Origin of the sequence: Treponema sp. (genome assembly GCF_045641405.1) — a bacterium.
Lineage (GTDB): Bacteria > Spirochaetota > Spirochaetia > Treponematales > Treponemataceae > Treponema_D.
In genome coordinates, this window is the sequence record NZ_JAZUGX010000017.1 from 57,672 (window position 1) to 115,342 (window position 57,671).

Genomic DNA, 57,671 nt, shown 5'->3' on the forward strand with positions numbered 1-57,671 from the left:
GTTTGCATCTCCTACACTGAATTTTAAGCTGCCTGACTCTGCTATCGGATAGCCTTCTGTATCTCTGATGTCTTCTGAATACTCAAGAGTAATTCTTTGATTTGCTCTAAAATTAGTCAACTCGGAATCTGTCTTAAATTTACAGGTGATTGTTTTTCCAGAAACCGTTATGTCAAAATTTTCAGTAATATCCACAGGTGATGCAGTTCCCTGAAGGATTGTTATATATTCTCCAATATTATTTGCAGAAATATCACGGGAAAAAGTCAAACGAACAGTAGAATTGACGGCAACACCAGAGGCACCATTAGATGGCGTACATGACTGTAATGTTGCAAGCCTTACAAACACAGGAACAATAGCTATGTCATTCCTTGTTGTCTTAACAGTTACTGTTGTACTTGCCTCTTTAGAATTAGCAAAGGAAACATCGTTAAGGCTAAGTTCCTTTACTGAAAGATTGTCTTCATATTCTTTTACAGATGTATAGATAAAACTGTTGTTCTGTCTTCCAGGATTGAAATCAGATGTGGAGAAAGCTGCCCATTTCCAAAATCCATATCCAGAACCTGGTGTTGCAGAGATTGAAGATGAAACATTCTGCTTGACTACAGAATATCCAGAAGGAACTGTTAGTCCCCAACCACTGTTTGCACATCTTACAAAAACATCAACTTCTTCTGCGTTGGCAACGAATACTTCTTGTTCTACGGCATCAAAAAAGCCGTCATCTTCCATCCAGCCTGCACAGCTATTGATGAAAAAAATGGCGAAGATTGTTCCTGAAACAGTCAAGATTCTATTTACGATTTTCTTATTCATGATACAGCCCCCTTCCCAGCTGGTTTACTTTTTGTTCTGTCCGCAGTTTTTTTTGCAAGGAGCACTGCGCCTCCCATGGTAAGGATTCCAACAAGAATCCAAAGAATCCTGGACATGAAATTCTTATCCACAGGATCCGATTCACCATTAAGATTGTACTGCTCAACATCCATGCTTTCCTCGACCGTCAATTCTTCTTTTACATCAAGGTCAGCAGCCGCATCGTCAACAGTCACCGTATGTTCAACAACAGGATCTATAGGTTCCTCAAATACATAGTCCGTGATCTTTTCCACGACTTCTGCATCTTCTTTAGAAAGGAAGCTGGAAAAAGGATTTACCTTAGGACCGACTTCAGTCTTTTTGCTTTCTTTTACCGTAACTCCATAATCCTTGTCTGGATCTATGTTGAGTGCATCCTCTTCGTAAAGATAGGCCCTTGAATTTTCAACCAGGTCCATTTCTTCTTCGAAGGAAAGCATTCCAGGTATGGCTTCAGCTGTATATACATCCCCAGAAGCCCATTCTTCTGAAGGCTGCTTTGTAAAGCGAGGTACTGGAATGTTCTCTACAGGCGGAAGCTCGACAGCAACCTGATTGATGTTCGGCACGCTGGCATCCTCAATATTTTCATCAAGTGGCGCAATCTCAACGGAGGTATCGTTTTTCTCAGCTAAAGCTGTTTCAATCTCATCGGAAGTATCATCTTCATCAGCAGATACAGCATCAGGCTCATCAAAGCTATCGTCTTCAACAGAAGATACAGTCTCAACGGAAATATGGTTTTCACCGTCTGGTACAACTTCAGCGATAACATCCTTTTCATCAGCCAAAACTGCTTCAGGATCATCAAAACTATCGTCTTCAACAGAAGATACAGTCTCAACTGAAATATGGTTTTCATCGTCTGGTACAACTCCAACGAAAGCATCCTTTTCATCGGATGTCTCAACTTCAACTGCGGCAGCATTTTCTACGGCTTCCAATTCTTCTGTCGGGAGGAATTCTTCAATATCAAATTCCTCCTCTATGTCATCAATATCAAAGACAGCCAACTGATTATCATCACCATCGTCTTCGTCATCTTGATTGATGGCATTCTCTTCATCAGCAGCTTCCACTGGCACGGAAGTTTCAACAGTCACCGTCATGCTGGCAAGAGTTACGAAAGTTTCCTCATGGACAGGAACTTCAGCAACAGCAGGCTTTTCTTCCCTTTGCACTTCAGCTGCTACATCTGCCACCTGAAGGGTTTCATTCCTAGTTTCAATTGAAACTTCATGGACAGGAACACTCTGCTTTACTGCCGCATCAGCAAGGAGGGCTTCAGGACCTTCAATCTCTATCTGTCTTGGAAGACCGACATATTCTTCCTTCTCAAGCTCGAGAACATCATCGTCGTCATCGTCATTGCCGCCTTCAATATTTTCAGAATTTTCGGCAACTTCTTTTACACCAGTTTCTGGAACAAGGGCAAATTCCGCAGGATTGAACTTCATGAAGTCAGGCACGTCAACATCACGCTCAGGAAGAATCTGCTGGACGATATCCTCTCCATAAAGGGTTTCCATTTCAGCACGATTGTCAGCGACAAGTTTTTTGTATTCCGCCTTCCATGCATTCTGGGCATCATCTTCCCAAACCGTATGGGAAAGACGGTCCGCCAGATTGAACGCACGGCCAGTTTTGTTTTCAAAGGCACCGAGATATGAATACTGATACGCAAGTCCAGCATCCATTGAACGCACCTTAAGATATGCCATGTCACATTCATCGTATTTTTCAAGCTCGTAGCAGCAGCGGGCAACACCAAGATATGCAAGTACATTCTTCTTGTCTTTTTTGAGAACTTCCTTATACCACTTTTCTGCCCTTTCAAAATCTTTTTTTGCATAGTAGATGTTAGCAGTATTGAGGATGGCAGGCTGATATCCCCTTCTGCGCAAAGGCTTGTACTGTTCCTCTGCCTGAGCAAAAAGTCCGTAGCGTGCATAAAGGGTTCCAAGACTGTTCTGAATTCTATCGTTCCGTTTTTTTGCAAGAATTGCCTTATAGCCTTCAACTCTAGGTTCAATTTCACGAAGAATCCACTGGTCAACACTATGGCTGAAAATTTTTGCAACGATATCAGGATCTGGCAAAGTAAAGCTAGTTGCCGCATTTGGAACATTTACAGGCTTATAGATCTGCCAGTTATCACGCATCTTGTACATGGCGGCAGTTCCATTTCTTTCTGCAACCTTCCATTCACGCAAACCGACACGCCAGGCCTTGTTGAAGCCTTCATCGGTAAGGGTTATTTCAAGAGGAACCCAGACCTCACTGCCATGGACAATGAAGTCATCAAGTGTTCCAAACTGTTCTTCTGCCTCACGTTTATAAAGTCCACTGTCAAAAGCCATGTAGATATGACCTGGGATTGTGATGAATGCCGTATTGATGCCAACCGCTTCAAAAAGAGAGCAAACAAGAATTGAAATATCGTCACAGTCACCACCACGGTACATGAGGGTCTGATAAGGAAACTGAAGAAAATCTATTGATTCAGTGCCTACATTGTCTTCAAAGGCAGAGCTCGGATCGATTACATAGTTGAGTCCAAACTGATCAAGGGTGTCGAAGATTGCCATCGCATACTGCATGTTTTCTGGAACACCGTTGCGCATGTTGTCATGTGTAATGGAAGCAACATACTTTGCAAACCACATGGCTGCAGGATCCTTGGAAGAAACAAAGACAGAAGCACGACGGTCATCAGCCCAGGACATGTTGTTACGTCCATAAACAGGAACGACCATTGGATATTCACAGGTACGCTTCTGACCAAGGAAAGTATATTCCACGCTTATGACGGCCTGAGTATCTGTCTTTTCAGTAAGCTCAAGCATATGTTCATTGAAAAACGCAGTAAGGTTTACTTCCAGACTCTCCCCTTTCTCAAGCTCATCACGGACACCGCAGACATTTGGATGACCCATGTACTGAGGCTGAAAGAATGAAACCCTTACATCCTGAATTTTTGAATCCTCTTTGTTTTCAATCGTGATTGTTCCAAAGGGATTGTTTTCGTACCATGAATAGAGTACAGGAAAAACGGGCTTAAGTTCCTTCTGTTCCACATTGATGTTTGTATAGCGGCCAAAGGCTTCCGTAAGGTTAAGTGTAACTCCAGGCTGAGCCGAGACTCCGTTGAGAAGCGCCGTAGAGCCTGCAGCATAGTGATGGGCTCTTGCCGACATATCGATGGAAACGATCGGATTCAGTCTGTATGAAATTCCAAAATTCATTCCAGCGTTCATGCCAGACATGGTTGTGTTGTATGTTGCACGATAAGAGCCTATGCTGATTCCTGCATTGAGATTGATTCGATCTGAAATCGGAATATGGTATGAAGCACCTGCACCACCATCAAGCAAGGTAATGGAATGAACCTTTGGAAGCGCAAGAGACATATAGTCGCCATAGAGATTCATGCTGAAATATTTTATAGGCTTGAATGCAATGCTTGAGCCAACTCCCATTCCATACTGGATGTCATGGTTTGAGCCAAGAGGGATTGTCGCATGAGGATAAACACTGAAAAGCACGTCGCCTGCTGAAACGACAGGTATGGCAGCAATTATTCCACCAAGAACAGTGGCAGCAATCTTTTTATGCGAAGAATTATTTTGCCTTCTAAGACTTTTTGTTCTCTTTCCTGACATAGACTACTCCAGATCGCTTTCGATGCGGGCAAGATTCTTGAGGGCAGTCTTGTTATCAGGTTCCAGCTCAATCGCCATCTGATACCATTTTCTGGCTTCCTTGAAATTCTTCTGCAGTGAATAGATGTTTCCAAGGTTTGTCATGGCGCTTACAGATCCCATTTTTGCCGACATTTCATATACTGGCTTTGCACTTGAATACATGCCAGCACGGACATATAGCATACCAAGCTTGTTGTAAAGCTGAACCGAGGCACCTTCCGCCTTGATCCTATTCTGAACGGCCGCAATCTGAGGACCGAATTCCGCAGTTACATAACGGGAGATTTCAGTCTCCGCACTTGATATGAGATTCTTTTCATTTATGGAAAGGCGAGCAATGGTTCCTGTAGAGAAACCTGCAGGAGGATATGACTTCCATGCTTCCGAAATACTTGTGAATTCAAATTCTACGCCATCTTCCTCACACTGCTGAAGGCTTATGATTCCACGGTACCAGCTGTTGATAAAGCCTTCCCTAAGGGAACTCATTGAAAGCGGAATCCAGATTTCATCGTCTATGACAAGGATACGGTCAAAACCATCAAAGAAATTTCCTGCCTTGGATGCATTGACACCAAGATTGAAGCAGACGATAAAATCATCCTCAAGAGGAATGAAAGCCGCAGGAATATTTGACGCCTGAAGAAGAGCCATATAAAGGATTCCAAGTTCATCAACATCACCTGATTTATACATGATCGTCTGGAACGGATACTGGATGTAATCAAGGAGAGAAGGATCCACATGATAATCCTTGTATGGTGTCGTAGTATCGTTTGCCAATGTGATTCCCCCCAGCCCCATGCCGTTGAAAATGTACATCGCAAACTGCATGTTGCGGTTAAGTCCTGAACGAAGATGGCTTCTGGCAATTCCACTAAGAACCTTTGAAAGTTCAAGGACTTCATCCGAAGTTGCAGAAATATAGCTTGCAAGAACACTCTGGTCCGTCCACCTTACCTGATTGCGGTTGTAGACAGGAATTATCACCTGAGAAATTGCAGTTCGCTGCTGTCCGAGAAGCTCATACTCAACAACGATTTCTCCTGGAATTTTTCCAGCTTCGGAAAACTGAAGTATGGATTCAGCGAAATCGGCAACGATGGAAACTTCCGCAGTCTTATGTTTACGGATAAGGTTTATGGTTCCACATTCAATGTCAGAGTTCGTGTATCTTTTGGCACGGAAAAGCACACGGACATTTCTGATTTCCGCAGTTTCCTCGTTGGTGATTGAAATCGTTCCAAATGGATTGTTCTTATAGACAGTATAGAACAATGGGAACACACTTTCCTGCTGATTGACTGAAGCAATTACATCGTGGAAAATATTTTCAGTGTCAAATTTATATTTGATGGAAACCCCTGCAGTTACACCAGAAGCACCTGGATTTCCCCAGTAGGAATCATATTGAAAAGAAAACCATGAAAGGCTTCCTCCAACAGAAATATTAGGATTGATTCTGTAGCTGAGTTCACCAAACGCCCTGTACCAAGGTGCATAATGATTCATTCCGTTTGTCATTGTAAGGGCAACACCACCTGCAACACCAACATCGGATTCTATGCGTGAAAATGGGAAAAATGTAGTTGAAACCTGAAATCCCAGAGGAACAAAGGAAACTATCTTATCTTTACCTGAGGATAAGTTTGAACTGTTGTTCTTAGGAAGCGCATAATAGCCAAACTCGAGACCGGCATTCACGGCACCAAGATCAACGCCAGCATCGGCGATTCCAAAAAAACCTACCGACGAATACCTGGTGTTTCCCCCTGTCAAAAAAGGAAAAACCATACCTGGAGTCACCCTGAAAGTCAATTCCGTAGCGAAAACGCTAAGAACAGGGCATAATAAGGCCAATGCCCAAGCCAAAAACTTTTTAATTTTGTTCATAAATCCAAAAAAACTCTCACATTTTTTTTTACAAAACCTGTTGATTATTGCAAATTGTAACATTTATGACAATAAAGAATACGTAAAAAAGTTGTTATTTAAGGGAAAAATGTTAAAAAATCGTTAACATGCAACCGATTGCCGTCAATTTCAAGGGCAGAAACCCATGCTTGAAGATCTGACGGCAGTAAATCCAGTCGCTTTGGATGAATGGCATCTATGGACTATGATCAGGAAGAAAGAGAAATTTCGTTGAACAGAGCCTCGTAAAGAACAGCCTTGTCCTTGTTTACGCTTCTGATTGTATTTGACATTCGGCCAGCAAGAACCTTGAGAACCTTATAGCCAAAGACTGGCTCGTTTTCACATATGGTATCGAAGCTTTCCCTGGTAAGTACAAGAACACGACAATCCGACAGGGCGGCAACAGTTGCAGTTCGCTGGTCATTGCTTATGAGGGCAGTCTCACCAAAGAATATGTTCATGGAATCATCAAGATCTGCAAGAGCCAGTGCATCTCCTGAAAGAGTGCTCTTTGAGATATGTACCCTTCCTGAACTTAGGATATAGAACTCATCACCAAAGTCACCTTCATTGATGATGACTTCTCCTGCCTTATAATACTTAATGGAAACATTGTCATAGACGATCTTAAGGATGCGCCTGTCATTTTCCTTTGAAGGATCAAACCCTTGGAAAAGAGCAATGTTTACAAGCTTTGGAAGCACCTCTTCAAAATCTGCTTTTTCCATTTATTTCCCCCTTACAAAAATTGCCTTTGAATGATTTGGAATGACAAAGTCTGCGGAAGGTGCAAGAACAGGTTCATTGCTTTTAAGGTTCTTTACCTTCTGAAGATTGCTGATGATCGTATTCATGTCAGGATTTTTTTGAGCTTCACGCAACGCTTCCTGCCGTCTTTTATGGAAGTTGCCAGAATTAAGAAGGACACCAACAAGAACTCCCTTCTCACTATGCTTTTCACTTTCATACTTCTTAAGGTCACCAAAAGTCTTTCCTGTAAAATCCTTTTCAATGTTATAGATAAGAATTCCACTGTCCGCATCATCGCTGATAAAGCTTGAGATGACTTCAGAATAACCAACACCATTGGAGGCCGTAGCAAGAAGACTTCGTTCATAGTCCTGGGTAAGGATGATTTCATCGCAGTGGGCCATACGAAGATGCTTTTCGAATTTTCCGCTAAGAAGTTCAGCAACAACATATATTCCACGGCTCATGTTTTCAATCGTAAGGACAGCAAGAACCGTACGGCTGTCAATCTCAAGGTTTGAATATTTCTTGGAACGATCGCAGATGACAAGGGCACGGGCAGCAGTTTCAATATGGGCACGACGTAAAGTGGATTCATCCGTAAAGTCGCCAGCAACATAGTTTATTTCCTTAAACCTGTCATCGGTCTTTAATGCTTCAATATGATCGGCAGCCTCGTTTACAAGAACGATCATGTCTGCTGTAATGTCAGGATTGCTTGCCATTACCGTTTCTAGAATTTTTTCAAAGCCGTTTCTCCAGCCACAGATAATAAAATGTCCTTCAAGGTTTTTCAATTTACTAAGTCCTTTATTCTTTTTTTCAGCCATATCAACAAACATAGAGGCAACCTGACCTCTTATGTAACCGAACACCATGGTACCAACGATAAGCAATGAGATTGCTGCGATTCTACCAGGTATGGATTCACAGACAAATTCAAAATAGCCAGCACAGACAGCAACACACATGAACCAGAAGGTATCCATCTTGGTTGCAATTCCACTGCCAGTCTGGGTCTCAAAAGTATAAACAACGGCGAGTGCACAGTAGACAAAGACTATCAAGGCAACATACCCAAGAACTACAGGATTGCGTACAAGAACCTTGACTGCCCGTGAAATCTTTGAAGCACCCTTCTTCTTTTTTCTATTCATTTATTTCTTCTATGTCCTTTGCTCGAATGACAACAGCCTTTGATCCATCAGGAATTACATAAGCATCTAACGGTGTAAGGACAGGTTCTTTTTCTGGAGGAAGAATCCCTACAAGAATATCCCGTCCCATTGAATTCCTTTCGTAGAAGTCCACAAGCTTTTTATATTCAACACCTGCATATTTCTGCGCAATATCTTCAATGATGATTCCAGAATCAGAATCATCGCTTATGAGGGCCTTGATTACATTGCTGTACCCTTGTCCGCTTGAGGCGGTTGCAAGAAGGCTGTGTTCATATTCCGTCGTAAGGATTATTTCATCGCAATGAGCCATCTTAAGCTGTTCCTGAAATTTTTCACTTAAAAGCTCAGCAGCAATATATACCTTAGGATTAAGGTTTTTCATCGTAAGGACTGATAGAACTGTACGGCTGTCGATTTCCATTTCAGAAGCTCCACCCGAATGATCAGATATAATAAGGACACGGCCAGCACTTTCAATGAAAGCTCGCTTCAATGTATCAGCATCAGAAAAATCTCCAGCAACAAATTTCATTCCACGGAAACGGCTGTCGGAACGCACTCTTTCTATTTCTCCCAAAGGACCGTTGTTGACAAGAACGATCATGTCGTTGGAAATATCGCTGTTTGAATTGGTTACTGCTTCCAGGATGTCTTCGTAATCTTCTCTCCATCCGCACAAAATAAAATGACCTTTCATACGCTTAAGTTTTTTCAACCCCTTATTGTTTTTGTCCTGAACGGACATGATGCTTTCCGTGATTTTACCCATGACGATGGTCCAGAATGCCATACCCAGAAGCAGAAGTCCGAGGGAAGCAAGACGGCCTGGAACAGTCTTCATGTAATAATCATAGTAGGCTGCAACAACGGCAACAATGGAATGCCATATTGCATCACGCCAGTTTGTAACCTCACCTTCTGGATGATATGGTTCCGTACTGTGAACTATGATTGTCGCAACTACGAGCAAGACAGAAATTAAAATAAAAAGATAAGTAAATGGATTCTTCAGTGCAAAGAAAATTCTTTTTTTAATTTTTTTTATAAACCCTGCAGACTTTTTTTTCATGTCTTCATTTTAGTTTAGAGGATACTTTTTTGCAACAAATGTCACCTTCGGGATTGACCCGAAGGTCTTTTAATGTTCATGATTGTCGGATCAAGTCCGACAATGACAACAATACAATTCCGGACATAGCCTTAGACAATCCATATAATAAGTTTTTATAGGCGGAAAACGTCGCGGCTTGCGCCGCTACCATAAACCCTCACGAGTTGGTGCGGGCTCTTTTGCTATTCCATATAATAAGTTTTTATAGGCGGAAAGCCGTTGAATTCAACACTGGCATAAGTTGAGGTGTAGGCGCCGGTGGAAAGCCAGTAGAGTCTGTCACCTATCTTAAGGTCAACGGGCAACCTGTATTTTATGTTCTCGTACATGATGTCCATGCTGTCGCAGGTTGGGCCTGCAAGGATTACTTCCGTTTCCTTTCCGCCGTCCTTTTCCGTGATTACCGGGTATTTGATTGCCTCATCAAGAGTTTCAACAAGGCCGTTGAATTTTCCAGCATCCTGATACACCCATCTTGCAAGAGCCGTATTGTTCTTGCGGCTTATGAGGACAACTTCAGATGTAAGGATTCCGCTGTCACCGACAAGTGAACGACCAGGTTCAAGAATTATTTCTGGCATGTCCTCTCCAAAGTCTTCCTCAAGATAACGGGTGATTTCACGGGCATACTCGGAAAGATTGTTTGTAGGCTCCACATAATTTGCAGGGAATCCTCCGCCCATGTTGATCATGCTAAGGCGAATGCCCTCCTCTTCTTCAAGGGAATTGAAAAGGTATTTTGTCTTTGCAATGGCGTCATTCCATACACCGATATCACGCTGCTGGCTGCCTACATGGAAACTTATTCCATACGGAGTAAGCCCAAGTTCCTTTGCCATGACGATGAGGTCATAGGCCATGTCTGGATGACATCCGAATTTACGGCTTAAAGGCCAGTCTGCAGTTGCGGAAGTATCAATGAGAATGCGGACATAAATGCGGCTGCCAGGTGCATTCTTTGCAATGTTCTTAAGGTCTTCCTTGCTGTCCGTGGCAAACATGCGGACGCCCTTCTCGTAGAAATATGCAATATCCTTTGCCTTCTTGATCGTGTTGCCGTAAGAAAGGCGGTCAGGACTAACATCAAACTTAAGGATTTTATCAAGCTCATAGCGGCTGGCAATGTCAAAGCAGCTTCCCATCTCTGAAAGCATTTTTAATACGGGATCCCCTGGATTTGCCTTTATCGCATAGTAGATCCTGGCATAAGGAAAAGAATCCTTAAGGCGGATAAAGTTCTGCTTGATTGTGTGAAGATTTACAACGATGTTTGGAGTTTCAAGATCTTTTGAAAATGAAAGGAATTTTTCCCATTCCTTGTCTGACACGAAGTCTGCGCGATTGAACATATACGCCACCATCGGAATTAGTCTGCAGCGTTCCATACGGAATCTGCCCACGCAGCGACGTCGTCCCACCTAAGGGCTGGTTCATACACGGTGATGTCTTTATAAAATAAATTGCCGATTGTGTAAATATGTTTTAATGTTTTTTTTTAATTTTTCAGGAACAAGCGTCAGTAGTCTACCCGTCTTCCAGGGTTCGCTAACGCTCATCCTCCTCGCTGCGCTGCGGTGGACTTACGCCCTTACACCCGGGGTTAAGCTGCTTAATTACTGACGGCAATCCGTTTAATTTCATTCAAAGACAAGCCGGTCAATTCACAGATATCCTCAGAAGACATGTTTTTCTCCATCATCTTTCTTGCGGTCTCCACAGCCTTGTCGTGCGCACCCTGAGAAATTCCCTGATCCACACCATCGGAAAATCCATCATCATAAGCGTAGCTTGCCTGAATCTTTATTTCCTGTTCTACGGGCATGTGTTCCTTCCTCCATTCCCTCAGGTTCCGGGTGATGTGCACCTGCTCTTCTATCGCCTTGGTTAGATCATCCTCGGCCTTGCTGTCATAGAAATATTTGAGAAGCGCGCGGCGGGCCATGTTGGATTCTTTGTTCCACGCATTCACATTATAGAACACTTTGCTGCTTTTGTCATTTAAGGAAATAGAGGGGTCCTCCTCACAAATGTTTTTGAATGAATACACAGGCAGATCCTTTCCGAACAGATCAAAGAGGCATACAAAAAGAATGTAGGATTCAGGAAGTGTCCTGTACAGGTTTCCTTTATCAAGAAAAGAAATATCCTGAAGCCCCTGATAGTAGCGCGTCCTCTCAAAATCCAAATATGACATTTACTTCTTAAACACCAGACTCTTATTCTTCAACAATTCTGCGACCAGAGATCTATAGACACTTGTATCTTCCGTCAATGTGATTGTCGTTACTTTTCGACCGCCGTCTTTTGAGCTTGAACCACAATGATAGATTTTTTCATCAGGAGTATTGTAATCCAGAATGATGTATCGATCGTGGAAGATTCCGCCGGCCTGTCTTACATCAATTTTCAGCCCAGGATACTCCTTGCAGAAGTCATCAAACTCAACTTTATGCAGACCATTGTTCACATTATCAGAAAAAACAGTCACCGCAACATTCTGCTTTGCATTCTTGAACAAAACAAGTGTCTTAAGAGAAATGTAATTGTCCACTATGTAAATTGTTCTATTCGCCAAACCGTAAATCTGCTGATAGGCCAGATCACTTTCCACAGGCTGACCGTTCAGAATAAGCCAGCCAGGTGGAATCTCAGGTTTTCCAAGATTCAACATGATTGGAGACAGCTCTGATTTTCTGACCATTTCACCAAGACTGCTTACAACATCTTCAACCATATCGTCAATTTCATTCAGCTTCTGCCTGAGCGCAACAAGATTCTGTGCGTTGTCGGCAGTCTGCAAAGACAACCGCAAGAAATCGCGCTGGCTTACAACCTGCTGATTTTCTACAACATAGTCTTTCATCTGCTTGAAAAGCCGGACAAGTGTTTTGCTTTGTCTTGTCGCAAGCTCCCCCTTTAAGACAGTCATAAGCATGTAGACACCCTGCTCAGTGAAGACGTAGGGAAGATACTTTGAATACTTTCCCTGTTCTAAGGTCAAAAAACTTGACCTTAGAATCGAATCATATTCCTCCTTCGTCAGCTGAAACATAAAGTCTTCATCAAACTTTTCTATGTTGTTTTTTACCTGCTGGTTGAAGGCTTTTGTTGAATACCCGTAGATTTCCGCCAGATCGCTGTCCAGCATGACCTGTACCCCACGGATCAAATAGATTTTATCCTTGAGCTGCTCTGAGTTTTGAATCAAGATCTCGTTTTCCAATTTTTTTCCTGACAAATAATATGCGGAGAAGAAACTCTCCATATATTATATAACCGAGAAAAAACAAAAAATGACGGTTTATAAGGATATTTTCCGCAGATCTCGCGGATTTACGCTGATTGGGTTTGAATATTCTTGCTCCGACACGGGAATCTCTGTTTCAGAATGCACTGTCGGTGAGTTTTACTGTTTTTTGCGGAGCAAAAATGGGAGCATTGCGAGCAGTACTCTCCTACCTTAAAGATAGAAAAGAGTAAACAAAAAGCCGCCCTATCAGTTTGACCACTCTAGGACGGCATAGTTCAAAAAAGTGGAGACAACCGACGGAGTCGGGCATTTCCTTTATTTAAATATAACACTTATTGGTTGTAAGGTCAAACTTTATGACAGCAATAATTTTCTCCCGCAGATTTTCGCAGAGTGGGATTGAATATTCTTGCTCCGACACGGGAATCTGTTTCGTGTCATGCTGAGCTGAAAATCCGCAGTTTTCCAGTCGAAGCATCTGCTTAAAATTTTCAGTTGATTCTTCGACTCCACTGCGTTCCGCTCAGAATGACCGGAAAGTTCCTGTCGGTGAGAAGGGGATCCCCGGCTCAAGGCCGAGGATGACATGGGGATAACCTTAATTACAATTACGTGCTACACGGAAACCATACATATCATAATGCTTATAATATGGGGAACCATTGCTTCTTATTCCAGCATAAGGTTTAGAAGTGTCTTCATAGCTAGCTCCATGGTACATAGGATAGTAAGAGTTTTTATTGCTAACATCTCTAGATGTAGTCCAACAAAGTTCTTTTACATTTCCAAGAAGGTCATACAATCCATATTCATTGGCTTCTTTAGTTGCCACTGGATGTGTTTTACTATCACTATTTGCGTTAGACCATACGTGAGCTTCACTCCATGCTTCTTTTACACCTTTTACCAAACTATCACCAGAATAACCTGTGATTTTATTAAATTCATCATAGGTAGGTACACGATAGCCATTGGCATTTTCATCTGCTGTAATTATGTTATGATTTCTAAGATAATCACCCTTATGAGGTGTGTAACCCCATTTTGTGACATCTGTTTCACCGTCTACTGCATAAACTGGTTCAAGACCATTCATACAGCTAAGTTTATTACAGAAATAAATAATGTCGATTGAAGATACATTATTTACAGGCAAATTTGCCGCATATGTAAATGTACTTGGATTTTCACCCATTACTGCTGTGTATATTTCCTGTGTCATTTCTGTTCTCTGAACAAACAATGTAATGCTTGGTCCAAAATCTGCTGAAGATGTTGTAGTTACCCTCAACAAATCGATACCATCAATATATCCACATTCGCATTTTCCATTTACAAAGTTATGTTCTGCTTTGTCCTTTACCAAATCACTGTGTTCGCAAGTTGCTTTATGCCAGTGATGTGTTTCATTCTTTGACCATTCTGAAGAGAATACGTGTCCTGCTGGAATTTCTTCTGTTCTAAGAATCTTTCCGCATACAGTACATTTATAAGTAATTTCTCCAGATGATTCACAATTTTTGTGAGATGTTATTTCACCGTTATCTTCTGTGTGAGCACCTTCAGCTCTTTTAAGTTCCGTGTGCTCACATGTCGCTTCCTGCCAGTGCTGGTTCTCATCGTATGTCCATGAATCGCTGTATGCATGCACATGTGGTGGTGGAAGAGGAAGAACAGGGTCATCCCCACCATCACTGGAACATCCCATAAATGCAAAGGCAAGCATCGCTGTGAGCGCAGCGGCTGTCAGAATTTTAATAGTTTTCATTGTTTTTCTCCGTTGGTTTTTAGTTGATTATGATTTGATCAATTTTTTTATAATGTACAATAACGAACAGAATTTTGTTCACCTCGTTTTCTAGAGACATCCACATCCTTCTTTATTCGATCAACAATTATTGAACTCTTTACTTCGACTAAATTCAAAAAGGAAAAACGTTCATTTTTGTCTTTTTCAGATGTTCTAGAAAATGTATAAACATTTATAATTTTTCCATGGTTTTCTTCTGCAAGATAATCACATTTTGCAGCATGTTTATTATCACCATACCACCAGCCGGCCGGGTCTCCACTATCTGTTGTATTAACTATTACGACTTCCATTAGTGCTTTCTCCTTTCAATATCTTTAAAGTATAATTTTTAAAATAATATAACATTAAAAGTAGGCAAGTCAACAAAAACCATGCATTAAAGGAGTAATTATCATCATTAACATTGCTTAAATGCATTTTTTATTTTTTTCATTGATAGTTATGCTTTACAGCATGAATTCAAGGGAAATTTTTGGACACAATCTGCGACATTTTAGAAAACTCAACAAACTTACACAGGAAGAACTTTCCGAAAAACTTGGAGTTACGGCGCTTCACCTTGGCCGCATAGAAAACGGCAAGTCATTTGTCACAGCAGAGCTTTTGGATTCTCTCTGCATCATCTTCAACGTTTCGCCGGCCACTTTCTTCTACACAGCCCAGGAATTTTCCGGAGACGACAGCCTTTTTGCAAAGATCGATTCAATAATAGACGAGGAACTTGATAAACTCGGAAAAGAAATCAAAGAAAAAATCAGAGGGTGAACAATTCACAATTGATGCTTCGACTTCGCTTGGCATGACCTGTGCTCCACGGATTTGCGCTGATTGGTTTTGAAAATTCTGTCATCCGACAATCCCTTTTGATTAATGCATTATCGCTGAAAAAGGGACCTCCGTCACAAGGCCAAAGGTGACATGAGCCACAACGGCGAAGCCATAAAACAAAAAAGCCGGCACCAGAACGATGCCAGCCTCTATGATTTGTACCGCAGCAGATACTATCCCTTACACCTCAAACATCTTTAAATCAGCGACAGCTTTTGCCATGTTATAGAAATCAGAATCGTTGGCAAGGAGCATCACTTCATTGTCTATGGCGGTCTGGGCTATCAACAGATCGATTGTACTTCTTACGGTTATGCCTTTGTTTTTGCACAGAACTTTAAGCAAAGCAGCCTTTTCGTAGGATGTATCGTCCTTCAACGCATAAAAATGGAACTGCGACAAGTATTTTTTCAATATCTCATATTCCTTTGGAGACTTTGCCCCCTGAAGGATTTCCATGTAGATAAAATTGTTGATTCCGATGGGATAATGATTTTCAATCAAGATATTAAGCACATTGGAATACTCATCCTCAACATTTTTCAGATAATTGATGAGCACAGACGTATCTACGAGAACCATTAGTTTCCTTCCCTCATGGTCTTGTAATCATAGGATTCATCAAATAGATCCATGCCGCGGATATCCTGTATCTCCTTTGTTTTTCTTACTTCAACAAATTCCCTTAGGGCCGCTTCTATTAAATCCTTTTTGGTTTTTATGAAAGGAACATAATGAAAAGCCTGGTTCACAAGTTCATCATTAAGGACAATATTTGTACGCATATACACCTCTTTATACACATTGTAATACACACAAAAGCATGTTTTCAAGCAACCAATATACAGAAATCTATCCGCTTAAAAAGTCAGACAAGTGTTTTACTCTGCCCTACTGCCAACTTTCCTTTTAAGACAGTCATGAATATAGGGGTCTGTCCCCTTGGAATATAGGGGTCTGTCCCCTTGGGCACAAAAAAATGACGGTTTGCGGGGGAAGTTTTTTGAAAATTTCTGTGGCACGATGGGAAAAAAATTATTATCTTTATTTTACTGGAAATGCCTGATTCCAAGGCGGCCGTCTCCCTAACTCTAATCAGCAAGTTGCATTGTAGCTGCTGAAAACTGAAAAAGGGAGGCTTTGCATGACATGTGAAAGCATTATTGCACTGGTAACTTGTGTTGCCACAATAATTACTACTGTTATAGCAATACTCTCCTACCTTAAAGATAGAAAAGAGTAAACAAAAAAGCCGCTCAATGGTCCTCGAAAAACTTTTGAACGGCTCTTAGCAAATAAAAAGTGGAGACGACCGACGGAGTCGGGCATTTCCTTTATTTAAATATAACACTTATCGATTGTAAGGTCAAACTTTATATAAAAATGGCTAGAGACCTCCGGTCAAGACCGGGGATGACGTTGCTTTTTAATGAGCTGCAAATTTCAAATTATGCTCAAAAAATTAATTACAAACTATAAAGCCACTGTCAGCTTGAACAATTAGTTTTATGGCAACATTGTCCCGTTGAATTGATCCCCGGATCAAGTCTGAGTATGGCATGGAGTCAAAGCCGAGGGGAGCACAGACAGATTCCTTATTCCGCGAGTATTTCAGAAATAAAACAATCATCCAAACAAGTCTGAATGCGTACCAGTCGCTGTTGCAGACAGAATCAGTTCATTTTCAAATATCTGATACATCAATAGCCAATCTGATTCAATATGACATTCACGAAAATCCTTCAATGAACCAGTTAATTGATGATCGTGGTATTTTTCAGCCAAGGACTCTCCTGCAGACAAAATATTCAGAACATGAATCAGTTTTGACATATCCTTACCGCGTTTTTGCATCAATTTGGCATCACGCTTCATACGATTTGTATATACGATATTATACAATCATTCCTCCAGCATTGAAGCTACGGCATCTTCGGCTGAAGAAAAGGGGCCATGTAAATTTGTCCGAGTCCTTGAATCATGAACTGCCTTCTCAAGTGAATATGGATCCCGCGTAATTTCAAACGGTATACGGTTTTCACGAACCGCCTGACGCATAAAAATATTAAAGGCTGTTGTCATGTTCATTCCCAGGTCAGAAAACAATGATTCCGCCTGTTTTTTTAGTTCACTGTCGGTCTTTATATTAATATTTGCAAGCATATCTACACCTCACAACCCAAATATAATATATCATGCGCACATTAGCAACATAATATCTTTATAAGGCTTTGTTTTCCAAATTGTTCTCCAGTCAAATATAATGCGGTGAAGAAACTTTCCATAATATTATATATCCGGGAAAATTCAAAAAATGACGGTTTGCAGGGGAAGTTTTTTAAGAATTTTAATGCCAAAAAGTAGAATAAAAAAGCCGCTCAATGGTCCTCGAAAAACTTTTAAACGGCTTTTAACCCAAAGTGGAGACGACTGACGGAGTCGGGCATTTCCTTTATTTAAATATAACACTTATCGATTGTAAGGTCAAACTTTATATGACAAACCTTCGGACTTATACCGTGCCATTGTCAGACTTGATCCGACAATTCCTATTGCTTAATGCATTATCGGTAAAAGAGGAATCTCCAGGTAAAGCCCGAAGGTGACATGAGCCACGACGGCGAAGCCGGAAAACAAAAAAAACCGCCACCAGAAAACTGATGACGGTCCTTTTGCAAAATCACATTGCCAAATTATTTAGTAGCAAGAATAGCAATTCCTGGGAGTGTTTTACCTTCGAGGAATTCATATGTAATTCTTGAACAATCATTATTGAGAGAAATATATCCCTGTTCCACACCATTTTGCATGATATCCATATTTGTGCTCCTAATTACTATTATTATATGTTATATTCGATTTTTTTTCGATGAATAACTTTATCTCCCTTTCAATACCCTAAATATTCAAACTTCCCTGATCCAACAAGAATGTCAAAAGTCCGACTGTAAGTATTCCGCTTTCATCGCGACTTGACTTGATGTTGTCTTTTACAATCACGATTTTTTTGAAGGAATCCTTTACGTTCAGCAAAGAATTCTTTTCCTGCTGCTCTTTTTCTTTGTCTGGAATGCTGAAGGCTGACTGAATATAAAACCGTTCGCTGCCTTTGTTTGCTATAAAATCAATTTCCAGCTGAGTTTTTATTTCTTTTCCCTGCTCAGTTCGTCCCCGTTTTTCAACAATGCCAACATCAACGGAATATCCTCGGAATCGAAGTTCGTTGTAAATAATGCTTTCCATTATGTGAGTTTCTTCATTCTGGCGAAAATTAAGCCTTGCATTTCTTAGCCCGCAGTCTTCAAAATAATATTTTTTTTGGGCACCGATGTATTTTCTCCCTTTCACATCGTAGCGGTTCACTTCGTTTATCAAGAATGAATCTTTGAGAAACTCCACATAATCATTGATTGTATCAACTGTGATTTTTGATTTTAGTTCACTTATAAAAGTATTCTGGATTCGTGAAGTATTTGTGAGCGAGCCAATGGATGACGCAAGAATATTTATAAGGTTTTCAAGCTCGGCGGATTTTTTTATTTTGTTTCGTTCGACTATATCCGTAATGTAAGTTTCTTCAAAAAGATTTTGCAAATAACGGATTTTCTGCTCGTCAGTTTTTAGCCCTGCAACAAACGGAAGTCCACCGTAAGTAAAATATTCGTTCCAGGCATCATATTTGTCACCATCAAAAACGGAAAAAAATTCAGAAAAAGTTAGCGGCAATACATGGACTAAATCGCCACGGTCACGAAATTCAGTGATAATATCATTTGAAAGAAATTTTGAATTACTTCCTGTCACATAAATATCAACACTTGATTTTTTCAAATAGCCATTCAAAACGCTTTCAAAATTTTCAAGAAGCTGAACCTCATCCAAAAGAAGATAATAATCCTGATTTCCCGAAAGTTTTTCCCTCATGTACTGAATAAATTTTTTAGGATCGACTTTTCTCTTTTGCCGTTTGATTTCAATGAGGTCTTCGCCAATAAGTTCCAAATCATCAGCAGAATCAAAGGCGAATTTTATTATGTGATTTTTATTTATGCCAGACTCGAGAAGAAAATTATAAAACAGTTCATTCAAAAGATAAGATTTTCCACACCTGCGGATTCCTGTAATCACTTTTACAAGACCATTGTTCATTCTGATTTTCAAGTCATTCAGGTATTTTTCTCGTTTTATCAGCATATGCACCTCAATCGAAAAATTATACATTTGCGTAAAAATATTCGATTAAGAAAATTATATACGAAAAAAAAATAGAAATCCATAATTTTAAGGATAATACTGATTTTCATTCAATAGAAAATTGCTTATAAAAAAAGCCGGCATCCCCAAAGACACCGGCCTCTACGATTTGTACCGCAAGCGAAAAGCTTGTCGGGTACGAAATTGGTTTATCATGCGGCGAAAGCCGTCGTGATATAACGTGTTAAACCAGCAATAACGATGTTCTTGTCGGTTTAACAATTATTTTGTAGCAAGAATTGGTCGGTCAGCAAGCTGACCTCCTCGAGTTTGCAAAGCAAACTCGACACGCCATTTTGTCTACTTTGTAGCCAAAATAGCAATTCCTGGGAGTGTCTTTCCTTCGAGGAATTCGAGGGATGCACCACCACCTGTTGAAACGTGGCTCATCTTGTCAGAAAGCTTGAACTTGTTAACAGCAGCAACTGAGTCACCACCACCAACAACTGTCATAGCTCCCTTTCCTGTTGCTTCAGCAACAAGACGTGCAACAGCTTCTGTTCCCTTTGCGAAGTTTTCGAATTCGAATACTCCAACAGGTCCGTTCCATACGATAGACTTAGAAGCAAGGATAGCATCCTTGTAGAGTTCAACTGTCTTAGGACCAACATCAAGACCCATAAGATCTGCTGGGAGATCAACTGCGTCTACTGCAACTGGATCCTTGTCTGCAAATTCAGCAGCACCAACATGGTCAACTGGAAGAAGGATCTTAACACCCTTTTCAGCAGCCTTAGCAAGAAGGTCCTTTGCTGTTCCGAGGAAGTCGTCTTCAACAAGTGACTTACCTACTTCGTGTCCCTGTGCCTTGAGGAATGTGTATGCCATACCGCCACCGACGATGAGTGTAGAAGCATTCTTCATGAGGCTTTCGAGAACTGCGATCTTTGAAGAAACCTTTGCACCGCCGATGATTGCTGTCATTGGCTTTTCTGGGTTTGTTACCATTGGCTGGATGTACTTAACTTCCTTTTCCATCAAGAATCCGCCAACTGATTCAACTGGCATGAACTTTGCGATAGAAGCTGTAGAAGCCTGGTCGCGGTGTGCTGTTCCGAATGCATCGTTAACGAAGATGTCGCCGTAAGAAGCAAGTTCCTTTGCCATTACGTCGCGTTCTGCAGCATCCTTAGATGTTTCTTCCTTGTGGAAGCGTGTATTTTCGAGCATTGCAACTCCACCCTCTGGAAGAGCGTCGATTGCTGCCTTCTGTCCGAGAGCATCAGCGAGGAATGTTACATCCTTTCCGAGCTTTTCAGAGAAATATTTTACAACTGGAGCCATGCGGTTCTTGCCGTTGATGAACTTTTCTGCATCTGCATCTGTCCATTCCTTTCCAGCCTTAGCTGCCTTTTCTGCTGCCTTCTTAACATCCTTTTTTGGATCGCCAAGGTGGCTCATGAGAACGAGAGAACGTGGGCTCTGTTCAAGAATGTACTTGATTGTTGGGAGAGCTGCCATGATACGTGTATCATCCTGAACTACTCCGTCCTTCATAGGAACATTGAAGTCTACGCGCATGATGATGCGCTTGCCCTTAAGATCAACATCTTTTACTGTCTTGATCATATAAAAAAATCCTCCAAATGGAATTTAATACAAAAAGTATGCAATAAATATAATAGTTTTCTTAAGAGAATTCAATCATAAAAAAGAAACCGGCATGAACCATAAGATTCAGCCGGTACATTTTACCTTATATTTCAAAATCAAGGCAGGCGCGGTTTGCCGTATAAGGACGAACCTTTTCGTTGGCAACGGCAACATGGGCAGGATGCTTTGAATAGCCTGCAAGATCTTCGGCTGATTCAAAGGTAGAATCAAGCATCAAGTCTCCAGTTGAAGTCGGAAGGTTATCAATGACTACCTTTATATCCTTGATCTGAGGAACAACACCTTTCAGTCCCTCAAGACCACTTTTGATGCCTTCCTTTACCTTCGTCTTTTCTTCTGCACTCATTTCTTTTAAAGTCCAGATGATCATGTGCTTTACCATATTTTTCTCCTGAATAAAATTCTGAATTAAAGTATTTCGCGGATTAGGTGGATGAGGTCGTTTTCACGGCTTACAGGCTTCAACGATTCCTTGATGGCAGCCTTTTCAGCGGCAGCGGCGGCTTCTGTAGCTGCCTTACCTTCTGCATCTGCTGCAGGGCGAGAATCTGTTGCAGCATTGCCATCCTTGTCCTTACCATCTTCCTTATTCTTTACGAGGATGATTTCATCACCTACATTTAAAGTATCATAGAATCCGTTCTTCTTGTATTTACCTTCTGAAATTTCTTCATCACAGGCAGTAACCTTTACGGTGCCAAGAAGATCCTTCTTATTGTATTTGATTCCAGGACCTTCATCGTTGGTCTCAATTCTACCCTTGCGGACAATGTTGAATTCTGCATCAACAGCAATACCATCGTTCTTTCCAAGATCAAGCAAAAGTGTTCCCTGAACATTCTGAAGAACCTTTCCGCGGATTGGAAGAATATCAAGAACACCTGCACGGAAGCGCTGCAAAGATTTTGCCATGCAGTCATTTCCTGTGCGGTAAACGTGGATTTCCGAAGTCTTTGTTCCAGTTCTAGCAGAATAGATTGTCGCATCGATTGAATAGGTACGTTCAGTTTCTTCCGCTGTCATGATCACAAAGTAATCGCGTCCCTGTGTGCGTGCAAGGCGGAAAGCTTCACCATAATTTGAGACAGGTTTTGCCTCAACATCGACTGCAGTTGAAGGAACGCCGCTAAAGGCAACCCTTGCAGACAAAGCGGAAATTTCTTCCAGGTCTGCATGGAAAAGCTGAACGGGTTTCTTTGTATAGTAGATACCGATGTTCCACCTTGTCTTGTCGAGATAGAAAGGATCTATGTTCCACCTTGAAGAAATGTTGTTTCTCATAAGGCTTTCGTAATTTTCAATGGCGTCGTCGTTTCTAATCTGTGCACGGGAACGTTTCTTTGAAGGAGAATTTTCGTCAAGCTGAACGACAGGAGCATTTACAAGTACTTCTGCATTTTCCTTGATGAACTTGAGTTGCTGAAGATAAAGTTCATAGAGCCCGTCACGCTCAAGCATTTCTGCAAAGGACTGCCTTACAGCAGCGTTGAGCGGAGCAACTGAAAGTGCCTTCTGATATTCGTAGCGCTCGGATATACCATCAAAATTACGGCCAAACTCCGCAGCTTTCTTTGAGTGGAATTCCGCCCACATATTTCGTCTTGGATCTTCCACATCAAGAATCTGAGCGACAAGAAGCTCAAGGGCATTTCTCATCACCTCGTCCTGAGGATTGATTGTAAGACCAGTCTGGTAGGTATCTATTGCATCGTAGTAGCGTTCAAGCTTCTGCTGTGAAAGACCTTTGAGATACCATGCAGTAGAACAGTCTCTATTGCGCCCGATTCTGAAATCACAGATATCGATTACTTCTTCATAACGGTTCTGGGCATAAAGGATCTGTCCAAGAAGGGAATAGGCCTTATCCAAATCTCCGTTGATCTGAACTGCTGCCCTAGCCCTCTGTTCTGCAACCTTGTAGTCACCATTCTTTGCGGCAAGGTATGATGCCATGTAGTGAACTTCTGCTTCTCCGCTATAATATGAAAGGGCCTGCTTGATGTACTGTTCAGCAGCCTCGTTCTTTCCCATTTCGGAACTTACAAGGGCAAGGGAAAGCAAAGCCTTTCTGTTGGAAGAATCCCTCTTGAGTGCATCAAGATATCTTCCTTCTGCAACGCTTATCCTTCCGTCAAGAAGATCAAGTTCTGCAAGACCAAACCTTGCATCGATATTGTTTGGATACTTCTTCAATATGGTAGAAAAAACTGCCTTTGCTTCATCAATACGGCCAAGGGAAATCAAAGCCATTCCCTTAAGGTTCTGAATGTCCGAAAGATTACGGGCATATTTTGCGGCATTGTCTGCATACTGAACGCAAAGGTCATAGCTACCAAGGGCATAGGAACACAAGGCCATGTTATACCATACTTCACCGTACTGAGGATTTATGCCAAGAGCTTCCTGATAAAGATCCATGGCGTCAAACCACTGCTTGCGGGCCTGAAGCTCCTGTCCATCAGCAAACAATTCAAGCGCACTGCGCTCGCTACGAGATACCTGGGCAAACAAAGAAACTGCGATGGTTCCTGCCAGAAAAAGAGATGTAATTTTTTTCATATACCCCACCCATTTTTTTCAAAATTACATCCTGTAATTTTGAAAAACGAGTTTTGCTTAACAAAACTCGCTATCATTTAAAGTTACCTTCCACCGCGACGTCCTGTCGCTATAGATATCATTTAGACATTACCTTTGAAAATTACTTTTATCGTATTTACTTTATGACCTTCCATTTCCTGGACTATGAAGTCATAATTGTTCCAGGAAATCTTTTCAAACTTAACTGGAATCTTTCCAAAGAGATCGAATACGAATCCGCCAAGAGTATCGAATTCTTCCGTTGGAAAACTTGCCTCGATCTCTTCATTCAGGCTGTCAAGGTCAACGCGAGCATCACAGATCCACACATTCTCTGCAAGGGAAATAATGTCTTCCCTTTCGTGGTCGAATTCATCCTGGATGTCACCGACGATTTCTTCGATGATGTCTTCCATGCAGACGATTCCGCTTATTCCACCGTACTCATCGATGCCGACAGCGATATGAACATGACGCCTTTTGAATTCACGAAGAAGGCTGTCGATATGTTTGCTTTCAGGAACAAAATAAGGCTTACGGATGATCTTCTCAAGGTCTACAGCCTGTTTCGATGCAAGGACCGTAATAAGATCCTTTACATAGAGGATACCGACAACATTGTCGATGCTTCCATTGTATACTGGGATTCTTGAATGACCGCTTTCTGAAACTTTTTTAAGAAGCTCATCTTCCGGTGTATCAAGTGAAATGAAGTCTACATCGATGCGTGGAACCATTACTTCCTTTACAGTAGTTGCGGAAAGCTCTTCCACCCCCTGAATCATGTCATTTTTTTCTTCAGCAAGTATTTCCTGCTGCGCTTCTTCCTGAGTCTGATTTTCTTTTTTTACTTTCTTGTTTTTACCGAATCTAAATAAGCCCATAATCTTCAAGTTTTTCCATTAGTTCTTTCTGAAGAACAAGCATCTCACACTTTGGTTCAACACCTTTTTCCACGTGTTCTTCTCCGTGGTCGTAACCGTTCAAATGAAGAATGCCATGTACAATAAGGCGCTTAAGTTCTTCATTCTGACTTACTTCAAAGTATTCTGCATTTTTTGGCAATGTGTCAACGCTTATGGCAATGTCACCTGCCTGGAACCATATCTTGCCATCCTCATCTGTGTATTCCTCACCGTTTTCAAAGCTAAGGACATCAGTAGGAGCATCAATGTTTCTATAGTTTGCATTCAACTCTTTTATCATCGGATCAGAACAGAAAAGAATTGATATTTCCTCTCCGTCATATCCAGCTTCCTCAAGTACTTTTTCTGCGAATGGTTCTATTTTATCTATCCATGAAGGCTCTTCTATACCTTCCTCACAGCTGACAAATATCTGGTTCATCAGTTACTTTCCTTTTTGTCATCTTTTTTCTCTTTTTCTTTTGAAGACTTTGCAACCTTCTCTGCTTTTTCCTTCAAGGACTTCTTTTCTTCCGACTTTTTTTCCTCGGACTTCCTGCCCTCTGTTTTTTCAACATTCTTTTCTTCTGACTTTACGGCATCCTCCGCAGCCTTTGCCTGAACATCGCCATTAGACGGCTGTGGCTGTGGTCCATCAGGATCCTTCTGGTCTGGATATTTTGTACGGCTATGATAGTAACCTGCAAGGATCTGAACAAAGGCATCGTGAATCTTTGTTATGTCATTGAAGGTAAGGTTGCAGTCCTCAAGCTGCTTCTGGTCGATCTTTGCAGTGATAAGGGTAGTAATGAACTTCTCGAGACGAGGAACACTAGGCTTATCAAGAGAGCGGCATGCTGCTTCTACAGTATCAGCAAGCATCACCACGGCACTTTCTTTTGTTGAAGGAGGATTTCCTGTATATGAATAGTCCTCTGGTGAAACATCAGGATTGATTTTGAGGGCTTCATTGTAGAAGTAAGCAATGACCTGATTTCCGTGATGTTCAGAGATTATGTCTATGACTGGCTTTGGAAGCCTTAATGAATGAGCCTTTTCAATTCCACGCTTGACATGAGTTCTGATTACGCTTGCAGAAAGCGAAGGATTTATTTCCTTGTGGATGTTTTCACCGCCACCCTGGTTTTCAACAAAGTATTCAGGATTATCCATTTTACCGATATCGTGGTAGTAGGCACCGACACGGGCAAGAAGAGGATTTGCACCAACCTCGTTACAGGCAGCTTCTGCAAGAGAGGCTACCATGAGGGAATGATTGTATGTACCGCTTGCTGTTACAAGCATCTTTTTCATGAAAGGATTGTTCAGGTCGCTTAGATCCATAAGACGGAACACAGATGCGGTGTTAAGGAGAAGCTCAAGAGGAGTAAGGAGACCAAGGCAGAGAATTCCAGAGAAGAAACCGTTGAGAATAACACCGACAATTGCCCCGAAACCGTTTGAAAAGGATCCGTTGAAGATGATCTTGAAAATCACAAGGAAGACCGCGTTGAGAACAGCCTGCAGCACAGAAACAAAGACCATGTCCGTCCTTCGGTCAATTTTGCGCACCAGTCTTGAAGACGCGAAGGAAGTCGCAAGAACAAAAAGGAAAGGAACAACCTGATAGGATGTGGCGTTAAGCACAGCTAGAGAAATCATGATGGAAAAGAAAACCGCATTCAGCTGTCCAAAAAGAATTGAAATCAGAAAGATGAACAGAGGAGCAGGAATTATCGCGCACAAAGCAAAAGGAGACGAAAAATAAGTCAGTTTTGAACCGAAAATAACGGATGCAAATACTATCAGATAGAACACACATTCCGTCACCAGTTCCTTGAATTCTATCATGTTCGTCTTGAAGTAGATCCTAGAGAAGAAGAAAAAGAAAAGCACCACCATAAGGATATGGTAGATTATGGAATCAGCGAATGCCCTGTAGTCCACATAGACAGGAGACTCCGACATTTTCCTTAATTTTGCATAACCTTCTTCCGTAATCGGGAATCCCTTTCTGATTACCTTTTCGCCTTTCTCAATGGGAATCGGATTGTCGTAATCTGCAGGAAGAGTCTTGATGGCCTTTATGGTAACGTCTGCAATCTGACCAACTTCATAGTCATTTATATTGAAGGAAGCGATCGTATTGGTAGTAGAGATTTTGACAAAGCAAAGTGAAATTGTCACTGCCAATGTAAGGAATAGGAGTACCAGAACTGGATAATCCCTCTTGAGATAAGATCCCAGTGATTCTGAAATTACAGTAGATACGGATTTTCTTTCGTCATTTCTCTTCATTTTCATACGCCTGAATAATTTTCTTTACCAGTTCATTTCTGACAACATCACCAGAATCAAGCTCAGCAATGGAAACACCTTCCACGCCCCGCAAGATTCCAAGGGCATGAACCAATCCCGATGTGATTTTCTTTGGCAAATCAACCTGGGTCGGATCACCAGTGATGAAAACCTTTGAGTTCTCACCCATGCGTGTCAAAAACATCTTCATCTGTTCCGTTGTAGTATTCTGGGCTTCATCAAGGATGACAGCGCAGTCATTCAACGTACGGCCTCTCATGTAAGCAAGAGGAGCCACTTCGATTATACCATTATCTGTAAGTCTTTTAACAGTCTCTTTGGGCAAAACCGCACCCATAGCATCGTATAGTGGTCTGATGTATGGGTTTATCTTTTCATTCAGGTCTCCAGGAAGGAAACCAAGACTTTCTCCCGCTTCGACAACAGGACGGGTAAGAACTATGGAATTTACCTTATGGGTAAGCAAAAGCCTCAATGCCTCCGCAACGGCAAGAAAAGTTTTACCGCTACCAGCAGGACCACAGGCAAAGACCATGTCCGTAGAACGCATTTTCTGAACAAGCACTGCTTGCCCTTTTGTTCTTGGATAGACTTTTTTTGTTCCACCTGGAATTGAAATTGAATACCTTGAAAAGAATTGATGATCCCCTGAGTCCCCATTGTTAAGGACAGACTGAATAAGTTCCGCATCCGTAACTGTCATTCCGCCTTCAGAAAATTCATCCAGTATCCTGTTGATAATGAAGTTGAACTGCTGCTGCAAGGCAAGGTCGTCAGTTTCCACGCTCAGCTCATTGCCCTGAGCAAACACTGGAAGATCAAGGAATTCTTCTATAAGCTTAAGATTGCTGTCATTTGTGCCACAGACACGGGCAAGGATATCACTGTCTGGAACGATTATAGTATATGCAGACATCCGCTAATCCTCAAAGCTTCCAGACTTGAGTTCTTCAACCACCCTCTGCCAGCTTTCATAGCGTTCCCTGGCAATGGCACCTTCCTCAACAGCCTGGCAAACGGCACAGTTCTTTTCACCGTTGTGGCTGCAGCTCATGCCGAATCCACATTTACCGATGTATGGAGCAAAATCCTTGTAATATAAGGCAAGGTTGTCAGCCGAAATGTCATGGAGAAGAAAGCGTCGTACACCTGGAGTATCAATGATGTTGGCTGTGGCATCCATCAATCCACCCATCAAGGCTTCATTCAGCTGAAGGTGAATGAGTGTACCCTTTGTAGTTGTATGGCATCCCTTTCCGTATTTTTTTGAAAGGCTTCCAGTCTTGAGCACTACGGTATTGTCAAGGACATTGATGATGGAGCTTTTACCTACACCGCTTTGACCTACAAATGCCGAAAGCTTGTTTTCTATAAGATGTGCAAGTTCTTCGATGCCTTCTCCCGTACGGGCACTGGAACGGATAACCTTGTAGCCAACTTTTTCCCATACATCCAGCTGGTTCTGGAATTCATCGGAACTACCTGCCGCAAGGTCATATTTGTTGCATACGATTACAGGGGTAATTCCTTCGTATTCTGCCTGGGCAAGCGCCCTGTCTATGAATCTTGGTCTGAAAGGAGGTTCATCGGGTGTAGTCACTATCAAAAGATAATCGAGGTTTGCAGCAAGGAGCTGAGGTTCCCGTTTCTTGATGTTCCAGCGGACAAATTCATTCTTTCGTGGAACAAGCGAAAGTATCTGACCTTTTTCTTCCTCAAGGGTCTCTTCATCGATATTTACGATGTCACCAGGAGCAAGAGGATTGTAATAGCCTTCCACATCCTTGAGGATCTTGCCCTTTATGGTACAGTCACGCGTTATGCCATCGTCGCATTCGACTTCAAATACATTTTTACTTCCGCTTAATATAAGTCCATTCATGTACCTATATTTTATAGGATATTCGTAAAAAATGCAAAAAAAAGGAGCACACTGCAGGTTTCACATCATTTGCAGGTGCCCTTTTAATCAGACCTCTTTATGAGAATGACAGCTCTCCGTCTGCAACAGTTACCTTAATGACAGATCCTTCTGTAAACTTTCCTTCAAGAAGCTGCTTTGACAAAGGATTTTCTACCCAAGTCTGAACGGCTCTCTTTACAGGTCTTGCACCAAAGCTCGGGTCGTAACCTTTGTCTGCAAGGAAATCAAGGGCAGATTCATCAAATTCAATTGAAAGCCTTCTGTCCTCAAGCCTTTTGGCAACGCGGTCAAGCTGTAATTTTACGATGCTTTCGATGTGTTCCTTTCCCAGACGGTTGAACATAACGATCTCGTCGATTCTGTTTAGGAATTCTGGTCGGAAACAGTTCTTGAGAAGTCCATCAAGTTTTACTCCAAGTTCCTTTTCAGTACCAGGAGCAGCATCAAGAATCAAATCTGAACCAAGGTTGCTTGTCATGATTATGATGGTGTTCTTGAAGTCAACAACCCTTCCCTGACCGTCCGTAAGTCGACCGTCATCCAGCACCTGAAGGAGAACATTGAACACATCAGGATGGGCTTTTTCCACTTCATCAAGAAGAATTACTGAATATGGCCTTCTCCTTACGGCTTCTGTAAGCTGTCCTCCTTCATCGTAACCTACATATCCTGGAGGTGCACCGATAAGGCGGGTCACGCTGAACTTTTCCATATACTCGCTCATGTCTATGCGGGTAAGGGATTTTTCGTCATTGAAAAGGAAATCAGCCAGAGTCTTTGCAAGCTCCGTCTTACCCACACCTGTTGGACCGATGAAAAGGAAACTGCCCAAAGGCCTGTTAGGATCTGAAAGTCCTGCCCTGTTCCTGCGTATTGCATCCGAAACAACGGCAACCGCTGTATTCTGTCCGACGACTCGCCTGTGCATCACATCCTCAAGCTGAAGGTATTTCTGCTTTTCACCAGTCATCATCTTGCTTACAGGAATTCCAGTCCAGACGGAAACAACACGGGCAATGTCTTCCTCCGTAACTTCCTTTTGCAAAAGGGATTTCCTTTCTTCTGCAGTTTCAGGATTATCTCTGACTTCGGACTTTGCCTTTTCATCCTCAAGCTTTTTCTCAAGTTCAGGAATCATGGAATACTTGAGTTCGGCTGCTTTTTCAAGGTTACCTTCGCGGGTAAACTGTTCAAGGTCGAATTTTGCCTTTTCCAGCTCTTCCTTTAGTTTGCGGCTGCCTTCTATCAATGTCTTTTCGTTCTGCCACTGAAGCTTCATGGCATCACGCTGTCCCTGGATTTCAGCAAGTTCCTTTTCAAGCTTTTCAAGCCGTTCCATGCTTGCCTGGTCGTCTTCCTTTTTGAGTGACTGCCGTTCAATCTCAAGCTGCATGATCTTTCGTTCAAGCTTATCAAGTTCTACAGGCTGGCTTTCAATTTCCATCTTGAGACGGCTTGCAGCTTCATCAACCAAATCGATCGCCTTGTCAGGAAGGAACCTGCTTGTAATGTAGCGGTCACTTAAAACTGCGGCACAGACTAAGGCTTCATCGTTGATCTTTACGCCATGATGGATTTCATACCTGTCGCGGAGACCACGGAGAATGGCAATGGTGTCCTCAACTGTAGGTTCGGCACAGAAAACCTGCTGAAACCTTCGTTCAAGGGCAGCATCCTTTTCTATGTACTTGCGGTATTCGTTCAATGTGGTTGCACCGATTACATGCATGTCGCCTCTTGCAAGGGCTGGTTTAAGAAGATTTCCAGCATCCATGCTGCCTTCTCCTGCTCCAGCACCCACAATCGTATGAAGCTCATCGATGAAAAGGATTATCTGTCCGTCGCTCTTTGAAACTTCTGTGATTACGGCCTTAAGGCGCTCTTCAAATTCACCACGGAATTTGGCGCCTGCAACAAGGGCACCCATATCAAGGGAAAGAAGACGTTTGTCGCGAAGACTTTCTGGAACATCACCGCTTGCAATTCGACGTGCAAGACCTTCTACAATGGCAGTCTTACCGACACCAGGTTCTCCGATGAGTACAGGATTGTTTTTTGTACGGCGGCTGATCACCTGCATTACACGGCGGATTTCTTCATCGCGACCGATTACAGGATCAATACGGTCCTGGCGTGCACGGGCAGTAAGGTCTATGCAGTATTTCTCAAGAGATCTCATTTTGCTTTCTGGATCCTGGCTGTCTATGGACTGGTTTCCGCGGACCTTCTGAAGAGCACTTAAAAGAGAATTCCTGTCACAGCCCATACGGCGAAGCATTTCTCCCGTTCGATCATCTGCCTGGCACATGGCAAGGAGAATATGTTCCACTGAAAGGAACTGATCCTTAAGGGAAGACATTTCTTTTTCTGCCTTGGCAAGAACTTTCTGCGCACTTGACGACAAGGCTGTCTGAGTCTGTCCACGAACGACAGGATACTGGTCAAGGATTTTTTCTGTTTCTGAAAGCAGGTTTTCTTTTGGTATTCCGACGCATTCAACAAGAGGCGGAATCAATCCATCCTTCTGTTCAAGGAATGCCTTCAATATGTGCTCATTGCCAATCTCGCTGTGATCTCGCTGCTGGGCAATGGAAGATGCGTCCTGAAGCGCTTCCTGAAGTTTTATCGTCATCTGTTCATATTTCATTTGCTTACCCTCTTGGAATAAAAGATAAGCAAATTATTGAAAAAAGACAAATTCAGGAAAAAAACGTGGATTAATTCAGTCTATTCTTCAGCCTTCTCAAGGTTGCCGTATTCGCATACACACTTGGAAATTTCCGCCTGTTCAATAAGCTCCAGTGATTTTTTTACGACCTTGTAAAGCTTTATCTTACCGACTCCAGTTCCAGTTGAAAGGACCCTCATGACTTTTCTTTCACCGCTTGGGCTTTCATAATCACGAAGGAACAGATCCTTTGTACGGCAATAGACATCAATATCGATTACATATTTCTTGTCGTGGACACTGCAGGACCAATGGAGTTTAGGCCCCATGTCATCATCGGTGATTTCCTGACAGTCATATATGATCTCGTAGTTCTTTCTTTTGTCGGCATGGAATTCAATCGTCCTTCCTTCGATACAGACAAGCACGGAAAGACGGTTTTTATATTCACCCTGAACAGCAAGAGCCGAATCCTGCAGCAGCTTTCCTGAAATCTGGCTTGTTATGAAAGATGAGCTCAGATGGAAGAAAGGAGAAGAAAAATCCTTGCCCCAGTTCTTGTCATAATATCCGAAGGATCTCTTTGGATCGATGTTGAATTCTTCGTCATTGAAAATTATCGTACCTGAGAAATCAGTCTTACCACCGAGGACAGCCCAGTTGATGTCCTTGCTTCTGTAGTCAGGTTCAAAGGAAATTGAACGGGTAAAGCTAAGATTCCACGACATTGATCCCGCATTTCCCATGAATTCAGGATGCTCCAAAAGGTCGTTTTCAGTCACAGACACAGAGCCTATGGTGTGGTTTTCACCCAGAGTACACTGCCTGTTCTTATCCTGATTGTTGGCGACAGAAACAATGTAATCATCGCTCTTGAAATCAACATCATCGGAAGCATAGTAATTGTTGTACTGACGGCAAACCGTAGAAAGGGAACCTGCACGGATCATAAAAAAAGAAGGATTTACAAGCAGCTGTGACGTAAAGTTCTTTGCGGCCTCTGTACCAGCAAGGGCAAACTGAAGATCTGCCGCCATGTTGTTGTCATAACGGTTCTTAAAGCCAAGGACGGGAGTTTTTGGCGACAAGGCAGGATTTACACAATAGAATTCGATGAAAAAAGTCTTCTCTTCACCAGTGATGCTGCTGACACCATTTGTAACGAGCCTCCAGCGATCAAATCCACTTTTACGCTGTGCGCCCTTCAGCTTAAGTTTTTCATTCTGGCGAATTTTCTTTGATACCATATAGTTTCCCTGCCGAAAAATAGTTTCTCAATTAAATTTTCGGCAGAAAAAAAACATAGTTAACAGATAAATGAAAAGTTATAGGACATATCTAAAAATCACAAATTTCAGAAAAGTCCCATGTCGCTTTATTTGAACATCTTGTTGAGGGAGTTCTTGAATTCGGTATTGTCCACAGGAAAATGCTCATCAAGATACTCAAAGCAGTTCTGTGCACCACGCTGAACATGCTCATACCAGATTGAATAGAGTTCTGGCTCAAAATTAGGACCTGGGAACGGAGCTCCCTGAACGTCCGAAACAAGCTGTCTCATAAGCTTTGTCAATTCTTCAATGTTTTCCTTTGTCATATATACTCCGATATCGATAATGTTTTGTTATATAAAACCACCTATAAGGCAGCATACTTCAACTTTATGGAATTATACATTCAGTTTCACAATTTTTCCACACTTTTCGCTGATTTCTGAAGTCAAAAGGGATTTTCCGCACAAAACAACGGTCTTTCCCACTTTTTTTGCTTTTGAATAGCGTCTGCAGGCATTCTTTGCACCATTCCTTGTAGTTTTCAGAAGCCTTGCAGTATTCCTGTTGCAGGCTGAACTTGAACCGCCGTAGAGAATCCTCATCAGTCCACACATTCCTTTACCATGAGGTGTCATAGGATCAATGTCATCGGCATATACACCGCAGACTGAATGCTCCAATTCTTCCTGTGAAAATTCCCTGGCATCAAGATTTTTCAGTATTTCCTCAAAGACCATAAGGGACTCAAAAGGTTTTGGATCCCTGTATGTTCCATATCTTGTAATGTTAAGGTCACCATTGACGCTAAGGAACACACCGTATGCGCCACCTGCCATTCTGATTTTTGTCCACAGCTCTGATTTTTCAAGGGTATGGGCAACAACTACATCCTCAACATAGTCTTTAGTACCATATGGTGAACTATCAACCAGGCAGCAGGCAAAACCGATGTCACCTGGAATAAGAAGAACCTCGTCGGCAACAAGTCCGTTGGATTTGCCCTTGGATACAGTTTTTACCCCCTTGCCCTCAAGCTCCGTAAGCTTGATGAAGTCAGAGGTCTTTGTTTTTCTCCTAGGCTTAGGATAGACAAGACCAAGCTTTTCCACCATCTGACCTGCTCGATTCTTGACCTGCATAACGCCCTTCCTGTCTGCAACAACATGCACGAGTACACCGCTGGATCTGATGGTTGCAAACATATTCCTCAATTTCGTCTGGATTTCTGAAGGCTTCATTTTCTTGAGTCTGCCAAAAGTTTCCCTGCACGTAATTCCATCCATGATTTCGTTGACGGCACAGAACCTGCTTACGGTTCTCATTGCCCTCATGGAAGCATAATAATGGGCATGTGGAACCATTGAAGAATTGATACCTGAATAGGCCCCGCAGATTATGGTCTTGAGCCTTTTTGAATCAGAAAAATCCACGCCACACAGACAGTCTTCCAAAAGCGCAAAGACTTCATCTGTCTTGTCTTCAAGGAACTTGAGCCTGACAACAAGCCATTCCCTTCCAACTAGAAGAGGATTATCTTCTATATATTTTCTGTTGCAGTCGGCAACTGGCGCCCTTCTGATGCCTACAGAGAATGCCCCCATAAGTTTATCGGCGCGTGATGCGGCTGATTCCCAATCAAGGTCACCCCATCCCATGTCGGTCAAAGTCTCCTCAAGCAACGGCAGATAAAGATAGTCCTCAGGCTTAAGCGTATCGACGGGGAAAGCTACCGAAGCATAGACAATACCATTGCAGGCTTCTTCTGAAGAAACAAAAGGAATTCCATTGACCTTTGAAACCTTTGTCTTGATGCCATCATCCATTACCTCAAGATCCCTAACACTGACCGAAGGAATCTTTGCCGTTTCACTTTTGTCGTTCTGGAAATCATACATCCTGTCGAGCAATTCAGCAGTCTTTTTTTTACCCATTTCCCTGAACAGTTTCTTTGCAAGAGCTGCTTCCTTTCTTGATCTGTTTTCCGTATATTCACTTGATGGAACGATCACACAAAGGGATGTCTGATCATTGTCTATGAAATATTTCCTGACGAGTTTCTTAAGGTAATCCTTGTCACTGACAAGTCCTTTCTTGAATTCCTCAGTTTCTTTCCTTACGCTGATGAATTTCCATGGCTCCATTCCATAAATCCAGCCACGAAGAACCTGCCTCAATATGCTGATGGAAAAAGGTCCACCCGTAGGACTTCTTCGAACCTCGAGGTTTCTGATCTCAAAATCCATGAGGGCACGGTCAACATCGTTTTCACTGAAGCCGTTTTTTCCAAGATCATCAAACACTTCATTTACGGTTTTCCTGAATTCATCCTTCTGGGATTCATTCATCTCTGAAAAAGCAATGGTAAATGAATTATGAAAGCTTGTGATGGAAGGTCCCGACAAAGGCGACACAGCGCCCTTTGGGAATTTCTTGAGAAGTTCTTTTCGTAAGGGAGCACTGTCGCTGCCAAGAAGAAGATCGTAAAGAACTGTAATCTCACAAAGACTGTTTCTTGGATCACGAATATCCTTGCCGAATCTCCAGGACAAAGCGATGGTGGATTTATCCTTGCCAGTCATGTCATTTTCCGCAGGAGCAAGAGCACGTGCATTTTTCTTTGGAGCCTTGACAGCAGGATCTTCTATTACAGTTTTCTTTCCATACGAGGAAACCTTTGAAATGACGTTTTCATCAAGAAAATCAAGCTGTTCTGTCGTCGGAATGTTGCCGCAGAGGAAAACCAGGCAGTTGCTGGTGCAATAGTATTTTCTGTGGAATGCACGAAGCTTTTCAACAGTAAGCGACGGAATCACAAGAGGATCACCGCCAGAATCCAGATTGTATACAGAATCTGGACAAAGGGCGGCATTTACCGCATCACCAGCAACACTGTTGAATGAAGAATAGTTTCCCTTCATCTCATTGAAAACCACACCCTGTATCGAACAGCTGTCCTTACCGTCGGTTTCAAGCCGCCAGCATTCCTGAGAAAAAACCTCCGTCCTCAGCAAAGGAAAGAAAACAGCATCTGCATACACCGACATGATGTTGAAGTAGTCAGCCTTGATGAGGGAGCTTGAAGGGAACACAGTCCTGTCACTCGCAGTGAAGGCATTGAGATATGTATTGATGCTCTGCTTTGTAAGCTGAAGAAAAGGATCCTTGACAGGATATTTCTTTGATCCACAGAGAACACTATGCTCAAGGACATGGGCTGCTCCCGTACTGTCTTGAGAAGGAGTACGGAAGGCGAAGGCAAAAAGATTTTCCCTGTCGTCGTTCAGAAGATGGAAAACTTCAAGTCCTGACTTTTCGTGTCTAAGGTAGATACCCTTTGCATCGTATTCATCGGCATCAATTACATCCAGAACCTTGAAACCTTTGTACACATCATTTTTCTTCATGATTTTTTTCATACGAACACCTCGTCCTCATCGCGGCCCTTTACCCTAAGATCACCCTTTTCCCATGCGCGCCTAAGCACAGCGTAGAACTGAGAAGTAAGCCTTTCGCTGTCTGCACGGGTTACCATACCAAGAACCGATTCTTCCTCAAGAATATCTGCCCGTCTGTTTTTTGAAACATTGGAAAGAATTTTCTCTCGGAATTCATCTGACTTTTTGACGATGAGAATTGCAACATCTCTGTTTTCCATATCATGAAGATAGTTTTGTATGAACCTGTCGTCTGAACCAACAACATCTTCTTCCGTAAAAAGCCGTTTCCTTAAGTCCGCACCAAGCTCTGGATCCTGTTCACTTAGGACATTGAGGATGGTGTTTTCAGAACTTGGATTCATGCGCTTAAGGATCTGAGCAAGAACTCCGCGTCCGTCAAGATTCTCTGAATTTTCCGTATTCTGGGTAAGGAGTTTTTCGTGAAGGCTGTGGTCGATTTCCTTCATTACCTCTGGAGCTACAGGTTGCATCTTTGCCAGACGAAGGACTATCGCTTTTTTATCCTCCACATCCATAAGGTTTATGACTTTTGCAGCCTTCTTAGGTTCAAGCTGGGAAAGCACGATTGCCTGAATTCCAACAGACTCCCCTTCAACAAGAAGCTTGATCCTTTCTGCATCGGCATCAACAAGATATTCAAAGGGTTTACCATGCTCATATTGAATGGACCTGGCAAGCATCTGTTCTGCCTTTACGCTGCCATATGCCTTTGAAAGAATTGTTCTCGCCGTCTCTATTCCACCTTCCTCACGAGCCTTTAGCAAAAGCCCGTCAAATTCATCAAGGATGGCAGCCTTTTCCTCTGGCGTAATTTTCTGGATGGTGGCAATCTCTGGGATTATCTTCTCCGTCTGTTCCTCAGTAAGATGGGGAAGAATTTTTGCAGCCTCGTCGATTCCTATGATGACAAGGAATTTTGCGACGCGTCTGTATATTGTCTCGTTTTCATTGGAAGCACCTGGTACCTTTATGAGTCCGCCAGAAGTCAGGTTCTTGACTGCTTCCTGAACATCTTCCGATGATGCCGACTTTTTTCTTCCAAACCACGTACCAGTTTTTGCAGCTTTTTCAGCCTTCTTGAGATTCTCTTCTTCAAGGGCCTTGTTGTTGTCTTTTTCTATTTTATCAAGGGTAGAATTGACTTTTTCAAATATAGGCTTGTGGACAAGGGGAACATGACCTGGCTCCCCATTCTGCCTTATTTCCTTTGAAACACTCTTTACTTTCTGTGCATCTTTTTCTTTTTTATATGCATCGAATCCATAATTCATGCTTATATTATAGTTGAAAACAATAAAAAAATAAAATTAAATAATGTGTAATTTTTTTGCTTTTTGTTTATTATTAGGATATATAAAGAATTTGAACATGCACATCTTTGGAGGATTAAACACATATGAAAAAAATCACTAAACATGTAGCCGTCGCAGCATGTACGGCAGCCCTTTCTTTTGGTCTATTCAACCTTTCATGCAAAGTGAACAAGGGGTCAGCAAACGTTGCCTTTGCAGAGACTTCTCCAGCCGCTGTAATTCCACAGGATTCACTTGCAGTTACACAGGCAATGCAGAATACATTCCGCTCCATCAGTTCAACTGTTCTGCCTACAGTTGTTGAAGTTGATGTTGTCGAGAAAAAGAAGGTTCAGGTCTACAATCCTTTCCGAGATTTCTTCAAGAACAATCCATTTTTTGGTTCACCAGACAGCGATGAAGGCGATGAAAAAGATGGATTCCGCGAGCAGGAACAGACAGGACTTGGATCAGGTGTAATCGTACGCAAGACAGGAAAGACTTTCTATATACTTACTAACAACCACGTTGCAGGAAATGCATACAAAATCAAGATCAAGCTCAATGACGAACGGGAATTTGACGGTAAGCTTGTAGGTGCAGACCCACGCATGGACGTTGCCCTTGTTTCTTTTGAAAGCGATGACAAGACAATACCTGTAGCAAAGCTCGGAGACAGCGACAGCATGCAGCAGGGAGACATAGTTCTTGCCCTTGGTAGTCCATTGGGATATTTTGCATCCGTTACACAGGGTATCGTAAGCGCAACTGGAAGAAGCGGTGGACAGATCGGTTCAATCTCAGACTTCATACAGACAGACGCCGCAATCAACCAGGGAAATTCAGGTGGTCCACTGGTAAACATTTACGGTGAAGTAATCGGAATCAACACATGGATTGCTTCTTCTTCAGGTGGAAGCGTGGGACTTGGATTCTCAATTCCTATCAACAACATCAAGACTGCAATCGATCAATTCATCTCCGACGGAAAGCTTTCCTACGGATGGGTCGGTGTCAGCCTTATGGAAATCACAGATGAATACAAGGAACAGCTTGGTATCGACAAGAAGCAGACAGGAGCCCTTGCGAGTCAGCTCTTCCTTGAAAGTCCAGCACTCAAGGGTGGAATGCTCCCTGGAGACTTCATCATTGAACTCAACGGACACCCAGTAAAATCTGTGGATCAGCTTGTGCGTGAAATCGGAAGCATTCCTGCAGGAAAGACGGCAGAAGTTACGGTACTTCGTGGAAAGGATAAAAAGAACCTTAAGATCAAGATTGACGAACGCGATGAAAAGCTTGTTTCCGACAATTCAAAGCTTTGGCCTGGTTTCATTGCATCACCACTTTCCGATGAAAACCGCAAGAAACTGAAGATTGACAACGACAAGGTAAAAGGTATCGTTGTTGCAGGAGTTACAGAAAAGTCACCTGCCGCAGCATTGAGACTTCAGAACGGAGACGTCATCTGTGCAGTCAACGACAAGAAGGTTGAGACAGTGGAAGATTTCTACCGCGCCCTCCAGCTTGAAGGCAAGAAGGAAATCTGGTTTGACGTATACAGCGAAGGCCACACAATCAGCACAGGCCGCTATAAGTTCTAAACAAATATTTCAGCCATTAAAAGCCCTTTTCATCAGGATGAAAGGGGCTTTTGGTTTTTATGCCCTCGGCGCGGTTCCTGACGGGAGCCGATTTCCCCAATAAGCTTTTTCAAATCAAAATCCTTTATCCAATCCAGAAATAGTCTATAAATGCAAAAAAAATCGGCGGAGTCAGGGTTCGCGACGAATTGCGACTTGTTCCCCATTTTGTCCCTTCGGGCTTAGCCCGATGCTTTTTTCCTTAAAACGGGAACACCTGGAGCAAGCTCGGCGCGGTTCCTGACGGGAGGCGATTTTTTTTTATTTTTTTTGTAACCATTTCTGTACTGAATGGTTGTATTAGTGAAGATTGAAAAAGCAACAAGCAGTCTTCTCTTCATAAATCTCCTTTTTTTTGCTCCCGATAGGTTTCGGGAGCTTTTTTTTGCTTTTGGGGAGAAACAGAGGGGACAGACCCCTGACGAAAGCTTTGATGCCCTAGAGGCCGATGTCTTTCTTAACTTTCGTCACAAGAATCGCGAAGGCGATTCTTGAACACTGGGGACAGCCCCCTGACAAAGCATTTGATATCCAAAATGGTGTTTTACAATTGAATAAATACTTAAAAAACTTTGGTATAATTAAAAACTTTAACAAGGGGTTAAATATGAATATCATTGAAAAAATTTCCAACTTTTTTGGAAAATTCATGGCTGTTATTGTACTTGCAGTAACTGTACTTGCTCTTTTTGTTCCAGACTCATGTCTTTGGATCAAAACAACATGGATCAACTGGCTTTTGATGCTGGTCATGTTCGGAATGGGACTTACACTCAAGCCTTCTGACTTTGCTGTTGTTTTCACCCGTCCAAAGGATGTAATCATCGGCTGTCTTGCACAGTTCACAATCATGCCGCTTCTTGCATTTGCCCTTGGTAAAATCTTTAACCTCAACGCTGAACTCCTTGCAGGTGTTGTTCTTGTAGGTACATGCCCAGGTGGAACTTCAAGCAACGTAATCACTTACCTTTCAAAGGGTGATGTTCCACTTTCCGTTGGAATGACAAGCATCAACACACTCCTTGCACCAGTACTTACACCTGCAATCACATACCTTCTCCTTAAGACAACTGTTGAAGTAAATGTCATGGCAATGTTCATCTCAATCGTAAAGGTTGTCATCGTTCCAATTTCACTTGGTTTCATCATCAACAAGTTCTTTGGAAAATTCACACAGAAGATCGTAGCTCTTCTCCCTTGTGTTTCTGTAATCGCAATCTGTCTCATCGTTGCCTGTGTAGTTTCTCACAACAGCGCAAAAATCCTTTCAACAGGCGCAATCATTTTTGCAGTAGTTATCCTCCACAACCTCCTCGGCTATGCATGTGGATTTGGACTCGGTAAGGCACTCAAGCTTAACTCTGCAAAGACAAAGGCATTGTCAGTTGAAATCGGTATGCAGAACTCTGGTCTTGCAACCTCCCTTGCAGGCACAGCATTCAAGGGCCTTGCAATGGCTACAGTCCCAGGCGCAATCTTCAGCGTATGGCACAACATCTCAGGTGCAATTCTTGCAAACATCTACAACCGCTGGGTAGAAAAGGACGAATCATCTGAAGCTGCAACAGAAGAAAAAGCTGAATAATTAATTCTATGTAAATAAATATGGAACGGGAATGCTACCAGTCAGTACGAGTCTGTAAAAACCGTTCCGTATGCCACTACACTTGCAGATCGGCAAAGAAACTTTAATTTCGGTCTGCAAGTGTTTTTGCCAGTCTCTGACTTCCTTCCTGTATTTTCATTCCATACTTCTTAGACATTCATAGAAATACAAGCGTAGTATTCTCTAGAAGATTTTCATGGGATTTTTTATCCGAGTATTTTAAAATCAGGACCTTCATCTGTGTCAAAAATCCTGATTTCAGTATTTTCCATGGCAACATTTTCTACAAAGTCTGCAATATTAAGACTGTAGGGAGAAAGAATATCTTCTGGATTATATGAAAGCTCAAGTTCTTCCTCGGTTCCTTCGCTGGAACACCTGCTGAAGGCTCCGTTGATTTTTACGATATCACCAGCCGCAGCAAAAAGGTGGCTCTTGTTCTTTTCTTCAAATTTCTGCGCAAGGAAAAGAAGCTGAAGTTTTTCAACAGCCTTGTGACCAGCTTCATCTCCGTCAAATTCCACTTCAAAAGAACAGTTGTTGCACTGCTGGAATTCTTCAAAGTCCGCAAAGAAAGAAGAAGCATTTATTTTCAAAGCATGAAGAACAGAATTGAACCAAGGCACTGCCCTTCCCTGGCTATAGAAAACCTTGCAGGCAAAAGCCATTCCCCTTGAAAAATCCATGTCCTTTGAAGAATAGACTCCAGTAGGTTTTGGATCTTCGTAAGGAGTTCTTTCAAGCTGTTCAAAATCAATGTGGTTTGGATAAAGGCTCGTCGCAAAATCAAGGCGATCACGGAACAGCTTGAAGGTATCCCCCTTCTGGATTCCCCACTGCATATTGAAACCAAAAACAAGACCTGCATCATTGAGCAAAGCAGCCTTGCCAGAATAGAACTTCTTGTCAAAAAGAAGATTTCCGTTTTTTTCAGTACCGCAGACTGGAATCTCAAGGGAACAGTAAATTTCGGAAAGGGAATCTACAAGAGCCCTGTCGATGACTTTAGGATCAATGAGAAGTGAAAGGAAGAGATCAGGGCAATGCTTTTTAATTTTTTCAATCAGATCAAGAATGCCGTTTTTATCCGACGAAAATTCCACGTCACTTACAGTCAGTTCAGTAATGCCCTTTTCTTCAAAAGTTGGAAGATCCTTAAAAATTGATTCGATAGAAAAATTATAGCTTTTGTTTTCCATTAAAGACCTCCCACTGGCTTGAGCCTGTATACTAAAAAAAAGCCGGCACTTTGACAAGTAAAGTAACCGGCATTTTAAATTTTCATTTAAATATGGATTAAAGAATTGCTATGTTGTTTTCAGCACATTCCTTAAGCATTTCTTCCGACCACATGCTTACCTGTGTTTCACCGATGTGGGCCTTTCTAAGGAAGTACATGCAGAGGCGAGACTGACCGATACCACCGCCAAGAGTCTGAACAAGTTCTCCGTTCAAAAGCTTCTTGTGGAATGTAAGTTCGGCTCTTTCTGGACAACCGCGTTCTGAAAGCTGAGACTTAAGGCTTTCCTTGCTTACACGGATACCCATGGAAGAAAGTTCCATTGCACAGTCAAGGACAGGATTCCAAACCATAAGGTCACCATTAAGGCCTGGCTTTCCGTCTGGGCCTGGTGTGATCCAGTCATCGTAGTCTGGAGCACGGCCGTCGTGAATTGTTCCATCCGAAAGCTTGCCGCCGATGCCGATGATGAAGATTGCACCGTGTTCCTTACAGAATGCTGTTTCACGTTCCTTTGGAGATTTTCCAGGATACATTTTTACAAGATCATCTGCATGAACGAATGTAATGTCTGCAGGAAGGCATGGCTTGATGTTTTCATAGCGGTCGTAAACAAAGAACTCTGTCTGTTTGAGTACGCGGTAAATTTTCTTTACGATTTCCTTAAGATAATCGATGGTGCGATCCTTTTCATCGATGCGCATACACCAGTCCCACTGGTCAACATAAAGGGAGTGAAGGTTGTCCAGTTCTTCATCGGCGCGGATTGCATTCATGTCCGTATAGATTCCAAAACCGCTGTCGAGACCGAGCTCTGTCACCTTCATGCGCTTCCACTTTGCAAGTGAGTGAACGATTTCTACCTGTGTTTCATTCATATCCTTGACTGGAAATTTTACAGGGCGTTCAACACCGTTAAGATCATCATTGAGACCTGTTCCGCTCTTAACAAAAAGAGGAGCAGTAACACGAGTAAGGCTGAGTTCTGTAGAAAGTGCAAGCTGAAAAAAGTCCTTGAGAAGGACGATTGCTTTTTCTGTTTCCTTTACGCTGAGCAAAGGCTTGTAGTTCTTTGGAACATATAATTTTGACATAAGTAACCCCGGAAAATATTTGGATAAAAAAAAATATACCATAAATAGAAAGCTTTGTAAAAGAAGGGTTTATTTCATTTCCTATTTTTACAAAGGACAAAAAGAGAACCTACACCGGCAGTAACTTTAGTCCAACCATGATTTTCATATTTGTTTTATCACAATAAAAAAAACATTACTAAATCAATAACAAAACCAACTAACATAGCAAACATCTATTTTTAATTTAGTAAATCAATACCACCGGGGACAGACCTCATGGTTTATGATTCTTAAACTGCTGTTGTCCCATCAATTTCAATTGATGGGACTAAGGCATTAGCCTCAAAATACATGATTTTGTATGGAAATAAAAGTAATCGAATTAACTAAATATGGACGGTAACAATTGTACCACTCCCAATCTTCTTTAGGCCTTCGAAAATTTCAAATTTATTTCCTATTCTCAAATATTCAGAAGCTTCAACTTTGTTTAAGACTACAATTTTTATATTCCGAATAATTTCATCGAATTGATAATCAGAAATGTATGAACCAATTATTAACCCACAACAGAAACAATATTTATTATTTATAAATTTAATTGTGGGTCTATATGTATATTCTTTATCCTTTATAGGAGGCAAATTCTTCCTACCACCATTCTGTTCTGAATACAAGATTATATCAGCTGTTAAATCGCACTCTATCATATTAATCCTCCAATGGCAAAATTACAGCCGGTGTTAATAGTGGCAGCTTTTCAGCAGGAACAATCACCGCTGATGGTGCATCTATTATTGTATCAATTGGGATTCCTGATTTAAAAGGATCAGATGTTGCAACAACTGCAACAAAAACAAGGGGACAGCCCCCATGGTTTATGAAGCAAAAGGCATCGTCAAATACCATGCATTAATGGATACTTGGGTATTTTGAAAGATCATGCCTCTTGTACCTGTTGGCAGGAACAACAATCGACTTCCCCGTGCATAAGTCATAATCCACATAATACTGGAGTCCTTCTGAATCTTCAAAGAGAAGTTCACACTTTGGGTAATTAAATGAAATGAAATCAAAATCTACAAAGTTTTTATGTTTTCTTATGATGGATTTTATGGAAACAACATTGTCCTTGCATTTTTCCACATCAACATAATGAAGCTTTTTATAAAGCTTTAATTCTTTTCCTTTGTAAAGAAGGTTTGAAATCTGTTCATCACAGATTACTCTTTCAGTACCTTCAACAGATTGTTGGATTTCGTTTTTTCCCAAGTTAATTATTTCAATGTTTTTAACATTATTTTTTTCAGATTTAATCATCAAAAGTTTTTCCCTTGATTTACTTAGGGAATAACCTACGACATTTTCCTCTGAAAACTTTTCACTGCCGGTAGACATGTCTTCAACTATGAGTTTGTCTCCATGCATTGAGAGCATCATTTGATCACTAATTTTTCGTGTCGGAAACAGTTTGTAGCGTTTTGGTTCACAGAACTTTGCTTCAGTTGGAATGTACCAGAAATCCTTTGAATAATTGCATTCACTGGCCTTCCAGAGTCCAGATGATTTTTCAAAAGTAAAGCAGGCAAAGATTTCATTCCACGCATCATAAAATCGAATTTCAGGCACTCCATCTTGAATTCTTGCTTCGGAATGAATTTCATAAGGCGGAAATGATTTTATTTTGTGGAACAGGTTTTCTTCAGACATGACAAAATAATTTGATGCAGACAGAACATTTACGTTGAAATAATTTTCAATTGCGTTTCCCTTTTTATTGATGACAATGATTTTTTCATCCGCAATAAATGATTCCACATCTTCTTCAAAAGCCCAGATTTTCCCTGAAGTTGATTCAACACACAACAGTTTTGTCGGCCATACAGTCACATTCTCCGCAAGCTTTAAATACGATACATATATTCTGTTTCCTATCTGAACTATTTTTTCAGCATGCCTGATTCTCTTTACTTCATTCTGACCCAAAAACAAAATCACTGCATTGTCATCCATTTTATTCAGACTGTAAGTCAGAGGTGATTCTTCTGAAACATTGGCGATTGTTTGAATTAAACATGGACTGCTGACAGCAGACTTTTCAGGTTGATTTTTTATGCTGCAGGAACAGAATGCCATCCCAGACAACATTAACAAGATGCGTTTTAATAATCTATTCATTTTATTTTTTCTCATTCCATGTGTAAATTTTATCAATCATCTTTGAGCGTATCTTCATTTATTTACCCTATATTCTTCACTTTTTATAAACACATTATATCCATCAGAATATTCAATTGCATAGTCATCACCTATCTCCGATTTTACAACAGAAAACACGGGGTCAGCCCCATAGGTTAAGAGCAAAGTATTTTCTAAAAAAAAATCATTTGAAATTAATTATACGGATTTGAAAGAAGATTTTAAACAGAAACTCAACCATAGCAGAGGCCTTTTCAAGCTAAGAATCAGAATGGCAATCAACCGCTAGAGATATAATCTCATATTCCGTCCATTTTAACATGTTACTAGTCTTAAGAAATGAGAAGTGATACACTTTTTTTATGAAAAAAATCGTATCATTTCTTTTTTTATTTATTAGCTGTATTTGTCTTTCATTTGCGCAGAATGAAAAATCTACCAGTCAAATTCCTTTAACAAGAAAACTTGATGCTGTACTTGGAATAGAAAAAAATATGGCACCAGCAAACGAATACTTTGGCCGTGACTATGCTAAAGAAATTCCCGTAGCAGAATATGGTTCGATCTCTGAAGCCGAAGCGCTTAAAATGTATATTGAAATTGCAGAAACTCAGAAAAGTCCAGATGCAGCCTATGCAGTCTGCTGCTACATAAGATCCTGTTACAACATCAACCATCACTACAAAATTGCCTTTGAAGGTTTTATAAAGCTTCACAAAGAAGGATATATTCCTGCAACTCATTCTCTTGCCTACCTTTATGCTAAAGGATATGGAACGGAAAAAAATATTGAAGAAGCAATCCGTCTTTATAAAATCGCAGGAGAGGCAGGCTTTGCAAATTCCTATAAAAATCTCGGTATTTTATTTTTAGAAGGTGAAGAAGTATCAAAAGATTTAGGGGCTGGAATTTCATATATAGAAAAAGTCAGTTCACTCTCAAACTCCCCAGAATCAAAATCGTTTCTTGGAGATACTTACATAGATTATTTTGACTCCCAGGATTATATAAAAAAAGGCGAACAGCTCCTCCTTGAAGCAGAACATCTTGGCGACAACGATGCCGTTTATTCCCTTGCAGCTTTATATGACAAAACCGGAAAGCTCCCAAATGACAGAAAAGAAACATATTATTTTAAAAAAATGATGGAACTTAAAGCACAAGAGAAAATTAAATACAGGGAAACAAAGTGCAAACTTTTGCCATACCTTCTTGAGCAGGAAAAACGCGGAGACACAAGTTGTTTAGATCATATTGCAAACATCTACAATCCATACAGCGCTATCTGTCCTGATTATGAACAATTTTACGAATATAAATTAAAAGCGGCAGAAAATGGACATTATACGGCAATGGGTTGTGTTGCAGCTGCTTATGCCCAGGGCAATCACTTTGAAATGAATAAAGAAAAAGCACTATACTGGTATAAAAAACTTTATAAAGAATATACCGAAGACAGAATGATTACTTATCATCTGGTAAATTTCTATGCTGCAGCAATTCCTGGTGCTGGGAATTATATGTCTGAAAAAATCTCAGGTCTTTATCTTGGGGCAGGCCATTGGGAAGATTATTCAAAAATTGATAAAGAAGAAGCTGTTGCCTTTTTTAAGGAAATCGCTGATAAAAAAGATCTTCCAAAATGGAACAAAAAAGAACAAGAAAAAGCAAGGCTGCTTCTTGGATTCTGCTATGCGAAAGGAATCGGTACAGAGAAGAACCTGGAACTTGCCTATCAGTACGATTACACAGAAATAGATAAACATATCGAAACCGCGGAAGAAGTTGAAGAAAACAGGAGAACATATCGCGAAGAACGATCTGCAAAAGAAAAAGAACTTCGTTCAAACATCCGTCGAAAACCTATTGATGGTGAAGTATATTTTAACCTTGCACATTTCTATATGGAATTTTCTAATAAGGAAAACTGCAAAAAGGCATTACCTTACTTAATCCAGGCCAAAGAACTTAATTATATTCCGGCACTTGCATATCTTGCTTCTATTTACAAAGAAGGACGATATGTAAAATATGATTTTGAAAAGGCCGCACAATATTATCTTCTTGCAGCAGCAAAAGGAAACACCAATGCAATTTCTCAAGTACGACGTCTTTACCAGAACGGAATCGGTGTTGCACCAGACATGAATGCCGATCTTGCATGGGCATTAAAACAGGATCCAAAATATGTTTTTGACAGAGATATTGAAAGATATCTTCTTGACTCTGAAATTCCTGCAGAATTTAGAAAATCTGCGCCATCATCTGACTGGTGGAATGCTGACACTGAGGAAGAAGAAGATTTTGATTACACAATTGATTTTGAGTCAGAGTCTTACGCTTCAGAAGAATTTGATGACCCGACAGAAGTTCTTTATTCCTTCTGGACTCTTTTTATAAACGATGATGACAGATGGCACAATTACATTTATCTTGATCCTGATGACGATGAAGACGAACAGACAGAGAGAATTGAAAAATTCAACGGATTTCACGAAAAACTGATTGAAAGCTGCACATATTTTTCAGTGTCCTTCAATAAAATAAAAATTAAAGACAAGTTAGATTCAGACAAATATTTTGAAGTAAAAGTTTATTTCGTACTTGAAGTTGAGGAAGGTATAGAAAAAGATACTGATGAACTTTCCATGTTCTACAGCAAGGACAAAAACCGCTGGTATGTAGACGAACTTCCTAACTAACGAATTATGGGAATGAATTCTATCTTTCCAAACAGAAAAGTCTACAGATGATAAATATTCCTACAACGACTTCATGAATTTTTCAAAAGCCTTTTTGCCTTCCTCATTGCGCTTGTAGACACCTGCATCCTCAAGTACCCGTGAGAAAACAAGGCCAACTTCATCACGGATTATTTTTTCGATGTTAGAAGCATTTACATCCTTGTACTTAGGAAGGAATTCCTTTACCCAGTCAGCGTGCTTTGAAAGTATTTCGTCAGTTGAAATATTTCTTCCTTCGACAATTGCTTTTCCAAGATCTGCAAGTTCCGTCTTAAGGCGGCCTGGAAGAATGGCAAGTCCCATGACTTCAATGAGACCTATGTTTTCTTTCTTAATGTGATGGAGTTCAGCATGGGGATGATACACACCAAGAGGATGCTCTTCAGTTGTAATGTTGTTGCGGAGAACAAGATCAAGCTCAAAAAGCTCTCCACGACGACGAGCAATTGGATTCAAAGTGTTGTGCTTTACACCATCTGTTTCGGCAAAAATAAAGGCATCTTCATCTGTGTAGCCGCGCCATTTTTCATGGATTCTGTCGGCAAGCAAGGCGATGCGTTCGGGGTCTATCCCCTTTAACCGAAGTACGCTCATAGGCCACTTAACGATACCACACTTTACATCTTCAAATCCTGCAATGATAAATTCCTTTTCAACTGGAGCCCTTGTCATGGCAAACTCATAGTTTCCACCCTGAAAGTGGTTGTGGGTCAAAATGGATCCGCCAACAATAGGAAGATCTGCGTTGGAACCGATGGTGTAATGAGGGAAAATCTTTACAAAATCAAGGAGGTATCTCCAGGTTCTATTGGTAATTGCCATTGGTACATGATCCATGGCAAAAACGATGCAGTGCTCGTTGTAGTAAACATAAGGTGAATATTGAAGACCAAATTTTTCTCCGCAAAGCTCAAAGGGAATTATGCGGTGTGTCTGGCGGGCAGGATGATTTACACGGCCTGAGTACCCTTCATTTTCCTTACACAGAAGGCATGCTGGATATCCTGATTTTTTTGCATTCAAAGCAGCGGCAATTGCCTTGGGATCTTTTTCTGGCTTTGAAAGGTTGATGGTAATATCCATGTCACCGTATTCAGTTTTACTCTGCCACTTTACATCCTTGCAGACCCGATAACGGCGGATGTAATCAGTGTCCTGACTGAATTTATAATACCAGTCAGTAGCTTCCTTTGGAGACTTTTCATAAAGGGTTGTATATTTTGCACGGATAGATGAGGGACGGTCTACAAGGCACCCCATCAATTTTGTATCGAAGAGATCACGATAAACTACGGAATTTTCACATAGTCCTTTTTCGCAAGCCCAATCAAGAATTGACTTAAGGATTGATTCAAGATCATCAACCTTCACTTCTGGAATGAAAGAAAAATCAAAGCCGTCTTCAAATCCTTCAAGCTCAAGAACTTCAAGAAGCCTGTTCTGTGTATATGAAACATCATCTTCAGAAATGAGACCTGTAACAAGGCCGTAGCCGACAAGGGAATTAATGCTTTCGTAGATTGTCATAATTCAAATCTATCACTCGGCATTCAGATTTTCAAATCAAGAGTTAGGATACTGAGCAACTGTTTGCGCAATAATGAAGACGTATAATCATCAGCAATACCAGATACTATTCTCTTGCCATCTTTTTTCGCTTTTTTTCTTTGTATTGTTCAGCATCAGCCTGCTTTAAAAGTTTTGCAAGGTTGTAATTTTCAGAGTCAAAGCATGCAGCTCCAAGGCTTATGGAAATATTGAATTCCTCATTGGAAGTTCTGTTCCATTCTTCGCAAAGCTCATCAAGTCTTTTCTTTAATTTTTCAAATACTCCAAGATCAAGGGAAATGGAAAGTATTGCAAATTCATCGCCACCAAGACGAGCCATGGTATCTGCAGCACGGAAAGTTTTCTTTAAAAGCTCTACCTCGGCAATGATGGCCCTGTCTCCAGCATCGTGGCCATAGGTGTCATTGATTTTTTTTAATCCATCCATGTCACCATAGATTACAAGACCTTTCTTTCCAAGGGATGCAGCAATGTTAAGTTCCTGCTGAGCTGCTAAAAGGAATCCACGGCGGTTCAATATGCCAGTAAGTTCATCTGTCTTTGAAAGCTTTGCAAGACTGATGTTTTTCTCTTCGTACTTGCTGACCTCAAATGCACTTGCAATAAATTTACAGATGAGGGAATAAATCATGATGTATTCCGCACAATCGTAAGAGCCCATGGAAAGTATCATATAGCCGTACTGAAATTTACCGTGATAGATTGCCTTTACTATCTGGACGCCTTTGAAATCATCAAGCATATTATCAGGCAGAAGTTTTTTTTCACAGTCAAAGTAATCCTTGCTGTCAATGATCTTGGTACCGGACATTCTATCCGACATATAATAGATTCTTGCCATGGAAGGAGCATTAAAGCTTTCACCTGGCAGAACCTCTACAGGATTTTCATACAGACATAGCGCCGACTGATTAATGTCAAAGCTGTAAAGATAATTTTCAAGTCTTGAACAGAGCATTTCAAGTGAAAGGCTGCTCTGAAGCTCCTCTACAAAATGCAGCACCCATATATTCTGGTCATTACGCACAAAGAACGATGTAAAGGCTCTGGAAAAGAAATCTTCATTTCTGCTGATATAGGTTCCATTTTCAGTTTTATTCACAAAGTTTGAGTTTTTAGGGAGACATCCGCAGCTTGCCCTATACGAACATTCCGACTGCATCACATTCAGCATGTTGATTTTCTTACCAGTGACAGACCTTTCAAGAATATTGAATCCCTTGTAGCATTGTCCAGGAACATCCTGGTTCACAGTAGTAAGGCTTGGATACGAATAAAGTGACCGGACTGTATTGTCAAAACCTGTAACGCATATATCTTCAGGAATGGAAAAGCCAAGGGATGTAAGATAGGTCATGGTACCCAAGGCAAGCTCATCCGTTACGCAGACTACGGCATCAAAATCAACGGATTCCCTTGTGGGAAAATTCTTCTTCATTGCGGCAACGGCACTGTCAAAAATGTAATCACCGTATATTATGTGATGCTCGGGAATTTCAATATTTTTTTCTTTCATGACTTCCTTAAAAAAAGTAAGTCTGTCCCTGATATCCTGGCTCTCGCAATCTATTCCCATAAAGAGAATTTCTTTTTTTCTGTGAGCGTCAATAAGATGTCTTACAAGATTTTTAAATGCAGATTCAGAATTAACTATAAGTGAAGGAATTTCACTTATCTCTGAAACGATGGAAACTACAGGAAGATATACATTTACTTCCCGAACTATGTCTTTTACTTTTTCCAAACCACAGTAACGACAAAGGGCAGCCGTAGGAAAAACAGCACCGTCCAGGTTTGCATTGTTTATGAATTTCGAGATGAACCATTCCTGATAAGCATATTCGTTTTCTTCAGCGTCTGGTTCCTTTGAAGAAAACACAAGCACGTCATTGCCTGAATCCTTTGCATACCGTCTTACGCCTTCAAGCAATTTTTGAGAATATTCATATTCAAGATGTGGGATTGGAATTCCAAATCGCATATTGTAATTTTACTATAGAATTCAGAGAAAAACACATTTTTAACAGCTATTTAATTCTGTCGAATCGTTTTCTTTGCATGCTTCACCTTGTACTGCTCATCATCAGCCTTGCTCAAAAGACTTTCAAGATTGAATTTTTCAGAATCAAAGACTGCAGCCCCAAGACTTATGGATAACTTGAAAGGCTCATTTGAAGTTCTGTTCCATTCTTCGCAAAGCTCATCAAGTCTGTGCCGTAATTTTTCAAACATTTCCATTGTAAGGGAAATTGAAACAATGGCAAATTCATCACCACCAAGGCGACCAATGGTATCTGCCGCACGGAAAGTTTTCTTCAATAGTTCAACCTCTGCAATGATAGCACGATCCCCGGCTTCATGACCGTAAGTGTCATTGATATACTTAAGTCCATCCATGTCGCCGTAGATTACAAGACCGCTTTTGCCGACATCAGAAGCAAGTGAAATATTCTGCTGTCCCACAAGCATGAATCCACGGCGGTTGAGGATACCTGTCATCTCATCGGTCTTTGAAAGAATTGAAAGTTTCTTGTTCCTATCAGAAAGATTGCTTACCTCATAGGCAATTGCAATGAACTTTGCCATAAGGGTATAAATCATCATGTATTCAGTTCCACCATAATCACCTATGGAAAGAATCATATATCCATACTGAAGATTTCCATGGTAAAGAATTCTTACAGCATTGAGTCCAGTTATGTCATCCATCATGAAGTCAGGTAGAAGACTCTTTGAACAGTCAAAATATTCTTCGCTGTTGACAGTCTTCTGTCCAGGAACATCAACATTACAGGCATAGAAAATTCTAGCCCTTTCAGGAAGGATGAATTTTTCATGTCTATTGATTTCAACAGGTTTTTCATATAGACAGATTGCAGATCTTTTTATGTTGAACATCTTCATGTAACGATCAAGACGTCGGCTGAGAGCATCAAGGGAAAGCCCTGAATTAAGGTCTTCAATGAAGTCCATGATATTTACATTCTGGTTGTTGCGAACAAAAAAAGACTTGAAGGCTGTGGAATAGAAGTCCCTGTCCTTAAGGATTTTTTCACCTTTATCGGTAATGCTCACATACGGATCACCCTGACTAAGACAACCGCAGCTTACTCGATAGCACGCACTGGAATGAAGTCTTTTAACTAAATCTATTTTCTTACCATTTATCCTGTCCGAAAGTAATTTTGCACCAAGATAGCTTTGATTAGAAATACTCTGATCAATAGTTGAAAGGCTTGGATAGCAGTAAACAGAACGCACAGTGTTGTCAAATCCAGAGATGGTGACCTGTTCAGGAACATCAACTCCAAGCTTGAACATGTGGGATATGGCGCCCATGGCAATCTCATCTATGACACAGACTATGCCGTCAAAATCAATGGATTCCTTTGTAGGATATTTTTTTTCGAGAACTTCCTCTGCGCTTTCAATGGTATAACCGGCATAAAGAATATGATCTTCATCAAAATCAATATTTTTTTCTTTCATGACTTCACGGAAGAATCTGATGCGCTGCATTATGTCATCACTTTCTGATTTAATTCCAATCAGAAGGAGTTTTTTTCGTCCGTGGTCATCAATCAGGTGCCGTAAAAGATTCTTAAAGGCTTCCTCGGAATCAACTACTAGCGACGGAACATTTGGAACTGGAGTAACTATGGAAACAACAGGAAGTTTCTTATCTAGATTGCTGACGAACTCAACGGCATTTTCTTCCTTGATGAAACGACTTAAGGTAGCTGTCTGGATGACAATCCCATCAAGATTCTTTTTATTGAAGAATTTAGAGATGGCCCATTCCTGATAGGCAAACTCACTCTCAGTAGACTCAGGTTCTTCAGTTGAAAAAACAAGAAAACCATTTCCCGTATCTTCAACATACTGCCTGCAGCCTTGCAAAAGCCGCTGAGAATATTCATATTCCATGTGGGATAAAGTCATTCCGATACGCATTAATGACATTATAATTCAAAAAAATTGCAAAAAAAACTTAATAACACTACAATATGGAACATGAAAAAAACAAATGACAGCTTCACCCTTGAATTTGCCAAGGATTCAGGTTTTGACAGAACAGAAATTTATTTTTACAGCGGAACTCCAGACCTTATGGGAGTTTATTTTTCAGAAGACACCAAGCAGAACAGACTTTTTGTCACTGACAATACGATTGCCGCCCTTGAATGCAACAGGGATTTCGTAAGGCATTTTAATGTTGATCTTGGCGACATTTCAGACATCAAGATTAATGAATCAAAGGTTTACCGCAACGGTGGTGATACACTCTGCATCATTGGTTCTGGTGAAAAATATAAAACCATTGAAAGCGTCCTTGAGATGGTTAAGGCTGCCTTGGACAGCAATTTCAACCGCAACTGTCTTTTTATTGCAATAGGTGGCGGCGTTATCACCGACATGACTGCTTTTGCGGCATCAATGTTCAAGCGTGGTGTAGATGTTGAGTTCGTTTCCACAACAATGCTCGCAGATGTGGATGCTGCCGTAGGCGGTAAAACTGGCTGCGATTTTGGAAACTACAAGAACATGATAGGAGCCTTTTACCCTGCTAAAAAACTGCATGTCTTCAGCGACTTTGTTAAATCACTTTCACAAAAGGAATACATTTCAGGTCTTGCAGAAGCCATAAAGACAGCATTCCTCTTTGACAAAGAAATGCTTGAACTATTCAAAAATGAAAGGGATAAGGTTCTTGCCCGTGACAGCGAAATTCTAAACAGACTTATTTCAGGATGCACAAAGGCAAAGGCTAAGATCGTCCATGAAGATCTGAGGGAAAAAGGAAGCAGAGCATTCCTTAACCTTGGCCATACATTTGGACATGCCCTTGAAGCAGTAAGCGGTCTTGGTGAAATTACCCACGGAGAAGGTGTTGCCTGGGGAATGGCACGAGCCTTTGAGTATGGAAGAAAGAACGGGCTTTGCTCGGATGAATACGCCCAGAACGGAATAAACATTCTTGCCTCGTATGGCTACAATGTAGGCAAGGCAAATGTTCCTGCTGAAAAAATCCTTGATGCCATGAGGAAGGACAAGAAGAACATGTCCAGCGTAATCAAGCTTATCGTTCAGGATGGACCTCAGAGCACAAAAATCATCGAAGCAACCGATGAAAAGATTCTTGAAGTATTGAGATAACGCGGAAAATAAAATGATTTCTAAAGAACACTATTTTGACTATGCGGCAACATCTCCTATTGATGAAGAAATTGTTAAGAATGCACTGGAGCTTTCCCTGGAACATTGGGGGAATCCATCAAGCATTCATGAAGCTGGAACCGATGCACGCAAAGTTTTTGAAGATGCAAGAAAAAGAGCAGCCGATGCCCTTGGAGTAAAAACAGAATCAATTTTCTTTACTTCAGGCGGAACTGAAAGCGATCACCTTGCCCTAACAAGTGTTCTTTCAAAACCTCAGAAAGGCAGCATCGTCATCAGTGCCATCGAGCACCCTGCCCTTCGTGAAATGGCAAAGATGATTTCTGGATGTGGCTGGAAGGCAATTACCGTAAATCCAAACAAGGACGGAATAGTTACAGCCGAAGCAATATCAGCAGCTGTGGAACCTGACACTGCATTTGTAACTGTAATGGCAGTCAACAACGAAACTGGTGCAGTTCAGCCTGTAAATGAAATCGCAGATGCCCTTGTAGAAAAGGCAAATGGAAAGAGAAAACCCTTCTTCCATGTGGACTGCGTACAGGCAGCAGGAAAGATTCCATTGGATTTCCTAAAAAATCCTGCTGTTGACAGTGCTGCCTTCAGTGCCCATAAAATCGGTGGACCTAGAGGAATAGGAATCCTTTACCTTGCAAAGGACATGAACTCCTTCCTTAAAGGCGGCGGCCAGGAAAAGAATGTCCGCAGCGGAACGGAAAACCTTTTTGGAGCAGAAGCCATTTCCCAGTGCCTTGCAAAATACTGCATCTGCGAAAAAAATTCCACATCCATCGAACGCTTTGAAAATCAGAAAAAGTGGACGGAGGACTTCATCAGACAGCTTATGGAAATCAAGGGCACTGTAATGATTCCTCATTGCCGTGGAAAAGAAGCAGCCGCAGAATTTTCACCTTGGGTCGTTCAGGCAGCCTTCCCTGGGATTCCAGGACAGGTCATGGAACGTGCCTTGAGTACAAAGGGCTTTTACATTTCAACAGGAAGTGCATGCAGTGCAGGACACCATTCAAGGCCAATTCTTGACACCATGCAGATTCCACCAAAGGAAAAGGAAAGTGCCGTAAGGTTCAGCTTTGGTCATGAAACCACAAAGCAAGCAATGGACGATCTTGTTGAAGCCGTAAAGGAAGTGTGTCAGGCATTTTTCCATTGATATTCAATGCGACTTGCTGCCCATACAAAGCCTGAGGGGTTCACCCGAAGCTTTTTTCATCATGTCGGCAGCATCGGAGCAGGCTTGGCAGGGTTCCATACGAAAGCAAATCTGTTTCTTTTCCAGATATAAAAGCGAATGGAAAACATATCTCATTTAAATTCAAGTGGCGCTCATTCTTTTTCATAATAAAAACTGCGTAGTATGGGTTCCTGACAAAATGCGACTTGCTGCCCATATAAAACCTGAGGGTTTCACCCGAAGCTTTTTTTCATCATGTCGGCAGCATCGGAGCAGGCTTGACAGGGTTCCATACGAAAGCAGTTTTTATTATATTTAATAAACCCGCCACTTGAATTTTATCTTCGATAGTGATATTTTCTATTCATTCGGGACCGCAATTACGGTCATCTTATTTTTTTATACAATCCAGACATTATCAAGGAAGGAAGCTTATGGCAATTCGTGGGGAACTCTTTACAACACAGGTTACTTTGGACAAGAGAAACTATTTTTTCAATGTAAAGGAAAACCGCAACGGCGACGTATTTTTGCAGATTGTTGAAAGCAAAATCAAGGACGGAGAAGATGACCGCCGCGCTATCGTAGTATTCGCAGAAGACATGAAGAAGTTCTTTGGCGGAATGGATGAATCCCTCAAGTTTATCGAAAAGGAAGAAAAGGAAAGGGCAAAAATCCGTGCAGAAAAGAAGGCTGCAAAGGAAGCAAAGTTTGCAGCCCAGGGCGAAGAAGCCGAACCTGCAAAGAAGATCTATCGCCGCAAGGGTGAAAGCCGCCTCGTAGCAGAAAAGCGCGCTACAAAGAAGGATACAAGAATCCATGTAGTATCAAAGCGCAAGCCATCTGATTCAAGCGAATACTAAGATAAGCTATAAGAAATATCAAAATAAAACGGGATGTCCCAAAATATTTTCAGGGCATCCCGTTTTTTTTATTTTTTGCTATGTACGGGAATAGTGTTGCTGCGCCGATTGGACATGGCAACGTGGTCTCGAGAGCCTCAACCACCACATATCATATAGCAACACTTTCTACAGACATAGCCTTATTTTTTATCCTTGCCGAAACTCATTCTTTGGATTGGAGACGGACCGATGCGTCTAATGACCTCTAGATGAGCCGCAGTAGGATACCCCTTGTGCCTTGCATAACCGTACTCAGGATATTTTTTATCATACTCCATCATCAGATGGTCACGTTCAACCTTGGCAATTATGCTTGCTGCCATTACGGCAGGATAGTTTCCATCTGCCTTTGGTTCACATTTCACCTTGCAGTCAATGTCAGGTGCAAAGGTTCCATCAGCCATTGCATCGATGTCTTTGACATCTTCGATCATTTCGATGCCGTTGGTGCTGCACCATTCAGAAAGCTTACCAAGCATATCCTCATAAGCAAGCTTCATTGCCTTAAGGGAAGCTTGAAGAATGTTTATCCTGTCGATTTCATCATGCTGCACATAGGCATGACCCCAGCAGCATTTTTCCTTTATCAGAGGAAACAGTTTTTCCCGTTTTT

The 57,671-nt window shown here is 41.4% G+C and carries 46 protein-coding genes (2 of these 46 cut by a window edge); 7 read left to right on the forward strand and 39 right to left on the reverse strand.

Features of this window, described 5'->3' with window-relative positions; genetic code table 11:
- The 11 genes from ACKI39_RS03020 to ACKI39_RS03070 form a co-directional block, all read right to left on the reverse strand.
- Positions 1-822, reverse strand: partial view of an Ig-like domain-containing domain gene (locus tag ACKI39_RS03020; protein WP_407397528.1) — the beginning only. 8,559 nt of this gene lie to the left of the window's left edge; 822 of the gene's 9,381 nt are visible here — the first part of the coding sequence; the start codon lies at positions 820-822; the stop codon falls past the left edge of the window.
- Positions 819-4,526, reverse strand: a complete 3,708-nt coding sequence (locus tag ACKI39_RS03025; RefSeq protein WP_407397530.1) for a tetratricopeptide repeat protein — start codon at positions 4,524-4,526, stop codon at positions 819-821. The genes ACKI39_RS03020 and ACKI39_RS03025 overlap by 4 nt, the downstream gene beginning before the upstream one ends.
- Before the next feature lie 3 nt (positions 4,527-4,529).
- Complete coding sequence (locus ACKI39_RS03030; RefSeq protein ID WP_407397532.1) at positions 4,530-6,461, reverse strand: tetratricopeptide repeat protein; 1,932 nt, start codon at positions 6,459-6,461, stop codon at positions 4,530-4,532.
- A 230-nt stretch (positions 6,462-6,691) separates the two neighbouring features.
- On the reverse strand, positions 6,692-7,213 hold the full coding sequence (locus ACKI39_RS03035; protein ID WP_407397534.1) for a cyclic nucleotide-binding domain-containing protein: 522 nt from the start codon (positions 7,211-7,213) through the stop codon (positions 6,692-6,694).
- Positions 7,214-8,392, reverse strand: a complete 1,179-nt coding sequence (locus tag ACKI39_RS03040; RefSeq protein ID WP_407397536.1) for a TrkA-related ion transporter — start codon at positions 8,390-8,392, stop codon at positions 7,214-7,216. It abuts the gene before it with no gap.
- Positions 8,385-9,485 (reverse strand): TrkA-related ion transporter, encoded by a 1,101-nt coding sequence (locus ACKI39_RS03045; RefSeq protein WP_407397538.1) that lies wholly within the window; start codon positions 9,483-9,485, stop codon positions 8,385-8,387. Before ACKI39_RS03045 ends, ACKI39_RS03040 begins: the two co-directional genes overlap by 8 nt.
- Before the next feature lie 224 nt (positions 9,486-9,709).
- Complete coding sequence (locus ACKI39_RS03050) at positions 9,710-10,876, reverse strand: type III PLP-dependent enzyme (protein WP_407397540.1); 1,167 nt, start codon at positions 10,874-10,876, stop codon at positions 9,710-9,712.
- Between the two features lie 260 nt (positions 10,877-11,136).
- The gene (locus ACKI39_RS03055; RefSeq protein WP_407397542.1) at positions 11,137-11,721 is read right to left on the reverse strand and encodes an Rpn family recombination-promoting nuclease/putative transposase; all 585 of its coding nucleotides are present in this window, start codon (positions 11,719-11,721) and stop codon (positions 11,137-11,139) included.
- On the reverse strand, positions 11,722-12,750 hold the full coding sequence (locus tag ACKI39_RS03060) for an ORF6N domain-containing protein (protein WP_407397544.1): 1,029 nt from the start codon (positions 12,748-12,750) through the stop codon (positions 11,722-11,724).
- 625 nt (positions 12,751-13,375) lie between these two features.
- Entirely contained in the window at positions 13,376-14,545 is a 1,170-nt protein-coding gene (locus tag ACKI39_RS03065; RefSeq protein ID WP_407397546.1) for a formylglycine-generating enzyme family protein, read from the reverse strand.
- A gap of 47 nt (positions 14,546-14,592) precedes the next feature.
- A complete protein-coding gene (locus ACKI39_RS03070) occupies positions 14,593-14,880 on the reverse strand; it encodes a hypothetical protein (protein ID WP_407397548.1) in 288 nt (95 codons plus the stop codon).
- Between the two features lie 121 nt (positions 14,881-15,001).
- On the opposite strand from ACKI39_RS03070, the gene ACKI39_RS03075 reads away from it, so the two are divergent.
- On the forward strand, positions 15,002-15,355 hold the full coding sequence (locus tag ACKI39_RS03075; RefSeq protein WP_407397550.1) for a helix-turn-helix domain-containing protein: 354 nt from the start codon (positions 15,002-15,004) through the stop codon (positions 15,353-15,355).
- Positions 15,356-15,598: 243 nt separating this feature from the next.
- On the opposite strand, the gene vapC is transcribed toward ACKI39_RS03075, so the two are convergent.
- The 19 genes from vapC to ACKI39_RS03170 all read right to left on the reverse strand — a co-directional run bounded on the left by vapC (position 15,599) and on the right by ACKI39_RS03170 (position 37,685).
- Entirely contained in the window at positions 15,599-16,000 is a 402-nt protein-coding gene (vapC, locus tag ACKI39_RS03080; protein ID WP_407397552.1) for a type II toxin-antitoxin system VapC family toxin, read from the reverse strand.
- A complete protein-coding gene (locus ACKI39_RS03085) occupies positions 16,000-16,203 on the reverse strand; it encodes a type II toxin-antitoxin system VapB family antitoxin (RefSeq protein WP_407397554.1) in 204 nt (67 codons plus the stop codon). The genes vapC and ACKI39_RS03085 overlap by 1 nt, the downstream gene beginning before the upstream one ends.
- An 841-nt stretch (positions 16,204-17,044) precedes the next feature.
- Positions 17,045-17,320 carry a type II toxin-antitoxin system YafQ family toxin gene (locus ACKI39_RS03090; RefSeq protein WP_407397556.1) on the reverse strand — a complete coding sequence of 92 codons (276 nt, stop codon included), beginning with the start codon at positions 17,318-17,320 and terminating at the stop codon, positions 17,045-17,047.
- Positions 17,321-17,581: a type II toxin-antitoxin system RelB/DinJ family antitoxin gene (locus ACKI39_RS03095; RefSeq protein WP_407397558.1), complete on the reverse strand. Its 261-nt coding sequence runs from the start codon at positions 17,579-17,581 to the stop codon at positions 17,321-17,323. It abuts the gene before it with no gap.
- Positions 17,582-18,111: 530 nt separating this feature from the next.
- Entirely contained in the window at positions 18,112-18,237 is a 126-nt protein-coding gene (locus ACKI39_RS03100) for a hypothetical protein (RefSeq protein WP_407397560.1), read from the reverse strand.
- A gap of 79 nt (positions 18,238-18,316) precedes the next feature.
- On the reverse strand, positions 18,317-19,612 hold the full coding sequence (locus tag ACKI39_RS03105; RefSeq protein ID WP_407397562.1) for an ATP-binding protein: 1,296 nt from the start codon (positions 19,610-19,612) through the stop codon (positions 18,317-18,319).
- Between the two features lie 360 nt (positions 19,613-19,972).
- A complete protein-coding gene (locus tag ACKI39_RS03110) occupies positions 19,973-21,241 on the reverse strand; it encodes a phosphoglycerate kinase (protein WP_318691038.1) in 1,269 nt (422 codons plus the stop codon).
- A 127-nt stretch (positions 21,242-21,368) separates the two neighbouring features.
- A complete protein-coding gene (locus tag ACKI39_RS03115) occupies positions 21,369-21,668 on the reverse strand; it encodes a Dabb family protein (protein WP_407397565.1) in 300 nt (99 codons plus the stop codon).
- A gap of 26 nt (positions 21,669-21,694) precedes the next feature.
- Positions 21,695-23,845: a tetratricopeptide repeat protein gene (locus ACKI39_RS03120; protein ID WP_407397567.1), complete on the reverse strand. Its 2,151-nt coding sequence runs from the start codon at positions 23,843-23,845 to the stop codon at positions 21,695-21,697.
- 122 nt (positions 23,846-23,967) lie between these two features.
- Positions 23,968-24,750 carry a hemolysin family protein gene (locus ACKI39_RS03125; protein ID WP_407397569.1) on the reverse strand — a complete coding sequence of 261 codons (783 nt, stop codon included), beginning with the start codon at positions 24,748-24,750 and terminating at the stop codon, positions 23,968-23,970.
- Positions 24,737-25,216, reverse strand: a complete 480-nt coding sequence (ybeY, locus tag ACKI39_RS03130; RefSeq protein ID WP_407397679.1) for an rRNA maturation RNase YbeY — start codon at positions 25,214-25,216, stop codon at positions 24,737-24,739. The genes ACKI39_RS03125 and ybeY overlap by 14 nt, the downstream gene beginning before the upstream one ends.
- On the reverse strand, positions 25,213-27,069 hold the full coding sequence (locus tag ACKI39_RS03135) for an HD family phosphohydrolase (protein WP_407397571.1): 1,857 nt from the start codon (positions 27,067-27,069) through the stop codon (positions 25,213-25,215). Before ACKI39_RS03135 ends, ybeY begins: the two co-directional genes overlap by 4 nt.
- Positions 27,056-28,006 (reverse strand): PhoH family protein, encoded by a 951-nt coding sequence (locus tag ACKI39_RS03140; protein WP_407397573.1) that lies wholly within the window; start codon positions 28,004-28,006, stop codon positions 27,056-27,058. Before ACKI39_RS03140 ends, ACKI39_RS03135 begins: the two co-directional genes overlap by 14 nt.
- Before the next feature lie 3 nt (positions 28,007-28,009).
- Positions 28,010-28,972: a ribosome small subunit-dependent GTPase A gene (gene rsgA / locus ACKI39_RS03145; RefSeq protein ID WP_407397575.1), complete on the reverse strand. Its 963-nt coding sequence runs from the start codon at positions 28,970-28,972 to the stop codon at positions 28,010-28,012.
- 97 nt (positions 28,973-29,069) lie between these two features.
- Positions 29,070-31,661, reverse strand: a complete 2,592-nt coding sequence (gene clpB / locus ACKI39_RS03150; protein ID WP_407397577.1) for an ATP-dependent chaperone ClpB — start codon at positions 31,659-31,661, stop codon at positions 29,070-29,072.
- An 80-nt stretch (positions 31,662-31,741) separates the two neighbouring features.
- Entirely contained in the window at positions 31,742-32,929 is a 1,188-nt protein-coding gene (locus ACKI39_RS03155) for a hypothetical protein (RefSeq protein ID WP_407397579.1), read from the reverse strand.
- A gap of 128 nt (positions 32,930-33,057) precedes the next feature.
- Positions 33,058-33,279, reverse strand: coding sequence for a hypothetical protein (locus ACKI39_RS03160; RefSeq protein ID WP_318691020.1), 222 nt, complete (start codon positions 33,277-33,279; stop codon positions 33,058-33,060).
- Positions 33,280-33,351: 72 nt separating this feature from the next.
- The gene (locus ACKI39_RS03165; protein WP_407397581.1) at positions 33,352-36,372 is read right to left on the reverse strand and encodes an insulinase family protein; all 3,021 of its coding nucleotides are present in this window, start codon (positions 36,370-36,372) and stop codon (positions 33,352-33,354) included.
- Complete coding sequence (locus tag ACKI39_RS03170; protein ID WP_407397583.1) at positions 36,369-37,685, reverse strand: flagellar motor switch protein FliG; 1,317 nt, start codon at positions 37,683-37,685, stop codon at positions 36,369-36,371. The genes ACKI39_RS03165 and ACKI39_RS03170 overlap by 4 nt, the downstream gene beginning before the upstream one ends.
- Positions 37,686-37,810: 125 nt before the next feature.
- Here ACKI39_RS03170 and ACKI39_RS03175 point away from each other — a divergent pair, with 125 nt between their 5' ends.
- A complete protein-coding gene (locus ACKI39_RS03175; RefSeq protein WP_407397585.1) occupies positions 37,811-39,310 on the forward strand; it encodes a Do family serine endopeptidase in 1,500 nt (499 codons plus the stop codon).
- Positions 39,311-39,956: 646 nt separating this feature from the next.
- Positions 39,957-40,934 (forward strand): bile acid:sodium symporter family protein, encoded by a 978-nt coding sequence (locus ACKI39_RS03180; protein ID WP_407397587.1) that lies wholly within the window; start codon positions 39,957-39,959, stop codon positions 40,932-40,934.
- 227 nt (positions 40,935-41,161) lie between these two features.
- On the opposite strand, the gene ACKI39_RS03185 is transcribed toward ACKI39_RS03180, so the two are convergent.
- From ACKI39_RS03185 to ACKI39_RS03205, 5 genes are all read right to left on the reverse strand, one after another.
- Positions 41,162-42,154 (reverse strand): hypothetical protein, encoded by a 993-nt coding sequence (locus ACKI39_RS03185; protein ID WP_407397589.1) that lies wholly within the window; start codon positions 42,152-42,154, stop codon positions 41,162-41,164.
- Between the two features lie 97 nt (positions 42,155-42,251).
- Positions 42,252-43,289: an aspartate--ammonia ligase gene (gene asnA / locus ACKI39_RS03190; protein WP_318690277.1), complete on the reverse strand. Its 1,038-nt coding sequence runs from the start codon at positions 43,287-43,289 to the stop codon at positions 42,252-42,254.
- Positions 43,290-43,657: 368 nt separating this feature from the next.
- Positions 43,658-43,981 carry a hypothetical protein gene (locus ACKI39_RS03195; RefSeq protein ID WP_407397591.1) on the reverse strand — a complete coding sequence of 108 codons (324 nt, stop codon included), beginning with the start codon at positions 43,979-43,981 and terminating at the stop codon, positions 43,658-43,660.
- Position 43,982: 1 nt separating this feature from the next.
- Positions 43,983-44,180: a hypothetical protein gene (locus ACKI39_RS03200; RefSeq protein WP_407397593.1), complete on the reverse strand. Its 198-nt coding sequence runs from the start codon at positions 44,178-44,180 to the stop codon at positions 43,983-43,985.
- A 3-nt stretch (positions 44,181-44,183) separates the two neighbouring features.
- Complete coding sequence (locus ACKI39_RS03205) at positions 44,184-45,284, reverse strand: hypothetical protein (RefSeq protein ID WP_407397595.1); 1,101 nt, start codon at positions 45,282-45,284, stop codon at positions 44,184-44,186.
- 680 nt (positions 45,285-45,964) lie between these two features.
- Here ACKI39_RS03205 and ACKI39_RS03210 point away from each other — a divergent pair.
- Positions 45,965-48,172 (forward strand): tetratricopeptide repeat protein, encoded by a 2,208-nt coding sequence (locus ACKI39_RS03210; RefSeq protein ID WP_407397597.1) that lies wholly within the window; start codon positions 45,965-45,967, stop codon positions 48,170-48,172.
- Between the two features lie 60 nt (positions 48,173-48,232).
- On the opposite strand, the gene ACKI39_RS03215 is transcribed toward ACKI39_RS03210, so the two are convergent.
- From ACKI39_RS03215 to ACKI39_RS03225, 3 genes are all read right to left on the reverse strand, one after another.
- A complete protein-coding gene (locus ACKI39_RS03215) occupies positions 48,233-49,741 on the reverse strand; it encodes a UDP-glucose--hexose-1-phosphate uridylyltransferase (RefSeq protein ID WP_407397599.1) in 1,509 nt (502 codons plus the stop codon).
- A gap of 106 nt (positions 49,742-49,847) precedes the next feature.
- Positions 49,848-51,764 carry a substrate-binding and GGDEF domain-containing protein gene (locus ACKI39_RS03220; RefSeq protein WP_407397601.1) on the reverse strand — a complete coding sequence of 639 codons (1,917 nt, stop codon included), beginning with the start codon at positions 51,762-51,764 and terminating at the stop codon, positions 49,848-49,850.
- A gap of 50 nt (positions 51,765-51,814) precedes the next feature.
- Positions 51,815-53,737: a diguanylate cyclase gene (locus ACKI39_RS03225; RefSeq protein ID WP_407397603.1), complete on the reverse strand. Its 1,923-nt coding sequence runs from the start codon at positions 53,735-53,737 to the stop codon at positions 51,815-51,817.
- Positions 53,738-53,797: 60 nt separating this feature from the next.
- Here ACKI39_RS03225 and ACKI39_RS03230 point away from each other — a divergent pair, with 60 nt between their 5' ends.
- From ACKI39_RS03230 to ACKI39_RS03240, 3 genes are all read left to right on the forward strand, one after another.
- Positions 53,798-54,940, forward strand: a complete 1,143-nt coding sequence (locus ACKI39_RS03230; RefSeq protein ID WP_407397605.1) for a 3-dehydroquinate synthase — start codon at positions 53,798-53,800, stop codon at positions 54,938-54,940.
- A gap of 13 nt (positions 54,941-54,953) precedes the next feature.
- Entirely contained in the window at positions 54,954-56,132 is a 1,179-nt protein-coding gene (locus tag ACKI39_RS03235) for a cysteine desulfurase family protein (protein WP_407397607.1), read from the forward strand.
- 455 nt (positions 56,133-56,587) lie between these two features.
- Complete coding sequence (locus ACKI39_RS03240) at positions 56,588-57,016, forward strand: DUF3276 family protein (protein WP_407397609.1); 429 nt, start codon at positions 56,588-56,590, stop codon at positions 57,014-57,016.
- A gap of 182 nt (positions 57,017-57,198) precedes the next feature.
- Here the strand turns inward: ACKI39_RS03240 and ACKI39_RS03245 are convergent, their stop codons facing one another.
- Positions 57,199-57,671, reverse strand: partial view of a ribonuclease HII gene (locus tag ACKI39_RS03245; RefSeq protein WP_407397611.1) — the 3' portion only. It continues 136 nt past the right edge of the window; the window shows 473 of its 609 coding nt (coding positions 137-609); its start codon lies beyond the right edge, outside the window; it ends in the stop codon at positions 57,199-57,201.

Excerpts from the sequence above, each read along its gene's own strand:
- ACKI39_RS03085 (WP_407397554.1), bottom strand. The coding sequence starts at position 16,203 with ATGCGTACAAATATTGTCCTTAATGATGAACTTGTGAACCAGGCTTTT.
- ACKI39_RS03035 (WP_407397534.1), bottom strand. The coding sequence starts at position 7,213 with ATGGAAAAAGCAGATTTTGAAGAGGTGCTTCCAAAGCTTGTAAACATT.
- ACKI39_RS03050 (WP_407397540.1), bottom strand. The coding sequence starts at position 10,876 with ATGTTCAATCGCGCAGACTTCGTGTCAGACAAGGAATGGGAAAAATTC.
- ACKI39_RS03135 (WP_407397571.1), bottom strand. The coding sequence starts at position 27,069 with ATGAAGAGAAATGACGAAAGAAAATCCGTATCTACTGTAATTTCAGAA.
- ACKI39_RS03075 (WP_407397550.1), top strand. The coding sequence starts at position 15,002 with ATGCATTTTTTATTTTTTTCATTGATAGTTATGCTTTACAGCATGAAT.
- ACKI39_RS03040 (WP_407397536.1), bottom strand. The coding sequence starts at position 8,392 with ATGAATAGAAAAAAGAAGAAGGGTGCTTCAAAGATTTCACGGGCAGTC.
- ACKI39_RS03220 (WP_407397601.1), bottom strand. The coding sequence starts at position 51,764 with ATGCGATTTGGAATTCCAATCCCACATCTTGAATATGAATATTCTCAA.
- ACKI39_RS03240 (WP_407397609.1), top strand. The coding sequence starts at position 56,588 with ATGGCAATTCGTGGGGAACTCTTTACAACACAGGTTACTTTGGACAAG.
- ACKI39_RS03175 (WP_407397585.1), top strand. The coding sequence starts at position 37,811 with ATGAAAAAAATCACTAAACATGTAGCCGTCGCAGCATGTACGGCAGCC.
- ACKI39_RS03100 (WP_407397560.1), bottom strand. The coding sequence starts at position 18,237 with ATGGATATCATGCAAAATGGTGTGGAACAGGGATATATTTCTCTCAAT.
- ACKI39_RS03170 (WP_407397583.1), bottom strand. The coding sequence starts at position 37,685 with ATGAATTATGGATTCGATGCATATAAAAAAGAAAAAGATGCACAGAAA.
- ACKI39_RS03115 (WP_407397565.1), bottom strand. The coding sequence starts at position 21,668 with ATGGTAAAGCACATGATCATCTGGACTTTAAAAGAAATGAGTGCAGAA.
- ACKI39_RS03235 (WP_407397607.1), top strand. The coding sequence starts at position 54,954 with ATGATTTCTAAAGAACACTATTTTGACTATGCGGCAACATCTCCTATT.
- ACKI39_RS03230 (WP_407397605.1), top strand. The coding sequence starts at position 53,798 with ATGAAAAAAACAAATGACAGCTTCACCCTTGAATTTGCCAAGGATTCA.
- ACKI39_RS03055 (WP_407397542.1), bottom strand. The coding sequence starts at position 11,721 with ATGTCATATTTGGATTTTGAGAGGACGCGCTACTATCAGGGGCTTCAG.
- ACKI39_RS03195 (WP_407397591.1), bottom strand. The coding sequence starts at position 43,981 with ATGATAGAGTGCGATTTAACAGCTGATATAATCTTGTATTCAGAACAG.
- vapC (WP_407397552.1), bottom strand. The coding sequence starts at position 16,000 with ATGGTTCTCGTAGATACGTCTGTGCTCATCAATTATCTGAAAAATGTT.
- asnA (WP_318690277.1), bottom strand. The coding sequence starts at position 43,289 with ATGTCAAAATTATATGTTCCAAAGAACTACAAGCCTTTGCTCAGCGTA.
- ACKI39_RS03185 (WP_407397589.1), bottom strand. The coding sequence starts at position 42,154 with ATGGAAAACAAAAGCTATAATTTTTCTATCGAATCAATTTTTAAGGAT.
- ACKI39_RS03025 (WP_407397530.1), bottom strand. The coding sequence starts at position 4,526 with ATGTCAGGAAAGAGAACAAAAAGTCTTAGAAGGCAAAATAATTCTTCG.
- ACKI39_RS03120 (WP_407397567.1), bottom strand. The coding sequence starts at position 23,845 with ATGAAAAAAATTACATCTCTTTTTCTGGCAGGAACCATCGCAGTTTCT.
- ACKI39_RS03095 (WP_407397558.1), bottom strand. The coding sequence starts at position 17,581 with ATGCTTGCAAATATTAATATAAAGACCGACAGTGAACTAAAAAAACAG.
- ACKI39_RS03210 (WP_407397597.1), top strand. The coding sequence starts at position 45,965 with ATGGCACCAGCAAACGAATACTTTGGCCGTGACTATGCTAAAGAAATT.
- ACKI39_RS03200 (WP_407397593.1), bottom strand. The coding sequence starts at position 44,180 with ATGGTATTTGACGATGCCTTTTGCTTCATAAACCATGGGGGCTGTCCC.
- clpB (WP_407397577.1), bottom strand. The coding sequence starts at position 31,661 with ATGAAATATGAACAGATGACGATAAAACTTCAGGAAGCGCTTCAGGAC.
- ACKI39_RS03140 (WP_407397573.1), bottom strand. The coding sequence starts at position 28,006 with ATGTCTGCATATACTATAATCGTTCCAGACAGTGATATCCTTGCCCGT.
- ACKI39_RS03030 (WP_407397532.1), bottom strand. The coding sequence starts at position 6,461 with ATGAACAAAATTAAAAAGTTTTTGGCTTGGGCATTGGCCTTATTATGC.
- ACKI39_RS03155 (WP_407397579.1), bottom strand. The coding sequence starts at position 32,929 with ATGGTATCAAAGAAAATTCGCCAGAATGAAAAACTTAAGCTGAAGGGC.
- ACKI39_RS03125 (WP_407397569.1), bottom strand. The coding sequence starts at position 24,750 with ATGGGCTTATTTAGATTCGGTAAAAACAAGAAAGTAAAAAAAGAAAAT.
- ACKI39_RS03045 (WP_407397538.1), bottom strand. The coding sequence starts at position 9,485 with ATGAAAAAAAAGTCTGCAGGGTTTATAAAAAAAATTAAAAAAAGAATT.
- ACKI39_RS03065 (WP_407397546.1), bottom strand. The coding sequence starts at position 14,545 with ATGAAAACTATTAAAATTCTGACAGCCGCTGCGCTCACAGCGATGCTT.
- ACKI39_RS03160 (WP_318691020.1), bottom strand. The coding sequence starts at position 33,279 with ATGACAAAGGAAAACATTGAAGAATTGACAAAGCTTATGAGACAGCTT.
- ACKI39_RS03180 (WP_407397587.1), top strand. The coding sequence starts at position 39,957 with ATGAATATCATTGAAAAAATTTCCAACTTTTTTGGAAAATTCATGGCT.
- ACKI39_RS03110 (WP_318691038.1), bottom strand. The coding sequence starts at position 21,241 with ATGATCAAGACAGTAAAAGATGTTGATCTTAAGGGCAAGCGCATCATC.
- ACKI39_RS03070 (WP_407397548.1), bottom strand. The coding sequence starts at position 14,880 with ATGGAAGTCGTAATAGTTAATACAACAGATAGTGGAGACCCGGCCGGC.
- ACKI39_RS03105 (WP_407397562.1), bottom strand. The coding sequence starts at position 19,612 with ATGCTGATAAAACGAGAAAAATACCTGAATGACTTGAAAATCAGAATG.
- ACKI39_RS03205 (WP_407397595.1), bottom strand. The coding sequence starts at position 45,284 with ATGGATGACAATGCAGTGATTTTGTTTTTGGGTCAGAATGAAGTAAAG.
- ACKI39_RS03215 (WP_407397599.1), bottom strand. The coding sequence starts at position 49,741 with ATGACAATCTACGAAAGCATTAATTCCCTTGTCGGCTACGGCCTTGTT.
- ACKI39_RS03165 (WP_407397581.1), bottom strand. The coding sequence starts at position 36,372 with ATGAAAAAAATCATGAAGAAAAATGATGTGTACAAAGGTTTCAAGGTT.
- rsgA (WP_407397575.1), bottom strand. The coding sequence starts at position 28,972 with ATGAATGGACTTATATTAAGCGGAAGTAAAAATGTATTTGAAGTCGAA.
- ACKI39_RS03225 (WP_407397603.1), bottom strand. The coding sequence starts at position 53,737 with ATGCGTATCGGAATGACTTTATCCCACATGGAATATGAATATTCTCAG.